Here is a 41,598-nt window from a genome sequence, read left to right as displayed (position 1 = left end):
GTTCGTAGTAGGCACTTCAGTGCCGCAAAGTTCGTAGTAAGCTGCGTAGCAGCCGTTCGTAGTAGGCACTTCAGTGCCGCAAAGTTCGTAGTAGGCACTTCAGTGCCGCTATTATTAGGGCAATTCATCACCAACTTCTCGCTCTAAAATCAAATCCATTGCCGTTTTGATCGTCTCTTCTCGGTTCACCATTGAGCCAAGCTGTTCCGCTTCGTAGATACCTTCAAATGCTTCTAATGCTGCATTTCTCAAAGCCGATTCATAGGCATCCTGTAAAGTTTCCTCTAGTTCTTCCTCAGTCAGATAAGTTCCTTTTGCCTTGTGTCGCTTATTGGTACGTTGAATTAGCTTAATAGCATTCCGAATCGAAGCTGACCAAGACTTAGTTGTGCGATTTTCAGCAGATTTTTTAATCAGATGCAATAACAAAATAATTGCCTAACTGAAGATTTTATTCAGTTTATCTGACTTACTCATTTCTTCGAGTTCTGCCACCAGTTCTATCGCTTCTGGGATTTTGCCTTGGTAGAGTAATTCTTTGAGAGTCATTAATTCTTCCATTAGGTCTTAGTCCTCCGTAATTTGGCGTTGCTAACCCTCTTCACAGTATATTCGCAGTTGTAAAACCCTAGCCTCAACCTATAACAACCTATAACTATTTAGTCCTCTGAAGAGGACTTTCGCTAAAAGCCCTGGGAATTTATTCCCTGGCGGGTAATGAGACTCGTGCAAAATCTGACACAATCAAGTATCGCTTTCTGGAGCATAATCAACGCAGATAATTAACCCAGCTAGTAATGCTTGCATAACTGCTGCTGAAACTTGCCCTAAACGCCTGACAAACCGCTCAGTTGTCACACTACGAACTTGCAAAACATTTCCTGCTGAATCTGAATCTAAACCGTTATCATCGGTTCTTTGAATTGGAATCATAAAGGGGCGATTTTGAAATTTAGGTTGCCAGGTAGCCACAGGAATAATAATCCGCATCGGGATAGAACTAAACAGATCGGAACTAATTACAACAGCAGGGCGAGTCTTCTGAATTTCTTGCCCTCTGCTTGGATCTAGTTGCACCAGCCAAATTTCACCACGCCTGGGATTACTCATGCTCAATCTCCCAGTCTTCCCCATCCAAAACAGAAAACTCTGTTAATTCAGAATCGGTCAAAAAATCTTCGGCTGTGGCGGCTATGTAGGGTGATAGAATCTTGTGACGTTCTGCCACAGGAAGCTTAGCAATTTCTTGGAGGGATAGCAGTTTTTTTTCTTCAACCCTTGATGCAAAACCCTGATTTGAAACTTCACTAGCTGGCTGAATTTTATTTCCTGTTTTTTGCACCAAAAATTCGACAAAATCTAAGACTAACTGTTGTGTCTCATGCGGGAGTACTCGCAGATTATCTAAGACTGCTTGTTCAAGGTTAATTGTTTCTGTCATCTGTTTGACCTCGCTTAATTTGGTGTGTTTTTAGATATCTCTTTATTCTAATGCGAGAAAGACTAACCGCTCTGTAGCTATCCTTGAATTAACGCCTGAAACCGCTCATCTTCTCGAATATTGTCAAAATCTGAGTCAGTTTTTGCCATCTCCCGCGATTCTTCAGGATTCAATTCAATTGCCTGTTGCAGGTTTTCAATTGCCTGTTCAACATTGCCCTGTAATGCATAACAGCAAGCTTTGCCGTACCAGGCTTCACGATCGTCTGGTTTAATTTCTATAGCTTTATTGAAAGATGCGATCGCATCTTCATAGCGGCCTAAATTCCCCAACACATTGCCACGGTTGTTCCAGGCTTCATGAAAATCTGGTTTAATTTCTATAGCTCGATCGTAAGATGCGATCGCATCTTCATAGCGGCCTAAATTCCCCAACACATTGCCACGGTTGTTCCAGGCTTGATGAAGATATGGTTTAATTTCTATAGCTTGATCGTAAGATTCGATCGCTGCTTCTAATTCCCCTGCTTTCCGATGTAACAACCCTTTTTCAAAAAATAAATCGGCTTTTTGATCGGGTGTTTGCCCATCTTCATCAATCAGGCTTTGAATTTCAACGATTTTTTGTCGGCGTTCTTGGGGAGTCAGCGCTAAATAATCTTCTTTCTGCCATCTTTCCCAACAAACTTTTTGCGATTCTTGGCGCAAGGTTTCTGCATCCATTGGAAACTTAAAGAATCCAGAACGCCAATCAAAAAAATCGGGGGCGCGGCGAATGAAATAATCGACCGTAAAACGAGGCAATAGAAACACAAAGCAGATATTAAATCTGTCTCTAAACCGCTCTCGCTGTTGATTTAAGTGATTTAAAATTTCGGGAACCCCGCCCCAACTTTGAGTATAAATCTTGTCCCTGTCCCATCCCATTTTTCTTTGATTGTTTTCATACTCATAAAAAGAATGCTCCAGCCCTTGAACGAACAAAATATCAACAGGCTTAGTCTTCTGTAAATCTTCCACCAAATTGAACAACTTCTCAATCGGTTGGTCTAAATGCCAAACCTCAATCTTTTTCTGGGGCAAATCTGCTTTAACGTTCTCAATTATCTTTTCACCTTGAGCGGGAGAACATTCAACAAACAACAAGCCAAACCCTTTTCTTCGCCTGAGAGAGGGTACCAAGGCTTGATATTTTTCTTGGTAAGTTTCTGGTACATCTTGGTTCCAATCAATTTGTTCTAGCTTCATGGCTGAAATTTGGCGATATCATCCTGAAATTGAGCGCTTCCGACAATCAATGGATGAACGTCATAGCAAGGTTTTCTACCCGTTTCCCCGTCAAAATCCGTATACTCCAAAATACAACGACTAAACAACAAATTGCGATGCTGCTCGTCATTCAAAATCTGCTTAGAATGGGAAACTGCGGCTAAAATACTCCATTGGTCATTAGTCACCGTTCTGCGATAAGCATCCCGCGCATCTGTAATCGCGATTTGTACTGCGACGAGAAATCGGTAACTTGTCTGTTTCATCGATTGCCGATTGAATTAATAATAGCAAATTCCGCACGTGGCCCCCACTCATCCGACACAAAGCTTCCAGGGTTTCTGGACTATCATACAGTTCAGTTTCCAGGGATAAGTTAGCAACCACCTGCTCAACTCGCTTAGCAATTAATTCTTTAATTTTGTTAATTCCCGGCAAGTGAATTGCGCCGTCTTGAGTTTGTACCATAATCATGGGCAAAGTTTGCAGTTCTCCATAAATATCTCGCAGGTCAGTTGCGCGGTTAGAATACACCATTGAGTCCGGTACGGTATAAATCAAATGGCAACCTAAAGCTTTCAATTGTCCGCTGCGGTCTAAAAAAATTTCCTCGTGATTGCTGCGTCCATTGTCTTTAGGAATTAACACCATGCGGTCTAGATTATCCACGATTGCAGCCAGTTGATTCGATGCTTTTGGCAGATGCTTTTTCGCATCTTGAATAAACTCATTCAACGCCTTAATCAAATTAACTGTAGGGGGATTAACTCGAATCGAATTTTTCGCCGTTGGGTTGTTACTGCTTTTATATCTGCCGTCAGCTTACCAAATTGAGCAATAGCAACTTCTGCACTAAGTTTGTCAAATTCAATCTTGGTTTCGAGCAAATCTTTTAGATCGTCCCAGCAGTCTCGCAGCCAATTTAATAAAGGTTGCGGGTTGGCATTCCTGAGTTCTTGAAACAAATGTCGCGTGCAAGCTAATAAAATATCAGTATATTGGGGTTCTTCTGGAGCGATATCCTCTTCATCTGCGGCAAAATAAACCACATAAATTTTTTGTGCTTCTAAATATTGCTTCAATCGCAACAACTCAGTCGATTTGCCCGCACCCCGATGACCGGCATAAAGTTGGCAAGTATTCCGCCGAGAACGCACAATTTTCTGACCCAATACAAAGATATCTTCATTTCCCCGCACTTCCCGACAATCTACATAAGCTGGATCTCCTGGCAGTAAAGGTTCAAACGGATCGAAGGCGTTGTAAATGTCATCGAGATTAGACAAGTACAGATAACAAATTATTAACTCAAGTTGCTAGTTAATAGTTGTGAGGGCGGTAATTGGTAATTGGTAATTGGTAATTGGTAATTGGTAATTGGAGTAACAGGCTTTTGCCTTCTTGACAATTACCCATTACCCTCGTGACCACGGCAGAGCCTAGTAACGCCATTACCAGTACCGCTCGATTAACTAGCAACTTACGTTATTATACGTGGCGGGTACATATCCCAGCCCAGAGTCGAGAGAATTAGGCGAGGTAAACGACTACCAACGCTGCCATTGCTTTAATTCCGTTGGATTTCACCGAAAACGCGCAGGTCTGCCTCCGGGCTAAAGACATGGGTCCCAAGTGCTACAGCATCAAGATGCAGTCAATATAGTATGCTATCATATTAAAAAATCGACAGTTTTTAAGATGGCTAAAACAGCTTCAAGCAAGACAAAAACCCTTTCATTTGTGACCGAAGTATTATGGGTAGTATCGGCTACAGATGAAAGGGTTTTGTTGTCTAGATTTGAGGATCTTTGGCAGCTGTACAACGCCTGCTTGGGCGAGGCAATGCGGCGCTGTCTATTGGTTAAGCAGTCAAAACTATACCAATCAGCCAGAAAAATTAAATCCAACAAAAAGGAGAGACAGAAAGCTAATGCCTTCGCAAACGCTGCCTACGGCTATAACGAATACAGTTTACATGCCTTTGCTACCATCGTCAGACGATCTTGGAATTGCGAGCATATAGACTCCAACACGGCGCAGAAGTTAGCTACTCGCGCCTTCAACACATCCCAAAAAGTAGCCTTCGGTATCGCAAAGAAAGTCAGGTTTAAAGGCAAGAACCAACTAGATTCTTTGGAGGGTAAAACCAACACAAGCGGAATCAGATGGTATGAAGAGTGCCTGATGTGGGGAAAGCTTAAGTTACAACCATACTTCCAAAGCAACGATCCGGTGATTGTTCATGGGTTAAGCAGCCGAATTAAATACGTAAGACTCCTTCGCCAACGCTTAAATAACAAAACTCGCTACTACGCTCAATTAGTTGGCGAAGGTAAACCCTTCAGGAAACCCAAAAATCAAATCGGTTCAGGAGTGGTTGGACAAGGGTATTGCGCCATCCACAATAGCGATTGTCCCAGAGAGTGGGGCTAAACTAGATTTATTAGCGCCTGAATTAAATCTTATGCAAGGACGAGAAGCGCACTGGCTAACTTAGAAAGAAAGTTAGCTGCGCATCGTAAATCATTACAAGGGAGATTGGTTGATGAAATCCTGCTCCTGGGAAACACGATCAAACTAGAAAAGCTTGACTACAAAGCTTGACAAAAACTATTCGGAAAGTCTGTCGGTAAGCGCGGAACGGGAGAATTCGTATCTCGTTTGAAACGCTTGGCCCAAAGCGCTGGCGTTAGCGTGGTCGAATTTTCCACACAGACAACTAAGTTATCTCAAACTTGTCATCAATGTGGAACCACAAAAAAGAAAAGCCTTTCAACTAGAGTCCACAAGTGTGAATGTAGGGTTCTTTGTCAGAGTAGAGACGTTACATGTAACGTCTCTACTTATTCCGCATTTTTGGCAAGATTTGTAGAAAGTGACCTACTCCAAGTAGACAAAGCAAATGTTGCATGGTCGGGTGCAAAACCGTTCCTGCTGGCGGCAAGGAGACAGGCGACCGAAACAATTAACTTGCGATTAGGAGGACAAGTTCCTTCTTCGTTTGGAAAACTTCCTCCAGTCAGAGCTAGTCGCCACAAAAGTTCTAATTGTTGATCCTGAGGATGTTGTACCTATAAACAGGGAGAGCCTCCAGAAAGGTTGAAAGCGAGGCGTGAACCCCCTCGCCTTTAGGCATGGGGTGGCTTCAGTTCACCATATTGCAAATACCTTGATTTTGCAGCGATTTCAGCATTTTTTCAGTTAAATTACTCCCCAGCTTTGGTCTGGGAGTCATAATCCCGGTTTGTTTGATCAACTGGGATTCTTAAGCATAACTATTTGGAGATGAAAGCGGGTATAGGGTGAGGGGGTGAGGGGTGATAGGCCGTTTGGAAAATTAAAGATTTTATGTAAGATACGTACTTGCGGATACCAGGCTCTCAACATCGGCTTTCACCGAAACCCATTCTCCGTAAAAATGCTGAATATGCAGTTGGCTTAACAGATTTTTTCAGAAAAAACACTGAGGTTATTTGAAAGGATTTTTCAGAACAACCACTGAGGCTTCAGCCTCGAATTAACTCTATACTTCAGGGTCATTATGACTAAATGTACACTTAGATGTGCGGCTCGCTTTGAGCAGTAACCTCAATCAAAAACTATGTCGGATTTATTTAGCTCCAGAGTGAAACAAGCGCGATCGCACTATCCCGCTAACGCTCCCATAACTCAACCTGCTCCCTACCGCCAGGTTAAGCCCGCCAATACACAATTTCCTAAAGCTGCCCCAGTTATACTTTTTGAATACGAAATTAGTGCAGATTTTACTCGACTCCATTACAATCCACCGCTTTGGTTGGATCTTCATCCCCATGACTTTAAGGTGACTTTACACCTGGAATCACCTTGCTATGCCACCGATCTTTACGGTGTGGACATGGTGGAAGCAGAAAACCTCCTCAAACTAGCCATTGCCGATCTGCCACCAGCGGTCAACGATTCGCCAGACTGTCCAGACGGAACAACAGAGCAACTCTGCCTATACTTTGCCAAAATTAAGTTCCCCGACCCTGAGATTCGCATCAAGGCAGTTAAAGTGTATGAATGTCCCGAACGGGCGACAATTTTAAGGTTGTTTTAATCAAATAGCGCTGTTTGGGCGAGTGAATCAGCGGGATCGCACCCAGGGTCGCCTATCGTTGAATCAGTGCTGAAATATGGCTCTGATGCGGGAGAGGTAAGCAATGGATCTCGCAATTGCATTCAGGTTAGCGATCGCTCTTGCCTTGGGTCTAATCGTGGGCATGGAACGAGGGTGGCAGAGTAGAGAAAGCCCCATAGGTCTTCGCATTGCGGGTATCAGAAGTTTTGGCTTCGCGGGACTGTTTGGTGGCGTATCGGCAGTGTTGGCTCTTAAGTTTGGTGCCAATGTGCTGGCGGTGACATTTTTGGGTCTGGCTTTGATGGTAGTGGCGTCTTACGTAATTACTAGCAGAGAAACTCAGGACTTTGGCATCACCACAGAGCTATCTTTACTAATTACCTTTGTGCTGGGAGCCTTAGCAGGGAGCGGATTTGAGGAGGAAGCCCTGGCATCTGCGGTTGTGATGACAGTGCTGCTGGGATTGAAGCAGGAATTGCACCATACATTAGAACAATTAGATCGGCGGGAACTGATTGCAACGCTACAATTACTGATCGTTGCAGCCGTGGCGCTTCCTCTTTTACCAGACCGCAACCTTGGCCCTTGGCAAGCTTTGAATCCCCGGACAATTGGTTTCCTCATCCTGTTAATCGCAGGGATATCCTATATCGGTTACTTTGCCATGCGAATATTTGGGACGCGCGTCGGTTTGTTGGCGACGGCGGTGTTGGGGGGATTGGTTTCCTCTACCGCCGTGACGCTTTCCTACGGTCGGATGGCGCGCCGGGAACAAAGAAACTTGGCATTGCTGGGGGCGGGTATTTCCCTGGCGGCGGGGACGATGGCAGTCCGCATCCTCGTGGAAGTGGCGATTGTCAACTTCTCTTTGCTACCTTGGTTGGTTGCTCCAGTAGCGATATTGGCAATGGTGCCATTGGTGGCAGCGGTTGCGATCGCAACTCGCACCCCTTCTTCTAAATCATCCGCCGAAGTACAGTTGAAAAATCCCGTTGAATTAGGATCGGCTTTGGGATTTGGTGCAGTTCTCAGCCTTTTGTTTATCCTTGTGCGTGCATTTGAAAGCTGGTTCGGCAATGCAGGTATCTATATACTCTCAGCCATTTCGGGAATTACTGATGTAGACGCGGTGAGTCTCTCCCTCGCTCAAGCAACGCGCACAAACTTGCCCCTATCAGTGGGAGCAACTGGAATTTTAATTGCGGCAATGGTTAATACAGTAGTGAAAGCTTTGCTGGCAACCTTTATCGGAGGATGGCAACTGGCTCGATGGTGTGCAACGATTTTGTTGAGTGCATTGGGATTAAGTTTAATTGCAGCGTTTTTTATTCATAGGTAAAGGTGGGGTGTGTTGAGTGCGATCGCATCCCTCATCGAATGCAAACCAGCAGGATAGTTGATTTCAGGACACAACGCGATCGCCAACTATCTATTTTGGTCAAATCACTTCAATAATCTTAAATTTTTTTAAGATAAATTGTGGAAATACTCACAATTTCCTCACCTTGTTCTTGTAATGTAAAATAACAGATCAATCTATCATCTTCGACTTTTTTGCAGCACAAGGTTAGAGAGTGTTGCAACTGAGGAGGAAGGAATCGCGCGCGAAAAAGTGGACGGATAAATTCTGAATTGATGATTCGTAGACTAAGCTTAGTTCACTTGGCTTGAAAGTTTAGCGTCTGGGAATTAACAATCCCATGTAGGCTCCAACAGCGACCTTGGTTAGGTCAGTAAAAGGAGATCTCATTGTCGGGTCAATGAAGGCAATAATGGCAGAGCCAACAACGAGAATTAGCGAAATTAGACCTAAAACTTTTTCGGTGTTCATGGGAAGCGGTGAAAAATGCTTACACCATGTCAATTTATCATCTTAGCACGAAAGTGGTTCCATTCGGTAGACACTTGATTCAAAGTCACGAGGAGATTACACTATATTTTTTTTGACGGAGGTATATCGCTCACCTTCCCCCAGAACTCAGCTCAGCAATAAACCCGTCCAGCGCTGCTCTGACCGCTTTGAGTTTGTCTGACCCCACGCTGGAGAGGATGCGATCGCGTTTTGGGGTGGAAGTCCTGCAAGAAGGCTTTGGACGCACCTTGGGCGATAGAATGGAAGCAACCGCAACCAGCTATGATGTACGGGTGAAGGACGTGGGGGTTTTCGACTGGGAGGTTTCAGCAATGACGATGGAATCGATGACAACAGCAGCGGTGCCGATGGATTCGCAAACAATGCCGATCGCGGAGCTTTTGCAAGCGCGTCTAGGGGTAGATGTGTTAAAGATTGTGGCGTTGTGCGATCGCTTTCGTATTGTGGAATTCGGGTTATTTGGATCGGTGTTGCGGGATGATTTTCGGTTGGCAGGCAGCGATCCAAGTGATGTGGATGTGTTGGTGGTGTTTGAAACGGACTATCGCCTGTCCTGGGAGACTTGGCGGGATTTGCAGGAAGGGTTGGAGAGGTTGTTTGGGCGGAAGGTGGATGTGGTACGGAAGGAGCTTTTGACGAATCCTTACCGTCGGGCGGAAATTTTAAGAACCTATCGGGTAATTTATGCAAAGCCGTGATCGAGACGCTGCGGCGCTTTGGGATATGGCTGAGGCAATTCGAGAGGTGCAACATTTTATGGCTGGAGTGTCTTTTGCGGAATATCTAGAGACACTGTGGTTACGACGTGTGGTTGAGCGCAATTTTGAAATTTTAGGAGAGGCAGCTCGTCGGGTTTCAACTGAGTTTCAACAGGCGCATCCTGAGGTGGATTGGCGCAATACGATCGGGTTGCGAAATATTATTGCTCATCGGTACGAACAGGTTGATCATGAAATTCTTTGGGATATTATCAATACGGTTTTGCCGGAGATTTTGGCGATTGTAGAGCGTTTGTTGCCAGAGTTGCCGGATCGATCGCCCTAAATTCCCCATCCCATTGTTGAATGTGACCCAATCTCATCTTTTGACGCGATCGCTCCCCCAAAAGAGGAGAACTGGGATGAAAAGGCGATCAGTTTTCCGCTCCGAGAAATTCGCGGCGGGTTTTGCTTAAATCGCTAGGCGATCGCCTTCTGCCACCGTCATGCCATTTTTCCAAAGCTCATACTCACTCAGATCGATATCTTCATTCCACACAATCCCGTAGCCCCCTTGCTCAACCTTAAAGTTCTTGAAAAATGCAGGTTGACGAAGTGGAGCAAACACCGGATTTTCTCAAAGATGGAGAATATCATATTTCTTGACTTCTTGATTGGTGAATTCAATCACCAAGGTGCGCTCGTTAATTGCTTTTGCCTTGTAAATTCGAGGGCATTTCATACTATTTTTACTCTACTTTAGAGGAGGTAGTTTACGAAACTATTGAGTATTCCACATCTGTAAAAGCTCTTGCTGGTATAAAGTGGCTCACTCTAGAACTAATTTCTGATCGCGACTTGGCAGATCTCCTTCAATGATTTCCAGTGATTCAATGTTCACTAACGCATTGTACTCACCATAGATTGCATGAAAATGAGGCGGGGGATGATCCCCAAAAAACACCTTAATCACAATTCTATAGAACCTTGCAATCTCTGGCATAATTCATTCATAGCACGACTATTGACTTACCCTAATTCTATCAAAATGCGATCGCTACTGCTGATATAAGGTATTGGTTGTCCCTCTTCGTATGCTTTTAACTCGCTCCAAAATGCCTGCTTCAAGGACTATGAGCGCGATTCTCTGGGAATGCGAACGCGAGTGCGTGCGGTCGGCATATCGCGAAGCGCGTGCGGTCGGCATATCGCAAAGATAAGAGGATTAGGAGCAATCGGCGATCGCTAATTGTAGATTTGCGGCAAGCGATCGCGGAAAAACAAACGAAATAACTCGCAGGCGAGACTTGCCTGAAGACCTTGCAGATGCACCAACCCCATCTTGAACAATTGGGAGCCTTGTTCTGCCTGACAATCTACAGGAGTTGACTGCATTACGATCTGTGTAAAGCATGGCAATAAATCGGGATATTGTTGCAAATTCCACCATTGCTGTTGCAGGTGGTCTGCATAAAGGGCAACGGACTTCGCAGCATTTTCTAACAGTTCTTCCAGGGTCATGGTCTGCTGCTGAAGGTGATAAAACGCCAACTGCAACCGATAGGGATGCCCGCCCAAAAGGGCGATCAGTTGCTCGGTTTGTTGTAGGGTCATTTCCTGTCCATACCGATCTGCCAACTCCTGCACCTGGGCAGGGGTAAACTCTGGTAACTCAATCGCCAACCCTGCATTCAAGAGGGATTGATTGATCGAAACGGGCAAAAGGATTTCGGTGGAATAAACCGTCACGAGTCGGAGGTTGTGCCAAGGATTACTATCTGCATCGCTTTGTTTAGCTTGCTCAGACCAAACTCGCAGCAGGGCGAGAAATTCATTGGCAATGTTCGGGTAGGCAAACAGCTGGCTGAGTTCGTCAATCGCGATCGCTAGGGGGCGATCGAGGTTGGCTAAGAGAACCTCCTCGAAGTAATCACTGGCGTTCGATTTGCTAGCCAATATGTTATCTCGGTTGGGGATTGCATTCGCCAAGCCTAACTTTTTGCTGACTCTGGTACAGAACCATTGCAGCAAGCGCTCTAGATTCTGTAAAATCTCGCCATCGGCAAGTTGCAAACTCACCGAAACTGTGTGATAGCCCAGAGTTTTAGCGTGAGCCAGTATGCGGGCGATCAGGGAGGTTTTGCCCATTTGTTTGGGGGCAAAGATGTTGATCGTAGCACCGGGTTGCCCGATGGCTTTGTAACAGAGCGATTCCAGGGGCGGGCGGTTAATGTAAAGGCTTGAATCCATCGGCATCTGCCCTCCTGGTAATACTGGTGGTCGAGGTTGAAGATAGTCTTGTGGCTGATGCCTTTTGTGCGTTTGTGCGGTCGTGCTGCGATCGCCTTGCGTCTCCAAAAGAGAATCGCAGGATAGATAGGTGGCGCTCAATTGCTGAGAATGGGGTATTGAGCAAATCTCTGCCTGTTCACCTATTTGAGGATTCAGGTAGAGATAGTCTTCTGTTTGCAAAGTCAGATTAAATGCCCTAAAGCACGACTCCAATGTTCGTTTATCGACTCCTGCCGACCCGATAAAAACTTTGCTGAGGGTATTGGCGGTTAAGCCTGTTTTTTCGCTGAGGGTTTCGAGGGTGTATCGTTTAAAGTCTTGCTCAATTTCTGTCTGGGATTTTGCTTGATTGAGTTTCCTTAAGCCTTGAGCAGTTAGAATCGCACCCCGCCGCCGCGCGTGGTTTCTCGATTGTAATAGCATTGTTTTGATTTAAAAAAGGATTTAAAAAAGGTTTTTTCTGCCTCTGGTTATAAGCTCAACCTCTCGGTTCGGTGTGTGTTGATTTGTGAAGCTTGCACCCTTTTACCATTTTATTTGCACCCTTTTGCCAGTTGAGAGGCATGGCTGATGGCTCTATATGCTGTCCGAGAGCCTTCCGGAACTACTGCAATCTTTAATTACCAATCCTGCCCTGGCAATTCCGGAAAGTTTAGTCTGAACGCGACAGGGAGTTGGAGTTGGCTTTGAGAAAGGGAATCGTCAGTGTATTTCTTAACTTTGAGGTTTTTCCAAAGATAACCAAATCGCTCCACGAATGGTCGCGATTCACTTAATTTTTCGGCATCTGAAAGCGAGATGGGGTTTGGCTTTGGTCAATTGCTGTTGCTAAATCCTTAACTTTTTTCTTAAAGTTGCAAACTTTGGTGGTTTTGACTGTAGGGAAGACGCAGTATTGAAGAACAAGCGATTAGGAGAAAACGCTATGAGCGACCATCAATTAATAGAACTAGACTACGATCCGTTGGAATACTTGGATGAGGGTGGAATGGCCCAAATGGTTAGTCAAAAAGGCATTGGCGAACAGCAAGTCGATGCAGAAATGGCAGCCACTTTGGAGCTTCATGAAGCCCTATCAGGCTGCTTTACAATCGTTGGGCCAATCGCCATCTGCTATTCCCGAGTTGGTGCTGGTTTTAAAGCCTGCCTGAAACTGGCAGGGATTGAAGTGACTTGTGTCAATATAGATCCCGCTCATCCCTGTGCAAAGCTAGAAGGCAATGTTCTTTTAGCTAAGGCATCAATTCAAGTTTGTTTGGAAGGTAAGTGTCTCACTTACAAGGCACAGGCATGTTATCGCACGACTCCTTTCTCGAAGTGGAAATGTGTTTCCAAGAGCGGCAAGATTATCTGCTTTTAGGTAATATCAAATCCGGTTGCATCGGAACGATCGGCATTTCTTGGTAATTGCTAATTGCTAATTGGGAAAAAGCCCCTACAGGTCGTAATTCCGATGCAACGGTCAACGATATAAAGCGACGCCGTGAATCAACAGCTAGGGTGGGCAATTGCCCACCTTGTTTTTGCGTGGGGTAGCGATCGTCTTTGGCAGGGTTGACGCCAGTAGGGAAGACAGCGGGACAAGGTACCAGTGCGATCGCAAGGGTTCAAACTCGATCAACTCTCACCAACAAAAGCAAACTCCACCCTCGAATGTCGCCATTGGGTGGGAATGGGTTCGCAAAGATAAGAGGATTGGGAGCAATCGGCGATCGCTTTTTTCCATTAGAGAATTGAACGGGGCGATCGCGTTTTCATCAAGGTAAATAGGCGATCCGTTGCGTGAAGCGATCGCTTCAATCAACGCTAGGCTAGAAGTGTTTTCGCCCATTGAACATTTTCCTCAGACAAGGGAGGTTGAGGCTGTCAAACCCTTATTTTTCATAGAAACCGGGTTGCTTGACCATCAAACCCCGATTTTCAGCTCACCAAAGTTTCAATGCCTTGGGATGTAACTAGCAACTTGAGTTATTATCCTTGAATCGATTAGCAGATAATTTCACGATTCTGGCTCTCCAATTGTTTAGTTATTTGTTTTTTTGCGGATGGGGAATTGAAGCTAGAGTATAATTGTGACATGTAATAGGGGTGCAAGCTATTATTCCGAAGTTTCCGGTCGGATGCAAATGTCTTGAAACTAACAAATCATCGAGGAATAAAAAATGTCTAAGACTTTTGGAAAGTATCCCTCTTTTGCCAAGTTTATCGAAAGCTATGAAGCGGCGAGGCAAAAAGAGGAACAAGAACTGGAACGCGGTTTGAGCATTGCTGAACGCCGTGAGAGGAAGCGTAAACTGCGGGATGTTGTAGAAGTGGATGCAACCATTCGCGATCGCGAACCGGATGACGAGGATATCGAGGGAGGCAAACACTATCGTCTATTGGTTACTTTAACGAAGATCGTCAAAAGCGATCCAGATGTGGATGGGGACCTCAAACGTAACTTGACCGATCGCGAGGATGTATTTGTGGCGATTCGTTTCGGCGATCGCATGGGAATTCTTCAACCAATCGAAGGATTGAATGATGGTGCCATACTCCACTTGCGGGGAGAATGGATTACCAAAGAAAAAGCCAAGCAACACGGTGGAAGATTTCTGTCAGTGTTGCATTTCACCCACCATCCAATCGGCTTTGTTTGTACGCCGGACAAGTGCTACAGTTAATTTTCCGGATACACTTCGGGATTGACGCAATTGGGTAAGACTTCGCGCTGCAATCCGGCGATTAAGTTTGCGATCGCCATCTCTGCCATTTTTGAGCGCGTCTTGTAGCTAGCGCTGCCAATGTGCGGTGCAATAATTAAGTTATCCAAGCTTAGTAACGGACTATTGATGGGAATCGGTTCGGGTTCGGTCACATCTATTGCCGCACCGGCAATTTGACGGCTACTCAAGGCACGATATAAAGCATCTGGATCGACAATGCCTCCCCTGGCGGTATTAATTAGGATGGCAGTTGGCTTCATCAACGCAAATTGGCGCTCGCTCACCAAATGATAAGTTTCCTCACTTAAGGGGGTATGAATTGTCACAAAGTCAGATTGTTGCAGCAATTGCTCAAAGTCGGCAAATTCGACTCCTAAAGATTGTTCTAATTGGCGATCGCATCGCTGCCTGCTGGCATACAAAATTCGCATTTCAAACCCCTTAGCGCGACGCGCCACTGCTTGACCAATGCGCCCAAAGCCAACAATCCCCAGAGTAGCACCCGCCATGTCTGCTCCCAACAACAAATCGGGTTCCCAAGTGCGCCACTCACCCGCACGAGTAAATCGATCTGCTTCCACCACCCGCCTTGCTGCTGCCATTAATAACGCCCAGGTAAAGTCCGCCGTCGCATCGGTCAAAACGCCAGGAGTATGACCGACTGGGATACCCCTTGCTGTAGCAGCAGCAACGTCAATGTTATCGTAGCCTACTGCCATCTGGCTGATAACTTTAAGAGAGGTTCCCGCTGCGATTAATTGGCGATCGATTTTGTCAGTTAGCAGGCACAACAAACCATCTATTGCTTTGACTTTTTCCAGTAAAACATCGTCAGGGGGTGGCTGACGAAAGGTCCAGACTTCTACTGTAGCGATTTGTTGCAGTTGCTCTAATTCGATGGGAAGGCGGCGAGTAATAAATACTTTAGGCTGCGACATGGGGATTCACTCCTCTAGAATTGATTGTACTTTAATTGAAGAGGACGCGGGGATACGGGGACACGGTGATGCGGGGACACCCCATAATAGCAGCCAGAGGATGCCAACAAGGATAGGACTTACGCGCCACGATCGTAAAAACCGGGTTTCTGGGTAGATCTTTTGTTCCCAAACCGACGATTTTTCATAGAAACCCGGTTTCTTTGCGTAAGTCCTGAACGAATAATTTTCTTCTGAAGAGCGCGTTTAAATTCGGCAGGATCGAGACCGGGTTCTTCTCACTTGAGAAGAGTCACGCTCCGCGTCTCCCCTTCTCCACATCCCCGCGTCCTCTTCCAGCAGGTGACCGTCAAGATTGATATCAAATCCGGAGGAGAAAGATACTATTGCTCTTGTTTCATTGCTAGCATATTCCCTGACACTGGTTTGACCTCCCGTTCCAGGATATAGATGATGTAGATCGATAAAAGCGCCGCAAAAAAGCACCACACCGAAATAAAAGCATAGTAAAAAATTACTTGAGAAAACAGCATTGACACTAAAATCAATGTGCCAAAAGTATTGATGTTTCGGTTGGAAGCAATTAATAAAGGAACTGCAACGATTAACGCATAAATTATGCTGGCCACCTCCCTATACATCGGAAAATCAAATATTAATTTTGTGCGGTAGGCAATCGAGCAACTACTCGCGTCGATTTCCAACCAGTTATAATTTGCGATCAAAGGAAGATATAGTAAGGCTCCATAGACAAATCCTAGCACGGCAAAGATCGCGCAAACTTGTTTGATTTTTTGGTTGCGATCGCTTGCCCAAACTAGAAATGGCATCCAAAACAGCCAAAACCAATGGGAGAAGAATAAAAACCCCAGAGAACCAATATCAATGTCATGGAAGTTGTTGGAATTAATACCTAACCAGACTACACCTTCTAATGCTTGCTGAATGCCAAAGGCTAAGGGGGTAAATGCTAATGGTAAATACTCTGGATCTTTAGCAAGTGCTGTTTTGATACAATAGATTCCACTGGGAACTAATAAAGCACTAGCCGCAAAGCTAGCTGTTGCAGAAAAGCACATTTGTATTCTCCTTATTTGCAAAATTGCTAATTGCTAATTGCTAATTGGTAATTGGATTTAAAGGAGATGTACCCATAAACGATTACCTGTTGCCAGTGCCCCTTGATGTAACTAGCAACTTCGGTAATCTACGATTGTCTTTATTGTCGCAATTGTTACGGAGGATTGGCAACAGTTATAGAAAGAAAATTTGCAAAGATTGATGTAGAAACAAACCTGGGTGCTTGTGGGAGCAAACTTGAATAATAAGTGGAAAATTTGAAGACAAAATTGCTCGATGGAATTTGGCAGAGGCGAACGCAACGGTAGTGCGGGCGAAGCGCTTCGCCCACACAACTAGGATTAATACCGATTTCCCTGGAAAATGCTACACATCAACATGTACCGATTGTAGGGGCGGGTTTTACCAATAACCTTTGGTAAAAACAAACAGTTGAATTAAACCCGCCCCGCCCCAAGTGTTTTCCATTCAGGGGAAAACGGTATAAGCAAGCGTCAAGGTCTGTAGGCGAGTTTTGACCCTCGTAGCGGAGATTTCCCATCGGGGACATGGATACTGGGTCGCGTTCTAACGGCTAATTACAGCGGATTTCAACCCTTGTGACGTACAGCCTCAAAGGCTTTGTTTGTGTAGCGGGTGCATCAAATACCCGCTACACAAACAAAGCGCTGCAATCCGCTGTATCTCCATTGGGGTCAAAGTTTGACAAAATATAAAGTCCGCTCAACATTTTGGAATTTTGTAGGAAGATGGTAGATCGCATTGTTGGCCCACCGAGCCGCAGCTACTAAATTCCTTTTGGATTCTGACGATGACCAATCAACAAAACTTAACTTGGAAAGCCGCTTTAGCAGACAAAATACCTCCCCAGATGGCAGAGGAAATCGATACGTTTGAAAATCAAATGACCTTACGCTGTCAGGGGAAGCTGGACGAAAAAGTTTTTGCAGAATTGCGCCTGCGGCGGGGTGCCTACGGTCAACGCTATGACAATGGTTTCCGCTACGATGGCGAAAAGTCCCAGGAAATTGCTTTCCCCCATAAAGAATTGACCAAAGGTCCGGAAACTAAATGGGAAGCGCCTGGAATGCAGCGGATCAAAATTCCCTACGGTGGCATGACCGCCGAACAAATGGAAGTGCTGGCAGATGTTGCCGAGGAATATTCCGATTCGATTCTCCACGTCACGACCCGCCAGGATTTTCAACTGCATTTTATTTCGATTGAAGATACGCCCGACATGCATCGCCGTTTGGCTGCGGTAGGTATTACCACTCGGGAAGCCTGCGGTAATTCGGTGCGAAATGTGACTGCTTGTCCCCTAGCTGGCGTGTGTCACGATGAAGCTTTCGATGTGTCGGGATATGCCGATGGCATGACTCGTTATTTCTTGGGACACCGGGATGTGCAGGATTTTGGACGCAAGTTTAAGATTGCCTTCTCCGGTTGTTCGCAGCACCCCTGCGGTTTGACTTATATGCACGATATGGGGTTGATTGCGACGACCAAGGTGATCGATGGCGTCGAGAAACAAGGGTTTGAAATGTATGTGGGTGGCGGTTTGGGCGCTGTGCCTCATCTCGCTAAACTGTTGGATGAATTTGTGCCAACTGAAGAACTCCTGCCTTTGTCCCAAGCCGTCGCCAGGGTATATGCTCGATTGGGTGAGAAGAAAAACCGCAACAAAGCGCGGATTAAGTTTCTCGTTTCTAAGCTGGGAATTGAAGAATTCCGTCGCTTGGTGAAAGAAGAACGCGCCGTTTTGGAACATGACCCGAAATGGACGGAATATCTCCAAAGTTTGTCTCAATTTGCCGAATCGGGATTGCCCCAGCCAGTTTCTGCCGGACAATCGATCGATTTAGGTGCAGACGCAGAAGCGTTTGAGCAATGGAAGTCTACTAACCTTTATCAGCAGCGACAAGCAGGTTTTGTTTGCGTCGCCATCGCCCTGCCTTTAGGTGACCTAACTTCCCAGCAAATGCGCGGTTTAGCCGACATCACTCGCCGTTTCACTCGCGATACTATTCGCACCACCGTAGAACAAAATATCCTGTTGCGCTGGATTCACGCAGCCGATTTGCCTGCACTTTATTTGGCGCTGAAAGCAATTAACTTGCACGCTGCGGGCGCACATTCGATCGTCGATATTACCGCTTGTCCCGGTACGGATACTTGCAAGTTGGGTATTTCTAGTTCGCGGGGATTGGCGGGTGAATTACGCGATCGCTTAGCCGTAAAAGGTTGGCAATACGATACCTCGCTCAAGGATATTCGGATCAAAATCAGCGGTTGTTTCAACTCCTGCGGTCAGCACATGGTTGCCGAAATTGGCTTCTATGGCGCAAATCGCCTGATCGATCGCCACCGGGTTCCCCACTTCCATTTGGTACTAGGCGGCGAATGGGATAACAACGCGATTCAATACGGACAGTCGCTGGGTGTAATTCCTTCCAAGCGCGTTCCAGAGGTGGTGGAATTCCTCGTTGATTTGTACCTGAAAGAACGGCAAAATGGAGAGAAATTTCCCCAATTTGTCAACCGTATTGGTAAAAAAGAAATCAAAGATCGGGTACAACCATTTACGGAAGTTCCAGCCTACGCCGTTGATAAATCCTTCTACGTCGATTGGGGTGATGCGCGGGAATACACCATCGGCGATATCGGGATTGGAGAATGTGCGGGTGAAGTTGTCTCCCTCACCGATTTCGGTGTAGCAGCAGCAGAAAGTATCTATTTTGATGCGACGTTACTGCTAGAAGGGAATTCAACTAATGGAAACGTCAAGAAAGCCGCAGACAAAGCACTCGAAGCGATGCTGAATGCGGCGCAAGCGCTGGTGAAAGTGCAAAACGTGGATATTGCCAACCATCCGGAAGCAATAGTTAGCGAGTTCCGCAAATATTTCTACGATACGGAGTTATTCTTTGACCCGTTCGCCAGAGGAAAGTTTGCCAGCTATCTGTTCAATGCTTACGAACACCGCAACGATGACAGCAATTTAGACCGCGCCAAGCAATTAATTGAAGAAGCGCGTCTGTTTATCGAAGCCGCACATGAATGCAATACCCGCATGGTGCAAGCTGGTATTACCAATCCTGGCAGCTTCAAAAAGTGGCTAATGGAAAGGGAAATGCAATTGGCTAATGGTTAATGGTTAATGGTTAATGGTTAATGGCTAATGGCTAATGGTTAATGGTTAATGGCTAATGGCTAATGGCCTTTTACTATTAGCAATTAGCCATTAGCCATTAGCAATTAGCAATTAGCAATTAGCAAATATTTTGAAGGAAAAAACACAGATGAATCTCGATCGTTTTTGCATTAAATTCTTGGCTCGTCCGGAAACAAATATCGATGAAACTACTTTTATCGATGTTTTTCACGAATGGATTCGCTTAGGCAAACTCAAGGGAACGTTAATTGATGTAGCCGATTATAGTCACGTGCCTAATGGCCCTGGCATCATGTTGATTACCCATGAAATCAACTATGCAATGGATCGTGCCAACGGAGAGTTTGGTTTGCAAGCTCAACGCAAGTTAGGGGAAGGCGAAACCCATCGGGATCGGATTGTAGATTTGGCTAAAGCAACTGCAACTTTTGGTGCATTACTTGAGGGCGATAACCGCGTTGCCGGAAAATTGAGTTTGGAAGGCGGTAAATTTTATTACATGGCGAACGATCGCTTAAACGCTCCCAATACCCCAGAAACCTTTGCTGCTATACAACCAGATTTAGCAGCAGCAGCAGAGAAACTGTATCCGGGACAACAAGTATCGATTACGCGGCTGGAAAATGACCCGCGCGATCGCTTAACCGCTATTGTTCAGGTAGAAAACTCGGTGGATATCGCTAGTTTAGCTGCAGCCGCATAATTGCAGGGGCACGGCAGCAAAAAACCTTCTCGCTAAGGGCTTTGCTTATTGATGCCGTGCCCCTACCCGGTGTTTATTTAAGCGCGATCGCTTCCAGTTTGGTTCTTTTTCTCTTCAACACGCTCCCTCACAGCTTTTGATGCCAAATGGGCGAGCAAGTTTGCCAGCGAACGATCTTCTTGTTCTGCCCACCTAAAATGCGGCAAAGGGGCGGACGCTATAACCGAAGCGGATATACCCTTGCGGAGCGAGTACCGCCAATGGTTTAGCGTCTGGGGAATTGCCGCCAAGAACAATTGAGCGAAGCGAATCCTTTGATTCAGGATGCGTATTCATAGCCATCAGCCCTGTGAATGGTTTTCAAATATTTGGGATGCACGTCGAAACTTTTACCTCCTGTTGTTAGTTTGAAACTTGGCTTGAATCGAATAGCGATTCGACCCGTATAGGTTCCTGCATACTTTCCAGTCAGAACATTGGCTTTGACCAAATCACCTGTCTGGAAGCCCATGAAAAACTTTTGAGCTGGGGCATGACGAATCGGAAAACCGTAGCGGTCAGTACCGCAACGTTGTCTTCTTCCATGCCCTTTAGCTTTAACAATCAAAGGTTTAACGCCCTTGAGAAGAAGTCGTTCTGGCGTGGAAGCTCCCACACAGGTGGCATCAGTCCAGTGATGTTTTTCAATTCCTCTGGTTTTACGGTTAAACTTTGTCCGACCTCCTGAACCTACCTCTACGGGCAAGCCCGTGCTGTAAAGTCTTCTGTATAATTCCCATCGGGTAGCGTTAACAGCGGCAGCATCCTTAAGAGGCGCTTTTGCTTGAGCTAAGACCCGTTTGAGAACTTCAGGTTTTTTCTTGAGGAACTCTTCAACAGGCTTGTTCCCTTTAGCTTGGTTGCAAGAATGACAACTAAGGCAGAGATTGCTGACTCTGCTTGAACCGCCTTTGCTTTTTGCAAGGATATGTTCAATCTCAAATGGAACGTTCTCAATGCCACAGTAAGCGCATTTTCTGCCCCATTTGGTGAGTAGATACTCCTTGACCTCAAAACCAAATAGTTCACCTTGTTGATACTCGACTCCGCTAATTTCTGGGTTCTCTATTTGCTGGAGGTCAAATCGAACTAACTCCTGAGAAATCGCGGTAACTGGACAGAGTTTTCTGATTCGTCTTACCCAAGTTTCTATGTTGGCAATTCGACTTTCAAGTGATGGTGGGAGCCATCCAGCTTTACGAGTTCTGTTTAAAAAACGAGGCTTGCGATAACGAGTTTTACGGTTACGGCGACCTCTCCTTAATGACCTGCGTGACTCAAGAGCATCTTTAATTTGTTGTCCTCGATGCGAGATTTCAAGCGCATTGGTTGCGCGACCTGTTTCTTCCTGGACAACAGCAATACCCGTGACTTTAGAGCCTGGGTCAATTTTGATTCGATGCGGATGAATGACGGAATCCTCAATAGTTCTGTCTTGCAGAACAATAGTGAATGGATACCTTCTGTAAACGCAAGCCTTCCCTTTGGTTAGCAGTTCTCTTGCCCGTGCTGGATGACAAGGGTCAAGAGGTTTCAAGTTTTTATCTAGTACAAAAACGCGCATTACTGCACCTCTCATTACTGGTAAAGTGAGCCTCGACGGTGTTAAGACTCGGTACTTTCTGAGTAACACTGGCTTTTCCGAATGACCTGTTTAATTACCCAGTTGTAGAGCAAGGAACTGGCACGCATTCCTTGGTACGAACTTTAACGCTTGGTCTTAACGGCTGCTAGTAGAACTAGCCGTCTGGTCAACAGGCGCGCATTCTGCGCCCACACTGTACCCGTAGGGTCAGTGTGCGGTAGTTGACTCTGACAGGGCTTGATAGACATCTTCTGTCAGGGTAACTGTGACTCGCAGGCGTGGTGGCATTTGTAACCATTGTTTGATTTCAATAACTCAATTATCGCGCCCAGATTCCTTTGCTTTCTGCGCTTGCCGCTCTTTTACAGCCTTAGTTAGCAAATAAGTTGCCAAACTGCTGATCGATCTACTTTCTTCCTCTGCCCATTCCTCCAAAGCTTTCTGAATTTCCTCTGGCAAGTATGCAGTAACGCGCCCGCGTGCAGCCATTCTTCTTACAGCCAAATCTCTTAACATAGTCCATCTTACGCTGCTGCGAGTCGAGACAGTTATAAATGTTACATTACACACTTTTTTAAGTCATTGTACGTCATAGTGTGTTAATCTTAAACCTAAGTTAAAAGCCAGCCCGAAACCGTGGAAAGTGGGGGCTGGCTCTGACTCCGTTATTAATTTGGAGACAAATTCCATTATGACTTATCGAGAAAGGTTGAATTGTTGGGCTATTGCCCGTCTATTGCCTAATCAGCAATGGATGATAATTGCTCGGTTTCGCAGTCGCTCAGATGCAGAGGGTCACTTTCAGTTTCTGCGGCGAAATACACCCAATGTGCAGATGAAGGTTGTGTTCGATATGCAGACAGAGCAATTGTGTCTAGCACAGGCTGGCGATCGCACGTAATATCGAATCAGGTAGTAGAGACGTTACATGTAACGTCTCTACCTGTATGGTTAATGCCGTTGTAGGGGCGGGTTTTACCAACCAATCTGTGGAATCACGAAATATGCAAGTTAAACCCGCCCCCCGCGCGAACCGGAGATGATATAAGCGATCGCAAACCGTCTCGTAAAACCCCAGAAACCCGGTTTTTCTAAAAAACCGGGTTTCTAATGCCCAAATCAAACCTATTGACTATGTTGCCCCGACTGTTGTAAATCAAGCATAGATTTTCCTGCAAAACTTCCCCGATTAACCTAATGCTAAAAATAAAACCTTTAATTGTTAGCTTATCCGTAATGTTACTTGCTATGGCTGCTGGATGTACTGGAAATTCGGAAAAAAACACTTCCGCCCCTGAAGCTAGCCCAGTAAAAAAAGAAACACAAGAAGTAAAGTCAGAATCACCGGCAGCGCAAGCAATTAAACTGGTAACCTCTCCGCCAAGCAATGGAGATCCAGCAATGCAACAGAAAACGCAACAATACGTTAAACAACTGGCGGCTAAAGGATTTACGGCGAAAGGTCAAGGGATATGGATTCAATCGGGGAATACGCTGTTAGCCAATTATCAGGGCACAACACCCCTACCTGCGGCTTCCCTGACCAAGGTGGCAACCAGCCTAGCAGCGCTTTCTACCTATGATGCCGATCGCCAATTTATCACGGAAATTGGGGCAACTGGGCCGATTCAAAACGGCGTCTTGCAGGGAGATTTGGTGATTCAGGGAGCGGAAGATCCGTTTTTTGTTTGGGAGGAAGCGATCGCTCTGGGTAACACTTTAAATCAGCGGGGAATCAAGCGGGTTACTGGTAATTTAATTATCGTCGGCAAGTTTTACATGAACTACGAGCAAAGCCCCCTCAAATCGGGTAATCTGCTCAAACAAGCATTGAATTCTCGTCTTTGGACTGCACCAGTGGCAACCCAGTATCAAACTTTACCTCCCGGAACGCCGCGTCCTGAAGTAAAAATTGATGGTTCGGTGCAGCTTTCTGCCATCACACCCAGCCAGGTAACGCCCCTAGTGCGTCATTATTCATACCCGCTAACCGAACTGCTGAAAAAAATGAATCGGTACAGCAACAACAAGATGGCGCAGATGATAGCCGATTCGGTCGGGGGTGCAAAAGTCGTAGCAGAAAAAGCAGCCAAAGCAGCGGGAGTACCTCAAAAGGAAATTCAACTAATTAATGGTTCCGGATTGGGAGAAGAAAATAAAATTTCTCCCCGCGCCGTCATAGCAATGTTTTTAGCAATTCAGCAATATTTGTCAACTAAAAACATGACAATTGCCGATGTTTTTGCCGTTGTCGGACAAGATCAAGGTATCTTAGAACAGCGTCAAATTCCGCCCCTATCGGTGGTTAAATCGGGAAGTTTAAATCGGGTGAGTGCTTTAGCAGGAGCATTACCAACTCAGCAGCAAGGAATTGTTTGGTTTGCAGTTCTCAATTCTGGGGGAGACTTAGAGAGATTCCGCGCCGAACAAGAGGTGCTTTTAAAAAGTTTTGTGCAGCAGTGGGGAGGGGTGTCTTCATCGCCTGCTGAGTTAACTCCATTATCCGAGAGTAAAATTAAAACCTCTCGCGACGAAATTGTGAATTAGTTATTGGCTAATTGCTAATTGCTAATTGGTCGTTAGTAGAATTAGGCGTGCAAGTTTAAGTTGGAGGCTAATTATGGAACTCAAGTCAGTGGCGATGGAAATTCCTTCAGGCAGTAACATTATTATTGGTCACAGCCACTTTATTAAAACAGTCGAGGATTTGTATGAGATTATGGTGGGGACTTCGCCACAGGTAAAATTTGGCATTGCCTTTTGCGAAGCATCTGGACCATGCTTGATTCGAGTGGTGGGAAATGATGAATCTTTGCAAGCAGTGGCGACTAAAAATGCACAAGCACTTGCCGCCGGACATAGTTTTGTGATTCTGTTAAAAGAGGCATTCCCAATTAACTTTTTGAATGCTATTAAGCAGTGTCCGGAAGTTTGCACAATTCATTGCGCGACAGCAAATCCCGTGCAGGTAATTGTGGCGGAAACTGAACAGGGACGCGGCATTTTGGGAGTTGTAGATGGGTTTTCGCCAAAAGGTGTGGAAAGTGCTGATGATGTGAAGGCACGCCAGGAATTTTTACGCAAGATTGGTTACAAACTCTAATGGGTGAATAATATCATGTCCGGTTCTTCACCCATAGTTAGGAATGACTTGGGAGAACGGTGACACGGTGACGGGTCGATATTTTTATTAAGGGTAATTAGGCGGAAATCATATAAGTAGGTGGAGGGAAATAAAGTGAAAATAGTTATCTAAGCATAGGGCAAGATCCAATACCCACCCCACAAGAATTTCAGCTCTCTTGTGGGGTGGGCGTCCCGCCTGCCCTGTGTTCAGTTTATTTATACTCACCTACTTATATGGGGAAACATTTTACGATACAGGAATAAGATTGCCGAATTTAGCAGAGGGTGGGCGCAGAGGACTGACAACTGCTGCGATAGAAGCATTACCCACCCAGGAAGAAGCTCTCAATTGACTGTACCACCGATCAAGACAAGATTGGTTTTCGTTTAAAGCCAGACTCTCCGCCAGTAGTAAACCAGTATTCCCAGGTGCCGCCAGAAGCGGTTGACCAATTATTGAGGTCAAAGCTGCCGCTTCCTGCTGGCGTGCCTGAAATTTTATAGACTTTAACAGCTTGTCCGTTATGATGCCAAATTAAGGGCAAATCTTGTTTAATTTGTTCGGGGACTGCGCCATTGGTTTGCAGAAAATAGGCATCTTGTCCTTGAGTGGTTCCATTGCCAAACACCTGAGCGATTCCTTTCTCATCAATCGCAACAAAGGCACCTTCTTCTAACCCAATGCCAAAAACCGGAAGTTGATTGTTTTTGTCATGCACGATTCTAGCCATAAAACCAAAAAGTCTCCCATATCTTGTTTCCGGATGCTCCTCATCAATCCGGTCTAAATGGGTGTCAGTGATGACATTTTTGAGCATGGGGACTTGCATAAAGTCGCTGCGATAAATATCTTTGGTATTGTGGTGAAAGGGATTATTCAAGATTTCTGAACTCAGCACCCCTTCATGGGCTGGTGCATAATAATAGTCTCCCAGAATAGCCATGCCAGCACTGGTGCCAGCAATCGGAACTTTTTTGTGATTAATTAAGTAATTAATTGCGTCTTCTACGGCTGAGCCTTCCCAATAATCTTCATATTGATTCTGATTCCCTCCAGCGATAAATAGGGCGTCAGCATCGCGGATGTATTGGATAACTTTGGGATGGTTGGCTGCTGCTCGGCTGTCAATAGAAAGTTCAGCGGCTGAACTGACAAAATCTCTATAATAATCGCAAACCCAAGCAGCCTGAGAGCCAATCCCACCGCAGCGAAGAACTAAATAATCTCCCCGATTTGCTCGTTTGAGGAACCATCGAGTGGCTGAATCTTCTCCAGATTTTTCCCCTTCTGCGCCGCCAATCAATAGAATGCCACCAATAGGTTTGGCAGCGGTACTATTAACGGTTCCGCATTCAATAACATACTCAAAGTTGCTAGAATTTTCCGATGTTGTTACCATAAATTTCATCCTTGCTTAGAAGCCGAAGGCATGGCAAGTAGCTGCTCTCAACGCTAGTCAAGTAGTGCGATCGGGTGAACTACCCACCACTAACCCGGAGTACCCTAGAATGCCATGTGCGATTCGTTACTGTCAAAATGGAAGGTCATAGACCCGCAATGTACACATGGCAAAGGCTCCCAGCCCTATGTATCGGCTGAAACCTTCCTTTGATACCAAATCCAGCTCGACAACCCCGGATACGAGCTTTGCGACATTGACATGATTCAATGCCAGTTAATTACTTTAACTTGCGAGGGGGTTTGGGGGAGCTATAAGTCCCACGTCCTACCCCGATAGGGGAGGCGTGGGATACATGGACTCCCCCAAGTAATTTTTGTTCGGTCAATCCCGACAAAAATTACAAACCTTCCGGAGATACCTTACCAATAATGGTATATAGTGGTAAGAGGAGGTAAGAGCCAATGCGACATCAAGCTGTCAAGGTTAGACTGTATCCGACAATTGAACAACAAGCGATACTAGCTCAACACTTTGGTTGCTCTCGCTGGTGGTGGAACTATGCACTCAATCTGTGCATTGAAACTTACAAAGCTACGGGCAAAGGTCTGACACGCGCTGCATTGAACGCTTATCTTCCTAAACTCAAACAACAAGAAGAAACGTCTTGGCTAGGTGATTGTTATTCACAAGTCTTGCAAGCTACTACACTTAATCTGGTAACTGCCTATAAAAACTTCTTTGAGGGTAGAGCTAAATACCCTAGATTCAAAGCTAAGAAAAACAGGCAGTCTATCGAGTATCCGCAGTCAGTAAAAGTAGTTGATGGTTCTCTCAAGTTCCCGGGTCGTGTTGGCACAGTTAAGGCTAAGCTTCATAGACCAATTGAAGGAACAATCAAAACTGTAACTGTCAGTATGACTCCTTCAGGGAAGTATCATGCTTCCGTGCTGATGGAGTTAGAGGGCAATAGCCCAACAGCTAGCACTGATGGGAAGGTTGCGGGTATCGATTTAGGATTGAAGGATTTTGCCATTGTCAATGATGGGGTCTTGACTTCTAAGTATGCCAATCCCAAGCATTTGACAAAACATGAACGTAACCTCAAACGGAAACAACAAAAACTAGCCAGAAAGGAGAAGGGAAGCAAGTCAAGAAATAAAGCAAGGAAATTAGTAGCTAGGGTTCACGAACGAGTTAGTAATGCCCGTCAAGATTACTTGCATAAGCTCACGAGAAAGCTTGTTGACGATAACCAAGTCATCGTAGTCGAAAGCCTGAATACTAAGGGTATGGTTCGTAACCACAAACTAGCTAAAGCAATCTCTGATGTGGGATGGGGAATGTTTGTCAATTTTATCCAGTACAAATTAGACCGTGAAGGTAAGGTGCTAGTAGAGATTGACAGATGGTTTCCCAGCTCCAAACTATGCTCAAATTGTCACTATCAAGTTGATGAAATGCCGCTAGATGTTAGGACTTGGATTTGTCCTAGTTGCGGCACTCACCACGCTCGAGACGGTAACGCTGCAATCAATATTAGAGCAGAAGGCATCAGAATATTATCGGTCTTGGGAACCAGGACTGCTGCTGATGGAGGGGATGTGAGTCCGAAGCTTGGGCGTAAGTCTAAGCTGACGCAATCCCCCATGAAGTCAGAAGCCTACGCTCACCCGTAGGGGAGCGTAGGTAGTTCACCCCACATTCCATCAATTCAGATGCACCCGCCTTCCTTTGAGCAAGTTCGGCTTCGAGTTGAGATAGCCTTAGGGGTGACAAGTATCGGTCAAAGCCTTACTGCGTGAGGCTTTGACCGATACTTGCCAAAAAAAAACAGCAAGGTCGCAGCCGCGATTAAAGCATGTCCAGCTTTTGCTCTTGGTGTTAAACTGCTCGTTTGAGGAGTTGGTGCAAGCGTTCCTCGAGGTAAAATCTCGGTCGTCGGACTGAAGCTCAACGGGTGGAAATTTTGGTGTAAAACAGCGATATGCACACCCTTAGCACTCGCGAAAGCACCCAGGATCGCAAAAATTAAACTCTGAGCGAGCGCAAAAATTGCCAAGCGATCCGATTGTTAGTTTGACTGAGACTCTAATCTTTTTAATTCGACTATAAGATTTTGAGCCTGACTCGCTAAAATTAAGAACCGTTGTGAAACCACAGCTAATACCTCACAAATTCTGGCAGCATCAACGGCAATTGTTAATGGTCTTTTGCGTTCTATCAGATCGGTTAAGATATTCAAGATAACTGTTGCTAGGTCTTCATCAGCATTTGACAACAAATTCAACAATTGATTGATATCTTCCCTTGCACCCAGTCGGTACTTCGCTGCAAATAGTTCAGCTTTTACTTTTAAACAATCCTCAGATTCGATGTTTAATTGCAGCTGTGGTAACAACTCAGGTGTACCTAGCAGTCCGAGGGAGTTGGCTGCATAGGCTCGAACTGTTTCATCAGCATCTTGCATTGATACTTTTAATGACTCTATCGCCTCGCTCTCGCCAAGATCCCCCAGAGTTTCCGCAGCCGAAGCACGAACCATCGGAGCGGGATCGTTAAGCAGCAAAGATTCGACTGGCTTCCTGGCTGGCGTATACCCAAGTATACCCAAAGAATCTACTGCCCCAGAGCGAACAAGACCTTCTGGATCTACCAGTAAGTTTATCAGTGCCGGCCCTACTGACTCTATTTCTTTTGCTCCTAGATCCCCAAGCGCTTCTGCTGCTGAAAAACGAATTGCATCATTAGGAGATTTTAGTAACTCTAAAATCTCTGGTACTGCAACGTAGGCTTTCATATCGACCAAATCTTGAAGCGCTGGCGCTTGCTCAGCAGGATTGCCCGTTCTACACTGCTCTACCAGTTTATCAATAATAGACTCTTGCATAACTCAACTCCTTAACTATGACGACTGTGCCTACAGCCTTTAGCTTTTTGCGTCGCTTTAATTCTCCCAATTCTGTTAGTATCTTGAGCAGACTTAGCTTGTTTCATCAGTAGAGCAAGCGCTTCACAGATGTCTCCCGCTTGACCCTGGCTTACCAGTTCATTAGCCTCTTGCATAATTCCTGTATCAGCCTGATTTCCAGGGGCAGCCATCATAACTATGCGAATATATTCTTCTATTTCTTCTAGCCTCTCCCTCGCAGCATTACCAGCTTTATTTAGTATATTTCTCAGTTCTTCCAGACTGCCATTGATGCCCTTGCCAATAGCGTCGGTAATCCTGCCAATTTCTTCCCAGCCTCCATTGTTCAACCACAAAACAACGATCGTCACTCCAACAACTCCCACTGCTACTGTCAGTCCCACAGGCCCAAAAACAGCGGCTGGGGCTGCTGCCGCCGGTGCAAATCGTTGGATTACCTCAGTTTTCATCTGTGCGGTTTGCTTTGAGGCACCTGTCTGCTGAACGACGTGAGTCAACTCATGCGCCATCAACTCATTATTCCCCGGCGCCTTTCCCGCTCCAAAGTAAATAAGCTGCTACGCATTTAAATCCAATAAAGAGGCGGGCAAGATGCCCACCCCACAAGAAGAAGGGAAAATTTGATTCTCAAATTAGGTGCGTAGCAGCTTATCGCTACCGTGCGTAAAAGCTTGTGCCCCCAACTCACGGTTCATCTGCACCGCTGCACCAACAATTAGCGATTGGCAGAACGTCAAAAAGGAACCGGGATTAAAGCATGTCAAGCTTTTGCTCTTGGTGTTGGACTACAATCTCACGGAGATCCTCATCGTCTTCTGTCAAATGCTGGGTGAGGAATTGCTCCAATTTTTGAGTTACCTGGGTAACTATTGCTTGAGGATTCTTAGTCTTAAAGTCACGCACAACAACCTGAAATGATGGCCTATCTCCCTACCAGTTATAGGTATACTTCCAATTTTGGTGGAAATAGCCACTGAAAAAATATTTGAGTTTTGCATCAAGGCTTTCACACCGATTAGTATAACTTTTGTCACTCATCTTCTAACTCAAATGCCAGAATCCCCAGTTCGCTATCATCAGGGAAAAATTCCTTGGCTTTTCTTAAAATTTCCTTAGCTTGAGAAATATCACCCAGATCTGCATAACATTTTATTTGACCAATCATTGCTGCCTTCAATCCTGATTTAGCTATCTCCTCTCCGGCATTAAAATATCTAATTGCTTCACTAGCACTATCGTTTATTGCATATTCAAAATTCCCCAACTCAATGCAAGCCTCTATTGATTTAGGATCTATTAAATGAGATATTTCTAGCTTTTCTCTTGCTTCATTTAAACTGGGAAAATTCGCTAGATCGTCTTTATCGATAAGTTGAATTAGTTTGGCATACTTAATCAGCAACTCAACCGAGTAAGGAAAATCAGCTAGCAAATCTTGCACTAATTTCAATGCCGATTCATAATCCTGCTGTTGATGTAGTGCATCCAGCTTTTCTAAACTCTCTTTGAAGTCCTGAATATTCATTTTCTATAGTTTCTCCATCAATCTCTCAGTCTGCTCAATCAGCTTTTTCATTTTTTTAGCAGCGGCAGAACCCCCCTCTGCCATCTCAACTATCTGAGCATAAGTATGATTTTCTAGCTCGGAAGCATAACTCTCACTTTTTTTCAGAGTTGAGGGAATTAAATCTCCCGCTTTTTTACCCTGTATTCTTAAAACCTTCTTCACTTTCTCTTCTAATGCATCAGCTTTTTTCATTGCTGTCGCAATTTGCTTCGGTACTCTAGCCAAATCAAAAGCATCTCCGACTATGGGAATAAAACCAATTGCTGTTACCCACCAGGGGTCTTCTAAAACACCTATTAAGTCATCAGCTTCCTTAGCAAACTGTTTGGCAAATTTTTTGATAGCTATTTTCTGAATTTTGTCCTTTATTTGTTCCTTAATAAATTTCTTCAGGATAGCTAAAGAAGCCTTTTTAGCACCCATTTTGACAACAAATGAAATAAAAGAGGCTTGAATGCTAGGTGTAGACAAACGACTAATTTGCGGTTGTCTAGCACTGCTAATATTGGTTGCTTGCAGTTGATTTTGCACCCCACCCGTCTGCTGAACGACGTGAGTCAACTCATGCGCCGTCAACTCATCCTTACCAGGCGACTTCCCCGCACCATAGTAAATATCGCTACCGTGAGCGAAAGCTTGAGCGCCTAATTCCTGGTTCATCTGCACGGCAGCACCGTCTGTATGCACCCGCACACCGCTAAAATCAGCACCAAACCGGGGTTCCATGAAGGCTCGCACTTCATCTGATAAAGGGCTGCCACCCCCCTTACTGCCACTCAGTTGGCTCTCTAAATTGCCGCTATTTTGGGACTTGCCCTCTGGTGCAGGTTTGGTTTGTACTTCTTCTTCCTTGTTTTCCTCTGGGGCAGTTTCTCTTTGGATGCTACCTGAGTGAGGTTTTGTTTGTACTTCTTCTTCCTTGTTTTCCTCTGGTGCCGTTTCTCTTTGGATGCTACCTGATTGAGGTTTTGTTTGTACTTCTTCTTCCTTGTTTTCCTCTGGTGCCGTTTCTCTTTGGATGCTACCTGAGTGAGGTTTAGCTTGTACTTCTTCTTCCTTGTTTTCCTCTGGGGCAGTTTCCCTTTGCACCAGCGGCGTAATAGCAGCTGCCAGAGGTTTAGTTTGCACTTCCTCTTGTTTTTCCTCTGGTGCCATTTCCCGTTGAATTGGCTGAGAGCTTCCCGGCGCAGGCATGGTCATGACTTTATTTGCCATCGCGTCTGCTTCCTGTTCGTATTTATCTCCAGGTGTGCCGACTGTAAGCTTTGCCTGTACACCCGCTTGACTGGGTGCTTCTACCGTTACCCGACTCCAGTCAACGTTACGGCGTTTTGCCTGCACTGAAGGCGTCTGCTTTGGCGCTGGCGCATCGTAAATTGGGTCGCTGAAAGGTCGCTGCCAAGATGAACTTTTTTGCACCGGCATCGAAGAATTCGATCCTGATTTTTTCTGCGCCCATTGCCTGCTCATACGCCGCCTCTTCTTCTAGCCTATCTTGGGGCAATTTACCTTATTTTGGCATAACTGCTTCCACCATAAGGTAACATAAAATAAATCTTAACTTTACGGGACAATGAAAGTGTTATACCCAACCTTTAATTTCCGCGTCGGTTAGGGTTCTCTCCAACTTGACATATTCATTCCGCGCGGCTTCCAATAAGTGTTTCATCTGCACTGGCTCCCCGGCATCGGCTGCCATAAAAGCGGCATTTAAGGCAATATTGCGGATATTCCCGCCTGCTACGTTTAACCGGGCTAATTTGTTGCAATCTAACCCTTGGGTTGGCGTATTTTTGGGGAAAATCCGCCGCCAAATTTCAGCCCGATCTTTGGCATCTGGGAAAGCATACTTCACCACAAACCGAATGCGGCGCAGAAAAGCAGTATCTAAAGAATCTTTCAAATTCGTGGTCAAAATTGCTAAACCTTGGTAAGATTCCATGCGTTGCAGCAGATAGCTAACTTCCATATTGGCATAGCGATCGTGGCTGTCTTTTACATCAGAGCGCTTGCCAAAGATGGCATCCGCTTCGTCAAATAACAAAATGGTCGCGCCACCTTCCGCTGCATCGAAAACCCGCCGCAAATTCTTCTCGGTTTCGCCAATATATTTGCTGACTACAGAACTTAAGTCAATCCGGTAAAGATCGAGTTGCAATTCTCCAGCTAAAACTTCTGCTGACATGGTTTTACCCGTACCGCTGACACCCGCAAATAAGGCGCTAATTCCTAAACCTCGCCCTCCTTTACTAGCAAATCCCCATTGTTCGTAAACTTTGGTGCGTTGTCTGACATGAGCGGCAATTTCTCGCAATGTTTGGCGCGGTGCTTCTGGTAATACTAAATCATCCCAAGTTGCGGCGGGTGAGATGCGTTGGGCTAAGTCATCTAAGCGGGGGCGAGATTGAGCGCGACAGATGTCCCATAATTGAGGCAGAGGGGCCCAGGTGCGGAGGTGCAGAGGAGAATTATCATCTTTGCTCTCCCCTGCAATGCGTCCTAACGCTTCACTACAAACAGCATAAATTGTGGGGGCGTTGAGGTTAAATTGCTCGACTAATACTTCTACTTGTCCGTTGAGACTGGGTGCGATTTCTCCTAAAGCGTTTTGCCAGATTTCTAGTTGTTCTTGTTTTGTGGGGGGATGGACATCAAAAGTAATTAGGGGACGCTTGGGTGCGGGGCGGCGATCGCGCGTCGTTATAATTAACCCAGTGGTGATACTTTCCATCAGTTGGGCGATCGCATTCTCTTTTGCCCCATCTTCCCGCTGCCATTCATCGCAGTCTAATAACAAGGCACATCGACTCAAACGCGCTTCTCTCTGCCACAGTAATATCAAGTTATTCAATTCGGCGGTAACTGTCGGAATTACCCTGGCGGATATTGCGGCTAATTTCATACCTGCGATTTCACATGCAGTGGATGCGATCGCAAGTTTAGCCGCTACTTCATCCCCGCATAATTGTACGATTGGTAATGGGTAATTGGTAATAGGTAATTGGCGAACAGAAATGCTGCCTTGCTCATCTCCCCAGTTATTAGACAAAATTCCGGCTATTTGTGTGGCGATTGTTGCCTGCGAACGCACTAACAAACCACTTGTCGATACCGGCGATATCGTCCCTTTGAAATATTCATCTAAACAATCTACTCCCATTAAATAGTGTAAGATTCGCTCGTTAATTCGCAACGGACTGTGGGTAATAGTTTTACCCCCGCCAACCTCAATTAATTGCCAATAACGTAAAGGACGATCCGGAGAAATAGCATCCCAATGGGGTGCGGCAAAAACCGACATTGCCAGATTAAACGTAGGATAGCTTAGTTGCGGATCTTCCTGAGCGATCGCGCACAAACTGGCAAACGTGGCATCCAATTCCATGCCAACGCATAACAGCAGCAGATTCCCCTCAAAATCCGATAAGCCGAATTCAGTACAAAGTTGTTGCAATGCCGAGGGTGCAGGCAGATCCGCCGCCGCCGCTAGTAATGCCGATTGAATTTCTGCTTCAGATAAAGAAATCGGCTGATTTTTTAAGTTGGCAACGTAACTTTCTAACACTTGGCGCACTGCTGCCACAGATGCCATTAGATAGCGATAGTTGCCTGCTTGCCAGTTTTTGCTTGCTGTAACATGCATCACTAACTCCTGACGAATCGGTAGGGGGCTGTTGGGACGTATTTTTATCTTTACCAAATCTCGATCAAACTTTTCTGGCTTTCGGCTTGCAAGCCACAGCCATTTTCAAGTAAGCTGCCAAAAACTCTGACCCTGGTGTGGTAGCAAGTATAACTCATGGCCTGGGAAAGGGTACAAAAATCTTCCTCACACAGTCCCACTCAAAAGCAAAGTCACTCTTTGTTTGAAACGCGCCCTTTTTCGAGTCAATAGCAGTTGCGGTGCAAGAGTACCATCCCTCGATCAAAGAGTATTTTGACTCTTGGGCAATTTTATCTTTAGAAGCTCTAGATTTAGAGCCTTCAGCTTGTCTGAGCGCAGGTTGGAGAGGATGCGTCCCTTGCGCGGAAGCGAGGCATATCGCGTATCGCCTCGTAGTCTGGGAGATTCTCGTTAACGGGTTTTTCTGTTTGTGCGTTCGCGAAGCGTTCCCCTTGGGAAATCGCTGCCTTCACTCGCTCCAGCAACTCGTCTGCGTCGCCGCCTTCCTCCACACAAGCGCTTTCTTGCTGCTGCCAACTGCTCCACTACTGGCTTAATGGGAGCTTTGATATACTCCCCGCCGTAGAACGGCGGGGATTCTTGACGCTTCATCGAGATGTGCCGCAAGCGGTCTTACCTTCTCTCTGCGTCTGTTTAAAGTCGTGGCGATATCCCATCCCGACTTGAACTATATTTTTGGCGGCGTTTTCGTCTCTGTCGTGGTGTGCCCCGCAGTTGAGACAAGCTATTTCTCGGATCTTGAGATCCAGTTTACCCCATCTAAACCCGCACTCCGAACAAATTTGACTTGTCGGCTCCCACCTACTAATTACCCTGAAATCGCGCCCGTATTTATCGCATTTAGCTTCGATTAAGGTGCGAAATTCATACCATCCCTGCAAACTAATTGCTCTGGCTAGGGGAGCGGTTTTTCGCCATGCCCGACACGTTGAGGTCTTCCAGAATCACAGCTTGGTTCTCCCTGACAATTCTGGTTGACAGTTTGTGCAGAAAATCGGTGCGCTTGTCCGCAATCTTATTGTGCTGTTTGGCGATGCGGATTCGGGTTTTATTGCGTCGTTTTGAGTCTTTCTGTTGGCGCGCTAACTTGCGCTGCAACTTCCTAATTTTGCGGTTTTATTTTGAGTATTCCGGGCCTTTTACCTGCATCCCGTCGCTAAGTGCAGCAAAGGTTTTGATACCTAAATCAATCCCAATTGACTCGTTTTTTGCCTGAACGCTAACCGGATTTATCTCGAATACAAAGATCAATAAATAGCGGTTGGCACAATCTTTGATTACCGTTACCGAACTAGGTTACGATGGCAATTGGCGGCTCCAAATCGGCTTAACGTTACCGATTTTAGCTAAGTAAACTTCATCTCCTTTTAAAGAAAACCCGGCATTAGTCAAGGTTGCGGACTGCCTGTTTGTCCGTTTTTTGAATTTAGGTTTCCCTACTTTCTTGCCTTTACGCTTGCCTTTTAGGGAATCAAAATAGCTTTTGTAGGCAGCGTCCAACTGTTTGAGGGACTGTTGCAGGGCGACAGAAGATACGTCGTTTAGCCACAATCTTTCCTCTGTCTTTTTAGAAATTGTCAAAGACTTACACAGTTCGTTAAAGCCGGGAAATTTGTTTTTAAGCGACTTTGCCAGGGCATCGTTCCACACTACGCGCACGCAACCAAACAACTGAGCTAAGCTCTGCTGCTGTTGGTCTGTTGGATAGAAGCGGTATCGATACCTTGCTTTCATGGGGTATGTTAAGATTGGTCTGCCTTCTAACACAGATATACAGCAATCACAACCAAATACCGGAAAGAAAGACACAGTGTTTCGGATATTAAGATTCATTTAGTTGGCGTGACAAAATACCGCAGACCTGTATTTACAGCAGAGAGTCTGAACGGAATTGAAAAATCTTTTCAGGAAGTGGCGAAAAAGATGAATTTTCAGATATTAGAATTTAACGGGGAATCCGACCACATTCATGCTTTAATTGAGCTTCCGCCAAAGCTTTCTGTGTCTCAGATTGTTAATGCTTTAAAAGGGGTATCGAGTCGCCGATACGGACAAGCCGGACATCCTAAACCTTACGGGAAAGACGCTCTGTGGAGTCCTAGCTACTTTGCTGTTTCGGTTGGAGGCGCGCCAATTGAAGTTTTAAAGCAATACATCAAGGGACAATTAAAGCCGTCCTAGAAGGACGGGGCTTTAAACCCAAAATTTTGGTGTTGCTATTTATACTAAAAATCCCGTAAGATCGTGGTTTTATAGACAGTAGCCTTAAATACAACAATGCGTAAAATACTAATATATATCAATACCAATATTAAGAAAGCTTGATATTGTTTTGTCTTCGCCAATTTTTAGGTTTTCAATGTCTAGTAGTGATGAGTCTGTTAGCAACCCCGTTCCCTTACTAGAGGAAGCCGCTGTCATTAGCAGCCCCAATCAAATTCTCTCTACGGAAGAACTAAGTGTACTGAATGTGCGCTCGAATCGCCAGGGATTGGTGCAACTCGCCGGACATTTAGCCGTAATGGTTGTGAGTGGCTACTTCTGGGCAACCCATCGCAATCATCTGCTGCTAGCAATACCTGCTTTAATCGTGTATGGCTTTAGCCTTGCTGCCATGTTCGCACCGATGCACGAAAGCGTCCATCGCACCGCGTTTGCCAACAATCGCTTGAACGATTTTGTTGCCTGGTTTGCTGGGCTGCTATCGTTCTACAACAGTACGTTTTACCGCCGCTATCATAAATGGCATCACCGCTATACGCAGATTCCAGACTTTGATCCCGAACTAAGCGACCCGAAGCCAAGCAATTTGTGGGAGTATCTTTTAGAAATTAGCGGTTTACTCTGGTGGTGGGGTAAGTTACGCGGACATTTTAGCGTTGCCACAGGTCAATTGGATAACTGTGCGTTTATTCCCGAAACGGCACGAGATGAAGTAGTGGGTTCGGTGCGGCTGCAACTGGGAGTTTATGCAAGTGCGATCGCACTTTCCATCCTATTTCAACAACCTTGGTTTTTCCTGTACTGGTTACTGCCTTTAGCCGTCGGACAGCCGATTTTACGGATGATTTTGCTAGCCGAACACACTGGCTGTACTCTTGACGCTAACTATCTCACCAATACTCGCACGACGCTGACCATCGCGCCTATCCGCTTCCTGATGTGGAATATGCCTTTCCACGCCGAACATCACCTCTATGCGTCGATTCCGTTCCATGCTTTGCCCGCCGCACACGAAAAACTGCGCCCTCACTTTGCTCATGTGGAATCGGGCTATCTAAATGTCAACCGTACCCTGATCGCCAATTTCGGCAAGAATATATGATGACTCGTTCTCCTAGTTGTTTTATTTTGGAGAACTTCTCGCTCCAATGTGGAGTGGTGTTGCCCCAAGCCCAATTGATATATCAAACTTATGGAGAATTGGCAAGCGATCGCAAAAACGTCATCCTTTATCCCACATCCTACGGCGCACAGCACAGTGACATCGACTGGCTGATTCGTCCCGATGGCATCTTTGACCCGAACGGTTGGTTTATCATCATTCCCAACATGTTTGGCAACGGGCTATCTACCTCTCCCAGCAATTGCGATCGCTGTAAACTAACCGAACAAGGGTTTTGGTTCACCCACCTCGATAACGTGCGTGCCCAAGAACAATTGTTACGCCAAGTCTTCCAAATAGAACATTTAGCGCTGGTTTATGGTTGGTCGATGGGCGCACAGCAAGCTTATCATTGGGGTGTATTATTCCCCGACCGCGTTGCACGAATTGCGGCTGTTTGCGGTACGGCACGCACCACCGACCACAACCGCATTTTTCTCCAAAGCCTGCGGGCAGCCTTAACGGCTGACCCAACTTGGACGGGTATCGGTTTTGATGGCATTCCGGAACGGGGCTTGCGCGCCTTTGCCCGCATTTATCCTAGTTGGGCGGCTTCGCAAGCTTTCTACCGGGAAGGAATTTATTACCAACTCGGTTACAACTCCCTTTAATACTGCTCCATAAAACTAATACAACACCGGACATGTCCCGACATTGAGGTTTACTTCCTGCTTCAACCAGAGGTGACGGCACTTCTGGGTCCACAGGCTTGAAATCGGGTTGAGCCAACCCTACTGCACTTACTATTAGGAGCATTTGCCAAGTTGATTGCAGCGTGAAGATCCCGATCTTCCCTATGCCCACAATTCGGGCATACAAAAGTCCTGTCATTCAACTTCAATCCTTCGTTTTTATGCCCGCACTGACGACATTGTTTTGAGGAGGGATACCAACGTGAGACAATCTCCAACTGAGAACCAAAACTCGGAGCTTTGTACTCCAATTGGCGACGAAACTCATAGAATCCTAAATCGCCAATTGCCTTGGATAGCTTGCGATTGGCAATCATCCCTGACACATTCAAGTCTTCAATGCGAATGTGAGCATATTTGCGGCAAATGTCCGTAGTTGTCTTATGCAAAAAATCAAGGCGCTGATCGGCAACGAGTTTATGCAACCGTGCCAATCGTTGGAAATACTTCTTGGCGTTGTTAGAAGCCCCAATTCTGGCCCTTCTGTTACCGAATTGTTTGTTACGGTTACGGTACTGAAGTTCCTTGAGCTTGGTTATCGCTTTTTGGAGAGGTTTTGGAGCTTCTAACTCTGTTCCATCACTGAGAGTTGCCAACGTCTTCACACCCAAATCAATCCCTACAGGTTCAGTTACTTCATGCTGAATCGGACGAATTTGCTCTGCATCGACCGAGAATGAAACATACCATTTGCCAGCTTCACGACTAAGGGTGAAGGTCTGACTCATATAGCTTTCATCCAGCGGTTCTTGCAAACGAAATGTTCCAATTGTGGGGAGCTTGATTGTTTTTCCTGCTTCGGCCAAGCATTTGCCATTCCCGTCATAAACGGTGAAAGACTGTTTATCTTTCTTCCGTTTATAAGTGGGGCATTCTGACAGTCCTTCACGCCATCGGCTCCATGCCCTCTGCAAATGTTGAAACGCTGATTGATACACCTTGGATGAGAGTTGATTCATCCAGGCGTTCTCAGGTTCTTTCTTGACGACATTTGTAAAAATCTTTTTGATGGCTTTAATTCTTTTGCTGTCAGAGGCTTTGGAGCCAGCATCAACCGACTGCCAAAACCGGGTTAACCCATAGTTATAAACCAATCGAGAGCATCCTGCATGTTGTGCCATTCGCGTCATCTCTCGTTTATTCAATTTGAGTTGACGTTTCACTGCAAACACAGGACTCCCCTTTGAGCCACTGGAATCATTGTAACACAATTCTCGTTACAATTATATGGTTCAATACAATCCTTACGTCAGGATTACAGAAGAGGAGCGCCTGGTTTCAGACGACTACTGTAAGGCAGTATATCGAACTCGAGCCGATGTGATGAGTGAGTTCATTCGTTCCTTAAAACGAAAAAATAAGAATAATCTAGATGGGTTGTAATGACCGGAAATATCCTGTTAATCATGAATTAAATCGCTACTCCCTGTTGCGATTTTGGGAAGCCAACTACCGCCAACGGGAACCCCACAATCTGCTGGCAATGATTGATACCTGGCTGCGTTGCGATGTCAGCGATAACCCAACTTATCAAGGGGATTACAAACGCGATCTCAGTTCAATTAAAGCCAAAACCCTCGTCATGCCTGCAACTACAGATTTGTATTTCACACCTGAAGATTGCGCCCTGGAAGCAGCGCTGATTCCTGATGCCTTCTACCGACCGATTGCATCAATTTGGGGTCATCGCGCTGGCAATCCTTACCAGAATCCTGACGATGAAGCCTTTATCCGCGAGGCGATTCGGGAATTGCTTGCTAATTGAATTTATATCTTACTGTGTTAGGTGGTAGAAGATCATCTACTTCCTCCTTCTTCTTCCTTCGTGTCCTAGGGAAGATAGCGCGTTCAATAATACTAATTCTTCCCACGAGAAAGGAGTAAATCTTTGCTACTTATTTTTGACTTTTGAATTTTGACTTTTGAGGCTAACCTAATGACGACTTCCCTCTCTGACATCGCCCGCTTCGTTACTTTCTAATCTGCTTTACCGATTTGTTTGGCGTCCAACGTGCCAAGTTAGTGCCCGCCCAAGCGATTGACACAATGGCAGCGAATGGGGCGGGATTTGCCGGGTTTGCTGCCTGGTTGGACATGACCCCTGCCGACCCAGATATACTGGCAATTCCTGACCCCAACAGTTTATTTCAACTTCCCTGGCAGCCCGAAGTCGCTTGGATGCCTGCTGACCTCTACACGATGGATGGACGACCTGTTGGGCAAACTCCCCGCCTCGTCCTGAAGCGCGTTTTGCAGCAAGCGCAGGACATGGGTTATAGCGTTCGCACTGGCGTTGAGTGCGAGTATTTTCTGCTGTCCCCCGATGGGACGCAAATTTCCGATCCGCGCGATCGCGCCACTAAACCCTGCTACGATCAACAAGCTTTAATGCGCCGGTTTGAAGTCATTTCCTCTATCTGCGATGCTATGCTGACCCTCGGTTGGGGTGCTTATCAAAATGACCACGAGGATGCCAACGGTCAGTTTGAGATCAACTGGATGTATGCTGATGCCCTCGTAACTGCCGACCGCCACGCCTTCTTCAAATATATGGTGAAAGCGATCGCAGAAAATCACGGGTTGCGAGCTACGTTCATGCCCAAACCTTTCCCCCACCTGACCGGAAATGGCTGCCATACGCACATTTCTGTCTGGGATAGCGCCAAAAGTGCCAACCTGTTTCACGACCCCCAAGGAGAATTGGGACTTTCAACCCTGGCTTACCAGTTTATCGGTGGTGTGCTGCATTCGGCTCAAGCGTTATGCGCTTTCACCAAAGAAATGGGTCTTTTGCCCCGTCCTTCTAGGACGGCTTTTCTTGATTTCTGATGTACTGTTTGAGAACTTCGAGTGGTGCGCCGACTACAGATATAGCAAAGTAGCTGGGACTCCAAAGCGCTTCTTTATGA

General features: G+C 45.8%; 48 protein-coding genes and 2 pseudogenes. 21 read left to right on the top strand and 29 right to left on the bottom strand.

The features are described from left to right. Positions 1–114: 114 nt before the first annotated feature. The 7 genes and pseudogenes from ACE1CM_RS02095 to ACE1CM_RS02065 form a co-directional block, all read right to left on the bottom strand. Positions 115–561, bottom strand: a pseudogene (locus ACE1CM_RS02095) (DUF29 family protein). Positions 562–744: 183 nt separating this feature from the next. After that, a complete protein-coding gene (locus ACE1CM_RS02090) occupies positions 745–1,110 on the bottom strand; it encodes a type II toxin-antitoxin system PemK/MazF family toxin (protein WP_374875748.1) in 366 nt (121 codons plus the stop codon). Continuing rightward, positions 1,103–1,441: a hypothetical protein gene (locus tag ACE1CM_RS02085; RefSeq protein WP_374875747.1), complete on the bottom strand. Its 339-nt coding sequence runs from the start codon at positions 1,439–1,441 to the stop codon at positions 1,103–1,105. Before ACE1CM_RS02085 ends, ACE1CM_RS02090 begins: the two co-directional genes overlap by 8 nt. A 77-nt stretch (positions 1,442–1,518) precedes the next feature. Further along, positions 1,519–2,688: a tetratricopeptide repeat protein gene (locus tag ACE1CM_RS02080; RefSeq protein WP_374875746.1), complete on the bottom strand. Its 1,170-nt coding sequence runs from the start codon at positions 2,686–2,688 to the stop codon at positions 1,519–1,521. Then, positions 2,685–2,897, bottom strand: a complete 213-nt coding sequence (locus ACE1CM_RS02075) for a hypothetical protein (RefSeq protein WP_374875745.1) — start codon at positions 2,895–2,897, stop codon at positions 2,685–2,687. The genes ACE1CM_RS02080 and ACE1CM_RS02075 overlap by 4 nt, the downstream gene beginning before the upstream one ends. Next, the gene (locus tag ACE1CM_RS02070; RefSeq protein ID WP_374875744.1) at positions 2,890–3,444 is read right to left on the bottom strand and encodes a hypothetical protein; all 555 of its coding nucleotides are present in this window, start codon (positions 3,442–3,444) and stop codon (positions 2,890–2,892) included. The genes ACE1CM_RS02075 and ACE1CM_RS02070 overlap by 8 nt, the downstream gene beginning before the upstream one ends. An 8-nt stretch (positions 3,445–3,452) precedes the next feature. Beyond that, positions 3,453–3,995: a hypothetical protein gene (locus tag ACE1CM_RS02065; protein WP_374875743.1), complete on the bottom strand. Its 543-nt coding sequence runs from the start codon at positions 3,993–3,995 to the stop codon at positions 3,453–3,455. A gap of 454 nt (positions 3,996–4,449) precedes the next feature. Between ACE1CM_RS02065 and ACE1CM_RS02060 the strand changes: the two genes are divergently transcribed. The 7 genes and pseudogenes from ACE1CM_RS02060 to ACE1CM_RS02030 all read left to right on the top strand — a co-directional run bounded on the left by ACE1CM_RS02060 (position 4,450) and on the right by ACE1CM_RS02030 (position 9,728). Next, positions 4,450–5,142, top strand: a complete 693-nt coding sequence (locus ACE1CM_RS02060) for a hypothetical protein (RefSeq protein ID WP_374875742.1) — start codon at positions 4,450–4,452, stop codon at positions 5,140–5,142. A 225-nt stretch (positions 5,143–5,367) separates the two neighbouring features. Beyond that, positions 5,368–5,523 (top strand): annotated as a pseudogene (locus tag ACE1CM_RS02055) (zinc ribbon domain-containing protein); the annotation flags it as partial. A 42-nt stretch (positions 5,524–5,565) separates the two neighbouring features. Continuing rightward, positions 5,566–5,763 carry a hypothetical protein gene (locus ACE1CM_RS02050; protein WP_374875741.1) on the top strand — a complete coding sequence of 66 codons (198 nt, stop codon included), beginning with the start codon at positions 5,566–5,568 and terminating at the stop codon, positions 5,761–5,763. A gap of 547 nt (positions 5,764–6,310) precedes the next feature. After that, positions 6,311–6,790: a hypothetical protein gene (locus ACE1CM_RS02045; protein WP_374875740.1), complete on the top strand. Its 480-nt coding sequence runs from the start codon at positions 6,311–6,313 to the stop codon at positions 6,788–6,790. Positions 6,791–6,893: 103 nt separating this feature from the next. Continuing rightward, complete coding sequence (locus ACE1CM_RS02040; RefSeq protein ID WP_374875739.1) at positions 6,894–8,150, top strand: MgtC/SapB family protein; 1,257 nt, start codon at positions 6,894–6,896, stop codon at positions 8,148–8,150. Positions 8,151–8,830: 680 nt separating this feature from the next. Next, the gene (locus ACE1CM_RS02035; RefSeq protein ID WP_374875738.1) at positions 8,831–9,382 is read left to right on the top strand and encodes a nucleotidyltransferase family protein; all 552 of its coding nucleotides are present in this window, start codon (positions 8,831–8,833) and stop codon (positions 9,380–9,382) included. Further along, positions 9,369–9,728 carry a DUF86 domain-containing protein gene (locus ACE1CM_RS02030; protein WP_374875737.1) on the top strand — a complete coding sequence of 120 codons (360 nt, stop codon included), beginning with the start codon at positions 9,369–9,371 and terminating at the stop codon, positions 9,726–9,728. Before ACE1CM_RS02035 ends, ACE1CM_RS02030 begins: the two co-directional genes overlap by 14 nt. Before the next feature lie 126 nt (positions 9,729–9,854). Here the strand turns inward: ACE1CM_RS02030 and ACE1CM_RS02025 are convergent, their stop codons facing one another. The 3 genes from ACE1CM_RS02025 to ACE1CM_RS02015 all read right to left on the bottom strand — a co-directional run bounded on the left by ACE1CM_RS02025 (position 9,855) and on the right by ACE1CM_RS02015 (position 12,097). After that, positions 9,855–10,010 carry a DUF2442 domain-containing protein gene (locus ACE1CM_RS02025; protein ID WP_374875736.1) on the bottom strand — a complete coding sequence of 52 codons (156 nt, stop codon included), beginning with the start codon at positions 10,008–10,010 and terminating at the stop codon, positions 9,855–9,857. 201 nt (positions 10,011–10,211) lie between these two features. After that, positions 10,212–10,385: a DUF4160 domain-containing protein gene (locus tag ACE1CM_RS02020; protein WP_374875735.1), complete on the bottom strand. Its 174-nt coding sequence runs from the start codon at positions 10,383–10,385 to the stop codon at positions 10,212–10,214. Positions 10,386–10,627: 242 nt separating this feature from the next. Next, positions 10,628–12,097: an AAA-like domain-containing protein gene (locus ACE1CM_RS02015; RefSeq protein WP_374875734.1), complete on the bottom strand. Its 1,470-nt coding sequence runs from the start codon at positions 12,095–12,097 to the stop codon at positions 10,628–10,630. A 502-nt stretch (positions 12,098–12,599) separates the two neighbouring features. Between ACE1CM_RS02015 and ACE1CM_RS02010 the strand changes: the two genes are divergently transcribed. After that, a complete protein-coding gene (locus ACE1CM_RS02010) occupies positions 12,600–13,034 on the top strand; it encodes a hypothetical protein (protein ID WP_374875733.1) in 435 nt (144 codons plus the stop codon). Between the two features lie 264 nt (positions 13,035–13,298). Here the strand turns inward: ACE1CM_RS02010 and ACE1CM_RS02005 are convergent, their stop codons facing one another. Further along, positions 13,299–13,505, bottom strand: a complete 207-nt coding sequence (locus ACE1CM_RS02005) for a hypothetical protein (RefSeq protein ID WP_374875732.1) — start codon at positions 13,503–13,505, stop codon at positions 13,299–13,301. A gap of 331 nt (positions 13,506–13,836) precedes the next feature. Here ACE1CM_RS02005 and ACE1CM_RS02000 point away from each other — a divergent pair, with 331 nt between their 5' ends. After that, positions 13,837–14,340 carry a hypothetical protein gene (locus tag ACE1CM_RS02000; RefSeq protein ID WP_374875731.1) on the top strand — a complete coding sequence of 168 codons (504 nt, stop codon included), beginning with the start codon at positions 13,837–13,839 and terminating at the stop codon, positions 14,338–14,340. Here ACE1CM_RS02000 and ACE1CM_RS01995 read toward each other — a convergent pair. After that, positions 14,337–15,320, bottom strand: a complete 984-nt coding sequence (locus ACE1CM_RS01995) for a 2-hydroxyacid dehydrogenase (protein ID WP_374875730.1) — start codon at positions 15,318–15,320, stop codon at positions 14,337–14,339. The genes ACE1CM_RS02000 and ACE1CM_RS01995 overlap by 4 nt on opposite strands. 383 nt (positions 15,321–15,703) lie before the next feature. Beyond that, positions 15,704–16,399 carry a DUF6629 family protein gene (locus ACE1CM_RS01990; protein ID WP_374875729.1) on the bottom strand — a complete coding sequence of 232 codons (696 nt, stop codon included), beginning with the start codon at positions 16,397–16,399 and terminating at the stop codon, positions 15,704–15,706. An 812-nt stretch (positions 16,400–17,211) separates the two neighbouring features. Here ACE1CM_RS01990 and ACE1CM_RS01985 point away from each other — a divergent pair. After that, positions 17,212–19,554: a nitrite/sulfite reductase gene (locus ACE1CM_RS01985; protein WP_374875728.1), complete on the top strand. Its 2,343-nt coding sequence runs from the start codon at positions 17,212–17,214 to the stop codon at positions 19,552–19,554. 148 nt (positions 19,555–19,702) lie between these two features. Further along, entirely contained in the window at positions 19,703–20,278 is a 576-nt protein-coding gene (locus ACE1CM_RS01980) for a hypothetical protein (protein ID WP_374875727.1), read from the top strand. 77 nt (positions 20,279–20,355) lie between these two features. Here the strand turns inward: ACE1CM_RS01980 and ACE1CM_RS01975 are convergent, their stop codons facing one another. The 3 genes from ACE1CM_RS01975 to ACE1CM_RS01965 all read right to left on the bottom strand — a co-directional run bounded on the left by ACE1CM_RS01975 (position 20,356) and on the right by ACE1CM_RS01965 (position 22,418). After that, positions 20,356–20,484 carry a hypothetical protein gene (locus tag ACE1CM_RS01975; RefSeq protein WP_374875726.1) on the bottom strand — a complete coding sequence of 43 codons (129 nt, stop codon included), beginning with the start codon at positions 20,482–20,484 and terminating at the stop codon, positions 20,356–20,358. 113 nt (positions 20,485–20,597) lie between these two features. Continuing rightward, entirely contained in the window at positions 20,598–21,881 is a 1,284-nt protein-coding gene (iscB, locus tag ACE1CM_RS01970; RefSeq protein ID WP_374875725.1) for an RNA-guided endonuclease IscB, read from the bottom strand. A gap of 336 nt (positions 21,882–22,217) precedes the next feature. Beyond that, entirely contained in the window at positions 22,218–22,418 is a 201-nt protein-coding gene (locus ACE1CM_RS01965) for a hypothetical protein (protein ID WP_374875724.1), read from the bottom strand. A gap of 175 nt (positions 22,419–22,593) precedes the next feature. Here ACE1CM_RS01965 and ACE1CM_RS01960 point away from each other — a divergent pair, with 175 nt between their 5' ends. From ACE1CM_RS01960 to ACE1CM_RS01945, 4 genes are all read left to right on the top strand, one after another. Then, positions 22,594–22,803, top strand: a complete 210-nt coding sequence (locus tag ACE1CM_RS01960) for a hypothetical protein (protein WP_374875723.1) — start codon at positions 22,594–22,596, stop codon at positions 22,801–22,803. Positions 22,804–23,099: 296 nt separating this feature from the next. After that, positions 23,100–24,449 (top strand): D-alanyl-D-alanine carboxypeptidase, encoded by a 1,350-nt coding sequence (locus ACE1CM_RS01955; RefSeq protein ID WP_374875722.1) that lies wholly within the window; start codon positions 23,100–23,102, stop codon positions 24,447–24,449. A 73-nt stretch (positions 24,450–24,522) separates the two neighbouring features. After that, positions 24,523–25,005 (top strand): adenosine-specific kinase, encoded by a 483-nt coding sequence (locus ACE1CM_RS01950; RefSeq protein ID WP_374875721.1) that lies wholly within the window; start codon positions 24,523–24,525, stop codon positions 25,003–25,005. Positions 25,006–25,231: 226 nt separating this feature from the next. Further along, on the top strand, positions 25,232–25,381 hold the full coding sequence (locus ACE1CM_RS01945; protein ID WP_374875720.1) for a hypothetical protein: 150 nt from the start codon (positions 25,232–25,234) through the stop codon (positions 25,379–25,381). A gap of 12 nt (positions 25,382–25,393) precedes the next feature. Here the strand turns inward: ACE1CM_RS01945 and ACE1CM_RS01940 are convergent, their stop codons facing one another. After that, positions 25,394–26,428, bottom strand: coding sequence for a cyanophycinase (locus ACE1CM_RS01940; RefSeq protein ID WP_374875718.1), 1,035 nt, complete (start codon positions 26,426–26,428; stop codon positions 25,394–25,396). Positions 26,429–26,892: 464 nt separating this feature from the next. On the opposite strand from ACE1CM_RS01940, the gene ACE1CM_RS01935 reads away from it, so the two are divergent. After that, positions 26,893–28,107, top strand: coding sequence for an RNA-guided endonuclease InsQ/TnpB family protein (locus ACE1CM_RS01935; protein WP_374875717.1), 1,215 nt, complete (start codon positions 26,893–26,895; stop codon positions 28,105–28,107). A gap of 395 nt (positions 28,108–28,502) precedes the next feature. Here the strand turns inward: ACE1CM_RS01935 and ACE1CM_RS01930 are convergent, their stop codons facing one another. The 10 genes from ACE1CM_RS01930 to ACE1CM_RS01885 all read right to left on the bottom strand — a co-directional run bounded on the left by ACE1CM_RS01930 (position 28,503) and on the right by ACE1CM_RS01885 (position 36,346). Continuing rightward, positions 28,503–29,318 (bottom strand): HEAT repeat domain-containing protein, encoded by an 816-nt coding sequence (locus ACE1CM_RS01930; protein WP_374875716.1) that lies wholly within the window; start codon positions 29,316–29,318, stop codon positions 28,503–28,505. Between the two features lie 11 nt (positions 29,319–29,329). After that, positions 29,330–29,911, bottom strand: a complete 582-nt coding sequence (locus ACE1CM_RS01925; RefSeq protein WP_374875751.1) for a polymorphic toxin type 34 domain-containing protein — start codon at positions 29,909–29,911, stop codon at positions 29,330–29,332. 199 nt (positions 29,912–30,110) lie between these two features. After that, positions 30,111–30,263 (bottom strand): hypothetical protein, encoded by a 153-nt coding sequence (locus tag ACE1CM_RS01920; protein WP_374875715.1) that lies wholly within the window; start codon positions 30,261–30,263, stop codon positions 30,111–30,113. A 127-nt stretch (positions 30,264–30,390) separates the two neighbouring features. Further along, a complete protein-coding gene (locus tag ACE1CM_RS01915; RefSeq protein WP_374875714.1) occupies positions 30,391–30,885 on the bottom strand; it encodes a tetratricopeptide repeat protein in 495 nt (164 codons plus the stop codon). A 3-nt stretch (positions 30,886–30,888) separates the two neighbouring features. Continuing rightward, entirely contained in the window at positions 30,889–32,397 is a 1,509-nt protein-coding gene (locus ACE1CM_RS01910; protein WP_374875713.1) for a DUF4157 domain-containing protein, read from the bottom strand. Positions 32,398–32,509: 112 nt separating this feature from the next. After that, entirely contained in the window at positions 32,510–34,570 is a 2,061-nt protein-coding gene (locus ACE1CM_RS01905; RefSeq protein ID WP_374875712.1) for an ATP-binding protein, read from the bottom strand. A 432-nt stretch (positions 34,571–35,002) separates the two neighbouring features. Continuing rightward, positions 35,003–35,203, bottom strand: coding sequence for a hypothetical protein (locus tag ACE1CM_RS01900; RefSeq protein WP_374875711.1), 201 nt, complete (start codon positions 35,201–35,203; stop codon positions 35,003–35,005). Then, positions 35,200–35,493 carry a zinc ribbon domain-containing protein gene (locus ACE1CM_RS01895; protein WP_374875710.1) on the bottom strand — a complete coding sequence of 98 codons (294 nt, stop codon included), beginning with the start codon at positions 35,491–35,493 and terminating at the stop codon, positions 35,200–35,202. The genes ACE1CM_RS01900 and ACE1CM_RS01895 overlap by 4 nt, the downstream gene beginning before the upstream one ends. A 1-nt stretch (position 35,494) precedes the next feature. Then, complete coding sequence (locus ACE1CM_RS01890) at positions 35,495–35,710, bottom strand: transposase (RefSeq protein WP_374875709.1); 216 nt, start codon at positions 35,708–35,710, stop codon at positions 35,495–35,497. A 198-nt stretch (positions 35,711–35,908) separates the two neighbouring features. After that, complete coding sequence (locus ACE1CM_RS01885) at positions 35,909–36,346, bottom strand: RNA-guided endonuclease InsQ/TnpB family protein (protein WP_374875708.1); 438 nt, start codon at positions 36,344–36,346, stop codon at positions 35,909–35,911. A gap of 45 nt (positions 36,347–36,391) precedes the next feature. Here ACE1CM_RS01885 and tnpA point away from each other — a divergent pair, with 45 nt between their 5' ends. From tnpA to ACE1CM_RS01870, 3 genes are all read left to right on the top strand, one after another. Beyond that, positions 36,392–36,793 carry an IS200/IS605 family transposase gene (gene tnpA / locus ACE1CM_RS01880; protein ID WP_374875750.1) on the top strand — a complete coding sequence of 134 codons (402 nt, stop codon included), beginning with the start codon at positions 36,392–36,394 and terminating at the stop codon, positions 36,791–36,793. Between the two features lie 178 nt (positions 36,794–36,971). After that, the gene (locus ACE1CM_RS01875) at positions 36,972–37,937 is read left to right on the top strand and encodes a fatty acid desaturase family protein (protein ID WP_374875707.1); all 966 of its coding nucleotides are present in this window, start codon (positions 36,972–36,974) and stop codon (positions 37,935–37,937) included. Further along, positions 37,934–38,608 carry an alpha/beta fold hydrolase gene (locus tag ACE1CM_RS01870; protein WP_374875706.1) on the top strand — a complete coding sequence of 225 codons (675 nt, stop codon included), beginning with the start codon at positions 37,934–37,936 and terminating at the stop codon, positions 38,606–38,608. The genes ACE1CM_RS01875 and ACE1CM_RS01870 overlap by 4 nt, the downstream gene beginning before the upstream one ends. A gap of 62 nt (positions 38,609–38,670) precedes the next feature. Here the strand turns inward: ACE1CM_RS01870 and ACE1CM_RS01865 are convergent, their stop codons facing one another. After that, positions 38,671–39,852, bottom strand: a complete 1,182-nt coding sequence (locus ACE1CM_RS01865) for an RNA-guided endonuclease InsQ/TnpB family protein (RefSeq protein WP_374875705.1) — start codon at positions 39,850–39,852, stop codon at positions 38,671–38,673. Positions 39,853–40,061: 209 nt separating this feature from the next. On the opposite strand from ACE1CM_RS01865, the gene ACE1CM_RS01860 reads away from it, so the two are divergent. Further along, positions 40,062–40,454 carry a hypothetical protein gene (locus tag ACE1CM_RS01860; protein ID WP_374875704.1) on the top strand — a complete coding sequence of 131 codons (393 nt, stop codon included), beginning with the start codon at positions 40,062–40,064 and terminating at the stop codon, positions 40,452–40,454. Positions 40,455–40,684: 230 nt separating this feature from the next. Continuing rightward, a complete protein-coding gene (locus ACE1CM_RS01855; protein WP_374875703.1) occupies positions 40,685–41,518 on the top strand; it encodes a hypothetical protein in 834 nt (277 codons plus the stop codon). On the opposite strand, the gene ACE1CM_RS01850 is transcribed toward ACE1CM_RS01855, so the two are convergent. After that, positions 41,493–41,598 (bottom strand): transposase (locus ACE1CM_RS01850; protein ID WP_374875749.1); only part of this gene is annotated, 106 nt, incomplete at its 5' end. The genes ACE1CM_RS01855 and ACE1CM_RS01850 overlap by 26 nt on opposite strands.

It is taken from the genome of Microseira sp. BLCC-F43, from assembly GCF_041929235.1.
GTDB lineage: Bacteria > Cyanobacteriota > Cyanobacteriia > Cyanobacteriales > Aerosakkonemataceae > Microseira.
This window is presented reverse-complemented; position numbering and strand designations above follow the sequence as displayed.

Coding starts and splice junctions, on each gene's coding strand:
- ACE1CM_RS01900 (WP_374875711.1), bottom strand. CDS start 35,203: ATGAAGCGTCAAGAATCCCCGCCGTTCTACGGCGGGGAGTATATCAAA.
- ACE1CM_RS01930 (WP_374875716.1), bottom strand. CDS start 29,318: ATGCAAGAGTCTATTATTGATAAACTGGTAGAGCAGTGTAGAACGGGC.
- ACE1CM_RS01955 (WP_374875722.1), top strand. CDS start 23,100: ATGCTAAAAATAAAACCTTTAATTGTTAGCTTATCCGTAATGTTACTT.
- ACE1CM_RS02020 (WP_374875735.1), bottom strand. CDS start 10,385: ATGCCAGAGATTGCAAGGTTCTATAGAATTGTGATTAAGGTGTTTTTT.
- ACE1CM_RS02080 (WP_374875746.1), bottom strand. CDS start 2,688: ATGAAGCTAGAACAAATTGATTGGAACCAAGATGTACCAGAAACTTAC.
- ACE1CM_RS01885 (WP_374875708.1), bottom strand. CDS start 36,346: ATGAAAGCAAGGTATCGATACCGCTTCTATCCAACAGACCAACAGCAG.
- ACE1CM_RS02000 (WP_374875731.1), top strand. CDS start 13,837: ATGTCTAAGACTTTTGGAAAGTATCCCTCTTTTGCCAAGTTTATCGAA.
- ACE1CM_RS01915 (WP_374875714.1), bottom strand. CDS start 30,885: ATGAATATTCAGGACTTCAAAGAGAGTTTAGAAAAGCTGGATGCACTA.
- ACE1CM_RS01980 (WP_374875727.1), top strand. CDS start 19,703: ATGAATCTCGATCGTTTTTGCATTAAATTCTTGGCTCGTCCGGAAACA.
- ACE1CM_RS02085 (WP_374875747.1), bottom strand. CDS start 1,441: ATGACAGAAACAATTAACCTTGAACAAGCAGTCTTAGATAATCTGCGA.
- ACE1CM_RS01985 (WP_374875728.1), top strand. CDS start 17,212: ATGACCAATCAACAAAACTTAACTTGGAAAGCCGCTTTAGCAGACAAA.
- ACE1CM_RS01935 (WP_374875717.1), top strand. CDS start 26,893: ATGCGACATCAAGCTGTCAAGGTTAGACTGTATCCGACAATTGAACAA.
- ACE1CM_RS01950 (WP_374875721.1), top strand. CDS start 24,523: ATGGAACTCAAGTCAGTGGCGATGGAAATTCCTTCAGGCAGTAACATT.
- ACE1CM_RS02040 (WP_374875739.1), top strand. CDS start 6,894: ATGGATCTCGCAATTGCATTCAGGTTAGCGATCGCTCTTGCCTTGGGT.
- ACE1CM_RS02005 (WP_374875732.1), bottom strand. CDS start 13,505: ATGGGCGAAAACACTTCTAGCCTAGCGTTGATTGAAGCGATCGCTTCA.
- ACE1CM_RS02030 (WP_374875737.1), top strand. CDS start 9,369: ATGCAAAGCCGTGATCGAGACGCTGCGGCGCTTTGGGATATGGCTGAG.
- ACE1CM_RS01860 (WP_374875704.1), top strand. CDS start 40,062: ATGGGTTGTAATGACCGGAAATATCCTGTTAATCATGAATTAAATCGC.
- ACE1CM_RS02045 (WP_374875740.1), top strand. CDS start 6,311: ATGTCGGATTTATTTAGCTCCAGAGTGAAACAAGCGCGATCGCACTAT.
- ACE1CM_RS01910 (WP_374875713.1), bottom strand. CDS start 32,397: ATGAGCAGGCAATGGGCGCAGAAAAAATCAGGATCGAATTCTTCGATG.
- ACE1CM_RS01960 (WP_374875723.1), top strand. CDS start 22,594: ATGACTTATCGAGAAAGGTTGAATTGTTGGGCTATTGCCCGTCTATTG.
- ACE1CM_RS01995 (WP_374875730.1), bottom strand. CDS start 15,320: ATGTCGCAGCCTAAAGTATTTATTACTCGCCGCCTTCCCATCGAATTA.
- ACE1CM_RS01990 (WP_374875729.1), bottom strand. CDS start 16,399: ATGTGCTTTTCTGCAACAGCTAGCTTTGCGGCTAGTGCTTTATTAGTT.
- iscB (WP_374875725.1), bottom strand. CDS start 21,881: ATGCGCGTTTTTGTACTAGATAAAAACTTGAAACCTCTTGACCCTTGT.
- ACE1CM_RS02010 (WP_374875733.1), top strand. CDS start 12,600: ATGAGCGACCATCAATTAATAGAACTAGACTACGATCCGTTGGAATAC.
- ACE1CM_RS01905 (WP_374875712.1), bottom strand. CDS start 34,570: ATGCATGTTACAGCAAGCAAAAACTGGCAAGCAGGCAACTATCGCTAT.
- ACE1CM_RS01870 (WP_374875706.1), top strand. CDS start 37,934: ATGATGACTCGTTCTCCTAGTTGTTTTATTTTGGAGAACTTCTCGCTC.
- ACE1CM_RS02015 (WP_374875734.1), bottom strand. CDS start 12,097: ATGCTATTACAATCGAGAAACCACGCGCGGCGGCGGGGTGCGATTCTA.
- ACE1CM_RS01940 (WP_374875718.1), bottom strand. CDS start 26,428: ATGGTAACAACATCGGAAAATTCTAGCAACTTTGAGTATGTTATTGAA.
- ACE1CM_RS02090 (WP_374875748.1), bottom strand. CDS start 1,110: ATGAGTAATCCCAGGCGTGGTGAAATTTGGCTGGTGCAACTAGATCCA.
- ACE1CM_RS01875 (WP_374875707.1), top strand. CDS start 36,972: ATGTCTAGTAGTGATGAGTCTGTTAGCAACCCCGTTCCCTTACTAGAG.
- ACE1CM_RS01965 (WP_374875724.1), bottom strand. CDS start 22,418: ATGTTAAGAGATTTGGCTGTAAGAAGAATGGCTGCACGCGGGCGCGTT.